General features: G+C 48.2%; 61 protein-coding genes and 1 tRNA gene (2 of these 62 only partly in view). 41 read left to right on the top strand and 21 right to left on the bottom strand.

Going from position 1 to position 53,369, the window contains the following annotated elements:
• From ACZ5ZZ_RS09315 to ACZ5ZZ_RS09280, 8 genes are all read left to right on the top strand, one after another.
• On the top strand, positions 1-201 hold the 3' portion of the coding sequence (locus tag ACZ5ZZ_RS09315; RefSeq protein WP_464139049.1) for a helix-turn-helix domain-containing protein. It extends 21 nt beyond the left edge of the window; the window shows 201 of its 222 coding nt (coding positions 22-222); the start codon falls outside the window, past its left edge; the stop codon is at positions 199-201.
• A gap of 493 nt (positions 202-694) precedes the next feature.
• Complete coding sequence (locus tag ACZ5ZZ_RS09310) at positions 695-946, top strand: hypothetical protein (RefSeq protein ID WP_464139047.1); 252 nt, start codon at positions 695-697, stop codon at positions 944-946.
• Between the two features lie 18 nt (positions 947-964).
• Positions 965-2,014, top strand: a complete 1,050-nt coding sequence (locus tag ACZ5ZZ_RS09305) for an AAA family ATPase (RefSeq protein ID WP_464139046.1) — start codon at positions 965-967, stop codon at positions 2,012-2,014.
• Between the two features lie 59 nt (positions 2,015-2,073).
• Positions 2,074-2,217, top strand: coding sequence for a hypothetical protein (locus ACZ5ZZ_RS09300; RefSeq protein WP_464139044.1), 144 nt, complete (start codon positions 2,074-2,076; stop codon positions 2,215-2,217).
• Between the two features lie 459 nt (positions 2,218-2,676).
• Complete coding sequence (locus tag ACZ5ZZ_RS09295) at positions 2,677-2,808, top strand: hypothetical protein (RefSeq protein ID WP_464139043.1); 132 nt, start codon at positions 2,677-2,679, stop codon at positions 2,806-2,808.
• 6 nt (positions 2,809-2,814) lie between these two features.
• A complete protein-coding gene (locus ACZ5ZZ_RS09290; protein WP_464139042.1) occupies positions 2,815-2,991 on the top strand; it encodes a helix-turn-helix domain-containing protein in 177 nt (58 codons plus the stop codon).
• Positions 2,992-4,041 carry a tyrosine-type recombinase/integrase gene (locus tag ACZ5ZZ_RS09285; protein WP_464139040.1) on the top strand — a complete coding sequence of 350 codons (1,050 nt, stop codon included), beginning with the start codon at positions 2,992-2,994 and terminating at the stop codon, positions 4,039-4,041.
• A gap of 124 nt (positions 4,042-4,165) precedes the next feature.
• Positions 4,166-5,782, top strand: a complete 1,617-nt coding sequence (locus tag ACZ5ZZ_RS09280; protein ID WP_464142381.1) for a fumarate hydratase — start codon at positions 4,166-4,168, stop codon at positions 5,780-5,782.
• A 57-nt stretch (positions 5,783-5,839) separates the two neighbouring features.
• Here ACZ5ZZ_RS09280 and ACZ5ZZ_RS09275 read toward each other — a convergent pair whose 3' ends face one another.
• From ACZ5ZZ_RS09275 to ACZ5ZZ_RS09260, 4 genes are read right to left on the bottom strand one after another with little or no spacing between them, the layout of a single operon-like run.
• The gene (locus ACZ5ZZ_RS09275; protein WP_464116967.1) at positions 5,840-6,868 is read right to left on the bottom strand and encodes an AI-2E family transporter; all 1,029 of its coding nucleotides are present in this window, start codon (positions 6,866-6,868) and stop codon (positions 5,840-5,842) included.
• Positions 6,869-6,874: 6 nt separating this feature from the next.
• The gene (locus ACZ5ZZ_RS09270; protein WP_464116966.1) at positions 6,875-7,645 is read right to left on the bottom strand and encodes a nitroreductase family protein; all 771 of its coding nucleotides are present in this window, start codon (positions 7,643-7,645) and stop codon (positions 6,875-6,877) included.
• A 5-nt stretch (positions 7,646-7,650) separates the two neighbouring features.
• A complete protein-coding gene (locus tag ACZ5ZZ_RS09265) occupies positions 7,651-7,983 on the bottom strand; it encodes a hypothetical protein (RefSeq protein WP_464116965.1) in 333 nt (110 codons plus the stop codon).
• A gap of 55 nt (positions 7,984-8,038) precedes the next feature.
• Positions 8,039-8,701: a PilZ domain-containing protein gene (locus ACZ5ZZ_RS09260; protein ID WP_464116964.1), complete on the bottom strand. Its 663-nt coding sequence runs from the start codon at positions 8,699-8,701 to the stop codon at positions 8,039-8,041.
• Between the two features lie 254 nt (positions 8,702-8,955).
• Here ACZ5ZZ_RS09260 and ACZ5ZZ_RS09255 point away from each other — a divergent pair, with 254 nt between their 5' ends.
• Positions 8,956-10,746: an SLC13 family permease gene (locus tag ACZ5ZZ_RS09255; protein WP_464130793.1), complete on the top strand. Its 1,791-nt coding sequence runs from the start codon at positions 8,956-8,958 to the stop codon at positions 10,744-10,746.
• On the opposite strand, the gene lon is transcribed toward ACZ5ZZ_RS09255, so the two are convergent.
• The 3 genes from lon to ACZ5ZZ_RS09240 form a co-directional block, all read right to left on the bottom strand.
• Positions 10,721-13,102 carry an endopeptidase La gene (gene lon / locus ACZ5ZZ_RS09250; protein ID WP_464139039.1) on the bottom strand — a complete coding sequence of 794 codons (2,382 nt, stop codon included), beginning with the start codon at positions 13,100-13,102 and terminating at the stop codon, positions 10,721-10,723. The genes ACZ5ZZ_RS09255 and lon overlap by 26 nt on opposite strands.
• Positions 13,103-13,298: 196 nt before the next feature.
• Positions 13,299-14,642 carry a sensor histidine kinase gene (locus ACZ5ZZ_RS09245; RefSeq protein WP_464139038.1) on the bottom strand — a complete coding sequence of 448 codons (1,344 nt, stop codon included), beginning with the start codon at positions 14,640-14,642 and terminating at the stop codon, positions 13,299-13,301.
• A 101-nt stretch (positions 14,643-14,743) separates the two neighbouring features.
• The gene (locus ACZ5ZZ_RS09240; protein ID WP_464130788.1) at positions 14,744-15,631 is read right to left on the bottom strand and encodes a 3'-5' exonuclease; all 888 of its coding nucleotides are present in this window, start codon (positions 15,629-15,631) and stop codon (positions 14,744-14,746) included.
• A gap of 167 nt (positions 15,632-15,798) precedes the next feature.
• Here ACZ5ZZ_RS09240 and ACZ5ZZ_RS09235 point away from each other — a divergent pair, with 167 nt between their 5' ends.
• Both ACZ5ZZ_RS09235 and ACZ5ZZ_RS09230 read left to right on the top strand, forming a co-directional pair.
• Entirely contained in the window at positions 15,799-16,296 is a 498-nt protein-coding gene (locus tag ACZ5ZZ_RS09235; RefSeq protein WP_464139036.1) for a transposase, read from the top strand.
• Positions 16,297-16,329: 33 nt separating this feature from the next.
• Complete coding sequence (locus ACZ5ZZ_RS09230) at positions 16,330-17,082, top strand: YoaK family protein (RefSeq protein ID WP_464121373.1); 753 nt, start codon at positions 16,330-16,332, stop codon at positions 17,080-17,082.
• On the opposite strand, the gene ACZ5ZZ_RS09225 is transcribed toward ACZ5ZZ_RS09230, so the two are convergent.
• From ACZ5ZZ_RS09225 to ACZ5ZZ_RS09215, 3 genes are all read right to left on the bottom strand, one after another.
• Positions 17,076-17,282: a SlyX family protein gene (locus tag ACZ5ZZ_RS09225; RefSeq protein ID WP_464121372.1), complete on the bottom strand. Its 207-nt coding sequence runs from the start codon at positions 17,280-17,282 to the stop codon at positions 17,076-17,078. The genes ACZ5ZZ_RS09230 and ACZ5ZZ_RS09225 overlap by 7 nt on opposite strands.
• 117 nt (positions 17,283-17,399) lie before the next feature.
• Entirely contained in the window at positions 17,400-17,903 is a 504-nt protein-coding gene (locus ACZ5ZZ_RS09220) for a hypothetical protein (protein WP_464139035.1), read from the bottom strand.
• 12 nt (positions 17,904-17,915) lie between these two features.
• Positions 17,916-18,803 (bottom strand): hypothetical protein, encoded by an 888-nt coding sequence (locus ACZ5ZZ_RS09215; protein ID WP_464139034.1) that lies wholly within the window; start codon positions 18,801-18,803, stop codon positions 17,916-17,918.
• 136 nt (positions 18,804-18,939) lie between these two features.
• Here ACZ5ZZ_RS09215 and ACZ5ZZ_RS09210 point away from each other — a divergent pair.
• From ACZ5ZZ_RS09210 to ACZ5ZZ_RS09200, 3 genes are all read left to right on the top strand, one after another.
• A tRNA-Met gene (locus ACZ5ZZ_RS09210) sits at positions 18,940-19,016 on the top strand.
• A gap of 206 nt (positions 19,017-19,222) precedes the next feature.
• Positions 19,223-19,888, top strand: a complete 666-nt coding sequence (locus ACZ5ZZ_RS09205) for a hypothetical protein (protein WP_464139032.1) — start codon at positions 19,223-19,225, stop codon at positions 19,886-19,888.
• A gap of 207 nt (positions 19,889-20,095) precedes the next feature.
• Entirely contained in the window at positions 20,096-20,728 is a 633-nt protein-coding gene (locus tag ACZ5ZZ_RS09200; protein ID WP_464139031.1) for a hypothetical protein, read from the top strand.
• Here the strand turns inward: ACZ5ZZ_RS09200 and ACZ5ZZ_RS09195 are convergent.
• A complete protein-coding gene (locus ACZ5ZZ_RS09195; RefSeq protein WP_464139029.1) occupies positions 20,721-20,921 on the bottom strand; it encodes a hypothetical protein in 201 nt (66 codons plus the stop codon). The two genes, ACZ5ZZ_RS09200 and ACZ5ZZ_RS09195, sit on opposite strands and share 8 nt — an antisense overlap.
• Positions 20,922-20,959: 38 nt before the next feature.
• Between ACZ5ZZ_RS09195 and ACZ5ZZ_RS09190 the strand changes: the two genes are divergently transcribed.
• The 3 genes from ACZ5ZZ_RS09190 to ACZ5ZZ_RS09180 all read left to right on the top strand — a co-directional run bounded on the left by ACZ5ZZ_RS09190 (position 20,960) and on the right by ACZ5ZZ_RS09180 (position 24,950).
• Entirely contained in the window at positions 20,960-21,574 is a 615-nt protein-coding gene (locus ACZ5ZZ_RS09190) for a LysR family transcriptional regulator substrate-binding protein (protein ID WP_464139028.1), read from the top strand.
• 173 nt (positions 21,575-21,747) lie between these two features.
• A complete protein-coding gene (locus ACZ5ZZ_RS09185; protein ID WP_464139026.1) occupies positions 21,748-22,866 on the top strand; it encodes a calcium:cation antiporter in 1,119 nt (372 codons plus the stop codon).
• A 200-nt stretch (positions 22,867-23,066) separates the two neighbouring features.
• Positions 23,067-24,950, top strand: a complete 1,884-nt coding sequence (locus tag ACZ5ZZ_RS09180; RefSeq protein WP_464139024.1) for a methionine--tRNA ligase — start codon at positions 23,067-23,069, stop codon at positions 24,948-24,950.
• A 104-nt stretch (positions 24,951-25,054) separates the two neighbouring features.
• Here ACZ5ZZ_RS09180 and ACZ5ZZ_RS09175 read toward each other — a convergent pair whose 3' ends face one another.
• Together ACZ5ZZ_RS09175 and trhO are read right to left on the bottom strand one after the other, a co-directional pair.
• A complete protein-coding gene (locus ACZ5ZZ_RS09175) occupies positions 25,055-25,339 on the bottom strand; it encodes a hypothetical protein (RefSeq protein WP_464139022.1) in 285 nt (94 codons plus the stop codon).
• Between the two features lie 12 nt (positions 25,340-25,351).
• Entirely contained in the window at positions 25,352-26,401 is a 1,050-nt protein-coding gene (gene trhO / locus ACZ5ZZ_RS09170; protein WP_464121363.1) for an oxygen-dependent tRNA uridine(34) hydroxylase TrhO, read from the bottom strand.
• 154 nt (positions 26,402-26,555) lie between these two features.
• Between trhO and ACZ5ZZ_RS09165 the strand changes: the two genes are divergently transcribed.
• From ACZ5ZZ_RS09165 to ACZ5ZZ_RS09145, 5 genes are all read left to right on the top strand, one after another.
• Positions 26,556-27,173: a hypothetical protein gene (locus ACZ5ZZ_RS09165; protein WP_464139021.1), complete on the top strand. Its 618-nt coding sequence runs from the start codon at positions 26,556-26,558 to the stop codon at positions 27,171-27,173.
• Between the two features lie 72 nt (positions 27,174-27,245).
• Positions 27,246-28,853, top strand: a complete 1,608-nt coding sequence (locus ACZ5ZZ_RS09160; RefSeq protein ID WP_464121361.1) for a peptide chain release factor 3 — start codon at positions 27,246-27,248, stop codon at positions 28,851-28,853.
• A 9-nt stretch (positions 28,854-28,862) separates the two neighbouring features.
• Positions 28,863-29,780, top strand: coding sequence for an ABC transporter ATP-binding protein (locus tag ACZ5ZZ_RS09155; RefSeq protein ID WP_464139019.1), 918 nt, complete (start codon positions 28,863-28,865; stop codon positions 29,778-29,780).
• The gene (locus tag ACZ5ZZ_RS09150) at positions 29,777-30,550 is read left to right on the top strand and encodes an ABC transporter permease (RefSeq protein WP_464139018.1); all 774 of its coding nucleotides are present in this window, start codon (positions 29,777-29,779) and stop codon (positions 30,548-30,550) included. Before ACZ5ZZ_RS09155 ends, ACZ5ZZ_RS09150 begins: the two co-directional genes overlap by 4 nt.
• Positions 30,551-30,553: 3 nt before the next feature.
• A complete protein-coding gene (locus ACZ5ZZ_RS09145) occupies positions 30,554-30,808 on the top strand; it encodes a hypervirulence associated TUDOR domain-containing protein (protein WP_464130772.1) in 255 nt (84 codons plus the stop codon).
• 48 nt (positions 30,809-30,856) lie between these two features.
• Here the strand turns inward: ACZ5ZZ_RS09145 and ACZ5ZZ_RS09140 are convergent, their stop codons facing one another.
• Positions 30,857-31,090 carry a hypothetical protein gene (locus ACZ5ZZ_RS09140; RefSeq protein WP_464139016.1) on the bottom strand — a complete coding sequence of 78 codons (234 nt, stop codon included), beginning with the start codon at positions 31,088-31,090 and terminating at the stop codon, positions 30,857-30,859.
• Between the two features lie 209 nt (positions 31,091-31,299).
• On the bottom strand, positions 31,300-31,572 hold the full coding sequence (locus ACZ5ZZ_RS09135) for a hypothetical protein (protein ID WP_464130769.1): 273 nt from the start codon (positions 31,570-31,572) through the stop codon (positions 31,300-31,302).
• A gap of 143 nt (positions 31,573-31,715) precedes the next feature.
• Here ACZ5ZZ_RS09135 and ffh point away from each other — a divergent pair, with 143 nt between their 5' ends.
• The 10 genes from ffh (at position 31,716) to ACZ5ZZ_RS09085 (ending at position 37,643) form a co-directional block, all read left to right on the top strand.
• Positions 31,716-33,047, top strand: a complete 1,332-nt coding sequence (gene ffh / locus ACZ5ZZ_RS09130; protein WP_464139015.1) for a signal recognition particle protein — start codon at positions 31,716-31,718, stop codon at positions 33,045-33,047.
• A gap of 68 nt (positions 33,048-33,115) precedes the next feature.
• Positions 33,116-33,364 carry a 30S ribosomal protein S16 gene (gene rpsP / locus ACZ5ZZ_RS09125; protein ID WP_262551976.1) on the top strand — a complete coding sequence of 83 codons (249 nt, stop codon included), beginning with the start codon at positions 33,116-33,118 and terminating at the stop codon, positions 33,362-33,364.
• Positions 33,365-33,426: 62 nt separating this feature from the next.
• Entirely contained in the window at positions 33,427-33,666 is a 240-nt protein-coding gene (locus ACZ5ZZ_RS09120) for a KH domain-containing protein (protein WP_038446499.1), read from the top strand.
• A gap of 141 nt (positions 33,667-33,807) precedes the next feature.
• A complete protein-coding gene (gene rimM, locus ACZ5ZZ_RS09115) occupies positions 33,808-34,326 on the top strand; it encodes a ribosome maturation factor RimM (protein WP_464130767.1) in 519 nt (172 codons plus the stop codon).
• Positions 34,319-35,146 (top strand): tRNA (guanosine(37)-N1)-methyltransferase TrmD, encoded by an 828-nt coding sequence (trmD, locus tag ACZ5ZZ_RS09110; protein ID WP_464139013.1) that lies wholly within the window; start codon positions 34,319-34,321, stop codon positions 35,144-35,146. Before rimM ends, trmD begins: the two co-directional genes overlap by 8 nt.
• Complete coding sequence (locus ACZ5ZZ_RS09105) at positions 35,139-35,723, top strand: RNA methyltransferase (protein WP_464130763.1); 585 nt, start codon at positions 35,139-35,141, stop codon at positions 35,721-35,723. Before trmD ends, ACZ5ZZ_RS09105 begins: the two co-directional genes overlap by 8 nt.
• 50 nt (positions 35,724-35,773) lie before the next feature.
• Positions 35,774-36,145 carry a 50S ribosomal protein L19 gene (rplS, locus tag ACZ5ZZ_RS09100; protein ID WP_464121332.1) on the top strand — a complete coding sequence of 124 codons (372 nt, stop codon included), beginning with the start codon at positions 35,774-35,776 and terminating at the stop codon, positions 36,143-36,145.
• 139 nt (positions 36,146-36,284) lie between these two features.
• The gene (locus ACZ5ZZ_RS09095; RefSeq protein WP_464130761.1) at positions 36,285-36,911 is read left to right on the top strand and encodes a ribonuclease HII; all 627 of its coding nucleotides are present in this window, start codon (positions 36,285-36,287) and stop codon (positions 36,909-36,911) included.
• Positions 36,912-36,927: 16 nt separating this feature from the next.
• Positions 36,928-37,272 carry a YraN family protein gene (locus ACZ5ZZ_RS09090; protein ID WP_464130759.1) on the top strand — a complete coding sequence of 115 codons (345 nt, stop codon included), beginning with the start codon at positions 36,928-36,930 and terminating at the stop codon, positions 37,270-37,272.
• Between the two features lie 32 nt (positions 37,273-37,304).
• On the top strand, positions 37,305-37,643 hold the full coding sequence (locus ACZ5ZZ_RS09085) for a hypothetical protein (protein WP_464139011.1): 339 nt from the start codon (positions 37,305-37,307) through the stop codon (positions 37,641-37,643).
• Positions 37,644-37,687: 44 nt separating this feature from the next.
• On the opposite strand, the gene ACZ5ZZ_RS09080 is transcribed toward ACZ5ZZ_RS09085, so the two are convergent.
• Positions 37,688-40,096, bottom strand: a complete 2,409-nt coding sequence (locus tag ACZ5ZZ_RS09080; protein ID WP_464121328.1) for an LPS-assembly protein LptD — start codon at positions 40,094-40,096, stop codon at positions 37,688-37,690.
• Positions 40,097-40,219: 123 nt separating this feature from the next.
• Between ACZ5ZZ_RS09080 and ACZ5ZZ_RS09075 the strand changes: the two genes are divergently transcribed.
• On the top strand, positions 40,220-40,546 hold the full coding sequence (locus ACZ5ZZ_RS09075) for an STAS domain-containing protein (protein ID WP_464121327.1): 327 nt from the start codon (positions 40,220-40,222) through the stop codon (positions 40,544-40,546).
• Here ACZ5ZZ_RS09075 and ACZ5ZZ_RS09070 read toward each other — a convergent pair.
• A complete protein-coding gene (locus ACZ5ZZ_RS09070) occupies positions 40,543-41,676 on the bottom strand; it encodes a hypothetical protein (protein WP_464121326.1) in 1,134 nt (377 codons plus the stop codon). The two genes, ACZ5ZZ_RS09075 and ACZ5ZZ_RS09070, sit on opposite strands and share 4 nt — an antisense overlap.
• A gap of 142 nt (positions 41,677-41,818) precedes the next feature.
• On the opposite strand from ACZ5ZZ_RS09070, the gene ACZ5ZZ_RS09065 reads away from it, so the two are divergent.
• Entirely contained in the window at positions 41,819-42,409 is a 591-nt protein-coding gene (locus ACZ5ZZ_RS09065) for a hypothetical protein (protein ID WP_464121325.1), read from the top strand.
• 120 nt (positions 42,410-42,529) lie between these two features.
• On the opposite strand, the gene ACZ5ZZ_RS09060 is transcribed toward ACZ5ZZ_RS09065, so the two are convergent.
• On the bottom strand, positions 42,530-43,735 hold the full coding sequence (locus ACZ5ZZ_RS09060; protein ID WP_464130755.1) for a vitamin K epoxide reductase/DsbA family protein: 1,206 nt from the start codon (positions 43,733-43,735) through the stop codon (positions 42,530-42,532).
• An 81-nt stretch (positions 43,736-43,816) separates the two neighbouring features.
• Here ACZ5ZZ_RS09060 and ACZ5ZZ_RS09055 point away from each other — a divergent pair, with 81 nt between their 5' ends.
• Both ACZ5ZZ_RS09055 and ACZ5ZZ_RS09050 read left to right on the top strand, forming a co-directional pair.
• On the top strand, positions 43,817-45,451 hold the full coding sequence (locus ACZ5ZZ_RS09055; RefSeq protein ID WP_464139010.1) for a ChaN family lipoprotein: 1,635 nt from the start codon (positions 43,817-43,819) through the stop codon (positions 45,449-45,451).
• Positions 45,448-45,855: a DUF4339 domain-containing protein gene (locus ACZ5ZZ_RS09050; RefSeq protein ID WP_464121322.1), complete on the top strand. Its 408-nt coding sequence runs from the start codon at positions 45,448-45,450 to the stop codon at positions 45,853-45,855. The genes ACZ5ZZ_RS09055 and ACZ5ZZ_RS09050 overlap by 4 nt, the downstream gene beginning before the upstream one ends.
• Here the strand turns inward: ACZ5ZZ_RS09050 and ACZ5ZZ_RS09045 are convergent.
• Positions 45,852-46,124, bottom strand: coding sequence for an HU family DNA-binding protein (locus tag ACZ5ZZ_RS09045; RefSeq protein WP_347356264.1), 273 nt, complete (start codon positions 46,122-46,124; stop codon positions 45,852-45,854). The two genes, ACZ5ZZ_RS09050 and ACZ5ZZ_RS09045, sit on opposite strands and share 4 nt — an antisense overlap.
• A gap of 178 nt (positions 46,125-46,302) precedes the next feature.
• Between ACZ5ZZ_RS09045 and ACZ5ZZ_RS09040 the strand changes: the two genes are divergently transcribed.
• The 5 genes from ACZ5ZZ_RS09040 to pyk all read left to right on the top strand — a co-directional run bounded on the left by ACZ5ZZ_RS09040 (position 46,303) and on the right by pyk (position 51,725).
• Positions 46,303-47,013, top strand: a complete 711-nt coding sequence (locus ACZ5ZZ_RS09040) for a hypothetical protein (protein ID WP_464142379.1) — start codon at positions 46,303-46,305, stop codon at positions 47,011-47,013.
• 41 nt (positions 47,014-47,054) lie between these two features.
• The gene (locus ACZ5ZZ_RS09035) at positions 47,055-47,729 is read left to right on the top strand and encodes a tetratricopeptide repeat protein (RefSeq protein WP_464139008.1); all 675 of its coding nucleotides are present in this window, start codon (positions 47,055-47,057) and stop codon (positions 47,727-47,729) included.
• Positions 47,730-47,731: 2 nt separating this feature from the next.
• Entirely contained in the window at positions 47,732-48,469 is a 738-nt protein-coding gene (locus tag ACZ5ZZ_RS09030; RefSeq protein ID WP_464139007.1) for a hypothetical protein, read from the top strand.
• An 86-nt stretch (positions 48,470-48,555) separates the two neighbouring features.
• Positions 48,556-50,232: a hypothetical protein gene (locus tag ACZ5ZZ_RS09025; RefSeq protein ID WP_464139006.1), complete on the top strand. Its 1,677-nt coding sequence runs from the start codon at positions 48,556-48,558 to the stop codon at positions 50,230-50,232.
• A gap of 5 nt (positions 50,233-50,237) precedes the next feature.
• Positions 50,238-51,725, top strand: coding sequence for a pyruvate kinase (gene pyk, locus ACZ5ZZ_RS09020; protein WP_464139004.1), 1,488 nt, complete (start codon positions 50,238-50,240; stop codon positions 51,723-51,725).
• A gap of 63 nt (positions 51,726-51,788) precedes the next feature.
• On the opposite strand, the gene ACZ5ZZ_RS09015 is transcribed toward pyk, so the two are convergent.
• Together ACZ5ZZ_RS09015 and ACZ5ZZ_RS09010 are read right to left on the bottom strand one after the other, a co-directional pair.
• A complete protein-coding gene (locus ACZ5ZZ_RS09015; protein WP_464139003.1) occupies positions 51,789-52,772 on the bottom strand; it encodes a cyclic nucleotide-binding domain-containing protein in 984 nt (327 codons plus the stop codon).
• A gap of 148 nt (positions 52,773-52,920) precedes the next feature.
• Positions 52,921-53,369 carry the 3' portion of a CoA transferase subunit B gene (locus ACZ5ZZ_RS09010; RefSeq protein ID WP_464139001.1) on the bottom strand. The gene runs 208 nt beyond the window's last position, so only the last 449 of its 657 coding nucleotides appear in the window; its start codon lies off the right edge, out of view; the stop codon is at positions 52,921-52,923.

Raw genomic sequence — 53,369 nt, 5'->3', positions numbered from 1 at the left:
AAGAAAATCAAGAGTGTGATCAAGGCAAAGAAGCTGAAAGTGAAAGACTTGGCGGAAGCAATAGGAGTCACACCGAACACGTTGAGTTCGGCACTGAATGGAAATCGAGCGCTTGGAAGGTCAGCTCGGAAGTTCCTTTTCAGGGAATTGGAAATTGAAGCATCTTCCACCGTTGGCGCGGATGAGAAGAAGGCTTCCTGATCTCACAGAAGCTCCAGTTGGCGCTGGGTCTTCGATGAGAACATGGTGTTCTTAAAAAGGTGTTAGGTTCCGTCCGTTGCGATGTTGGAGAGTGGACGTTGTCCGGCTCGCCTCAAGGCAGTTTGCGGTTGCTGAACGTTCTCTCTGATTCTGCCTTTCGGGGCTCGCGTGAGAGACTATCTATTGAATTACTTGAGTTGCGAACCTCAAGCCAAGCAGTTGATAGGAGTGTTGAGCGAATTACGTGCTCGACGTTCGGTTTTTCCTAACTTACCCGGCTACTGCCTGCGAAGAGTTTCGCACCTCTAAGCGCTTTGGATCGGGTTATTCAAAATGTGTGTCAAGATATACCTCCTGGTAAAGGGAGCATGAACTCACGTTGAATGTCTGCCTTTTAAAAGAACACCGAATTTTACGCATCAAATAAAAATGAGTTTGTAACTTTTTCGCCCAGAAGTGGGCGACTGGCATTGTTTTGCCTGAAGGGTGCGAGATGAAAACACACACGATTTCTGACAACGAAGTCCAAATGCTTCGAGACATCCAGGTCTCTTTCGTCTTGAACGGCGGCATGGTCGTGATTGTCCAGGTGGAAATCTATTCGGACTTCACCGGCTTCTATGAGATGGCGGATCTGGCGAAGTTTTCAGAAAGCGCGAAAAATAGATTAGAGCGCATCTGCGCTGATTGGTTTAATTCGCAGAGTTTTAAGCGTGAATACAATAACGATGACTCAATAGCCTAACTAAAAAGGAGCGTGGCAATGGGACTTTTAAAAGTGGCACAAAACAATACGGCATACATGAAAGCTGGAATTATGGGTTTCGCTGGTTCTGGAAAGACGTTTACAGCGAAGGAAATTGCAATCGGACTTGCAAAGCTATCTAAAGGCGGTCAGATCGCCTTTTTCGATACAGAGAAGGGATCCGACTTCGTTAAGAAGGATATTGAAACCGCTGGGCTTCAGCTTTTAGTACACAAGGGCAGATCATTCGCCGACTTGATGGCCGTAATTAAAGAGGTCGAGCAGGCTAAAATCCCTGTACTTATTATCGACTCCATCTCGCACGTTTGGCGTGACCTTTGTGATTCATACGCCAAAAAGTACAACAAAAAGTCCCTGACCATGTACGACTGGGGAATTTTAAAAGGACAGTGGAAGCAATACACTGACGCTTATATCAACTCTCCAATCCATATCCTGATGTTAGGTCGTGCTGGTTACGACTATGATACGCAAACCAATGAGGATACTGGCAAGCAGGAGATGATCAAATCCGGCACCAAAATGAAGGTCGAGGGTGAGACTGGTTTTGAGCCGGATATTCTGATCGAAATGGAGCGCGTAGAAACCAAAGATGGAATTATCAATCGTGCTTGGATTATGAAAGATAGAACGAACACAATGAACGGTAAATCTTTCGACCGTCCAAACTTCAAGACTTTTAAGCCCTTCTTGGATTTCCTAAATATCGGCGGAGAGCATAAGGGTATCGACACTGACCGCGACTCTTCTGAGATTTTTGGGGACCGCGACTGGTCTTACGAAGAAAAGCGTCGCCGCAGAGATATTGCGATTGAATCTATCGAGGAAGCATTAACCCTGGGAGGAATGTCCGGGACATCGGCAGAGGCAAAATCAAACAGAACAAATATGTTGATTAAAGTTTTTGGAACATCAACAAAAACTGGAATTGAGCACATGGAATTATTAAAGCTCGAAGAGGGAGTTCAGGAGCTTCGTTATGAACTCGGTATCGATAAGCGCGAGCAACATCCACCAAAACTGGATGCTAACGAGGCAGTAAGCTAGTAGCCACGCTCGAAAGAGCCGAGGCCCCTGCGTTAGTGGGGCACCTTTTAGGAGGACACATGAGTATCTGGTCAACGCCTGTAATTCGTGGAATTGATTGCGGATCGCACTGCAAAGAGTGCGGAGAGGTGATCACCGATAACCCCGACGGCGAGGAAGCTATTTGTGAAGACTGCGCTGAAGAAAGCTCAGTTATTGCTTAATTTTTAACGGGCAAGCGGGCCTAATCCCTCATGGTGAGCGGATTGATTGACAGGAAGCGCAGCCCAAAACATTGCTCGGTCCCCCGAGAAAGGCCCTTTACCCTTAGATGAGCCAATCAGAAAAGGGAGTTTGAAGCGAGTCTATTTGTAATGGCATGGGCAGATATGTCCGGGTGTTCGATCCCCCCAAGTAGACTCACTTGAAACTAGCGGGCCTCCCTTCGGGGGAACCAATTAAAATAAGTAAAAACTTACGGGTAGCGCGGTTTCATGTTTTTGAATGTTGTTTTGAGTGGAGTGATCTTGTGGCTCGCGGTAACTCGTAGGGGCCTAAACCTGAGCGCACAGGGCAAGATCATTCCCCTGAAAACCACACAAGCGGGCCTAAGCGAAAGCTTGAACAAATTAAAACGAGTAAATCTAACGGGGTAGCGCGGTGTTGGGAGTTTTGGAGGGAATATGGAAATAGTAAGAATGTGCGCCGAGTTCGTCGGGATCTATTTGATCACATGCGGTCCGATCATCGCTTTGGTTTGCCGTATGTTTACAATCAACCCTCCAGACCATGATGACCAGAAGAATGCAGCGTGAGGGAATATGTCTACTAAGTTGAGCTACATCAAATTGACAGAGGTTATTGAGATCACCGGCTGCTCTGAAAGGCACATCCGCGAAGAAATCAAACGCGGGAACCTGCGAGCATATAAGCCAGGGAAAGAGCTTTTGTTTAAGCGTGAAGATGTCGAGAAGTGGATCACTAAAAAGGTGGCCTAAATGTCTACGAAGATCCCTCTCGTCAAAGTCGGCGGGAAGCAGAACCATAACCTTTACAAAAGGCTCAACGTCTTTTGGATTCGCTTTTATCGCGCCGGCAAGGGGCGGATTGAGGAGTCCCTGAAAACCGAGATCCTGACAGATGCCAGGATTGCTCGAGATAAGCGAATTGCTGAGTTTCTCGGAGAAAAGGTCCGCTTTTCCGGGAAAGGCATCCTCGTTGAGGATAAATTCCCAGAATTCCTGGAACTGAAAAAATCCAAGGCTGAGGGAACATTCGAAGCCAACGAAAGGTCATGGCGGATCCATCTTAAGCCAGCATTTGGGCATATGCTAATCCAGGACGTAACCGAGACCTCTTGGATGATGTGGGTGATACAGGCGAGATCCGAAAGCCCCGGGCGAAAGTTTTTCAATGAACGTAAGACGCTTCAGAACTTTCTAAACTGGCTTTCTACTGAAGGCTCAATTCCGCGACGTCCAATTCTTGAAGATGTGGATCCGGAGATTAATGCGGGAAAAATCTACTCTCCAGCGGAGATTCAATCATTACTCAAAAATGCAAAGGGTCCGATGGACCTTCAAATCCGCATGGGCGTTGAAATGATGATGCGTCATGGTGAAATATGGTCACTTGAGTGGTCCCAGATTGATCTTGAGAGGCGGCTCATTCATTTGCCTGCCGAGAAAACCAAAATACGCAGGTCCAGAACCTTTGCTATTTCGCCGGCCGTTTTTGAGCGCCTACAGGCTCTTGAAAAAGAAAAGTCCAGCTCATGGGTTTTCCCATCAGAATCCGATTTAACGAAGCCAGCGGGGCGATCATCGAGCAATAATCATTGGGTTAAGACCAAGAGGGCCGCCAAGATTTCAGGGCGCTTTCACGACCTAAGACACACTGGGTTAACAAATGCCTTTAAAAATGCCGTGAATCCGGCTCTTATTTGTGATTTTGCCGGCCTATCTTTGGATGAGGCTCAGAAAACATACCTACACTTCACGCCCGAAGATACCCGAGTTGTGGCATCTTTGTTCAAAATTGAGGAGTGACCACATGGCGGTAAAATTGGGGTATTTCGCAAAAACACACTACTCTCTTCATTCGAGAAATGAAGAAATCGCCGCACGCTACCGAGGCTTGCGCGCGAACACGACGCGATGCTACTTTCAGTGCATGTCATTTAAATACTTCCCACTCTACGAAAAACAAAAAGATACAACTCAATACAAAAAAATCTCTTCTGACCACGTGCGCGTGGAAAAGATGGGAGACCGTGAAATTCTGGTGGTCGAGCCGGAAGCTCTGGAATTGTTAGCCCAGGAAGCGCTGAGCGACGTGTCCCATCTGCTGCGCCCCAAACATCTGGAGAAGTTGGAAAAAATTCTACAGGACCCTGAAGCGTCGCCCAATGATCGCTTCGTCGCGGTGGATTTGCTTCGCAATGCCGTGATCGCCGCACAAATGGAATTCCCTTCCTGTCAGGATACGGGAACCGCGATTGTGGTTGGGAAAAAAGGCGAGCGCGTCTTTACCGGTGTTGATGACAAGGAGTTCCTGTCCAAGGGAATTTACAACACTTATCAAAAAAGAAACCTGCGTTTCTCGCAAATGGCCCCGATAACTTTCTTTGAAGAAAAAAACACGGGCAGCAATCTTCCGGCGCAGATCGACATCTACTCGGAGCAGGGTGATGAATACAACTTCCTGTTCCTGGCGAAGGGTGGGGGCAGTGCCAACAAATCTTATCTGTATCAGAAGACCAAGGCCGTGCTGAATCCTGAAGGATTTGAAAAGTTCGTTCGCGAAACTTTGAATTCCCTGGGTACTGCTGCGTGTCCTCCGTACCATCTGGCATTCTGTGTTGGCGGAACCTCGGCGGAAGAGACCTTGAAAATTGTGAAATATGCCTCAGCGGGATATCTGGATGGTTTGCCGACGTCCGGAAACGAAGGGGGACGTGCCTATCGTGATCTTGAAATGGAAAAACAAGTCGAGCAATGGGCGCGTGAGACGGGCATTGGCGCCCAGTTTGGTGGCAAGTACTTTGTGCACGATGTGCGTGTGATTCGTCTTCCGCGACACGGCGCCAGCTGCCCGATTGGTGTGGGGGTCAGCTGTTCTGCGGACCGCAACATCAAAGGCAAGATCACTCGCGAGGGTATTTTCCTGGAGCAGTTGGAGCTTCATCCTGAGCAGTATTTGCCCAATCACCTCAAGGATGCCGGGGCGGAAGCCATTGAAATTGATTTGAACAAGCCGATGGCCGAGACCTTGAAGATTCTTTCTGCCCAGAAAGTGGCAACCCGCGTGATGTTAAACGGTCCCATGATCGTCGCACGTGATATTGCGCATGCGAAGCTGAAAGAAAAAGTCGATCGCGGAGAAGGGGTGCCGGAATACTTTAAGCAATATGCGGTTTATTATGCTGGTCCAGCAAAGACACCAAAGGGTTATGCGTCAGGCTCTTTCGGTCCGACAACCAGTGAACGTATGGACCCTTACGTGGGAACCTTCCAAAGTTTGGGGGCGTCGATGATCATGCTTGGTAAGGGAAACCGCAGCCCTCAGGTGACTGAAGCCTGCAAGCAATACGGTGGATTCTATCTGGGATCTATTGGTGGTCCTGCGGCTCGTTTGGGTAAGGAATGCATTACCAAGGTGGAGGTTTTGGACTTCCCGGAACTAGGCATGGAATCAGTGTGGAAGATCGAAGTGAAAGACTTCCCGGCCTTTATTATTGTGGATGATAAAGGAAATGATTTCTTCAAATCAGTTATTCGCAAATTGTAGAAACAAAAAAGCCTCTCAGAAATGAGAGGCTTTTTGCTGTTGCCGTTTTGATCCTGCTTACAGGTCCTTCATCAGCAAGGGTGAGATTCCCACGAAAAGATTCATGATCACCGGTCCAATGATAAGTCCGGGAAGCCCCATCATGATGATCGCTCCGACCACGCAGGTGAATCCGATGACAGGAGAGATCTTTTGTTCGCCTCCCACCATGAAGGGTTTTAATATGTTGTCGATGCTTCCCGCGATAGTGGCAACAATGAAAAGCCCGATTGCGGATCCGGTACGGTCACCGATAAAGGCCAGAAGACTTAGCAGGTAGCCCACCGGGGCGGCGCCAATCACCGGAATGAAAGAAACAAAGAAGGTGACAGTGACGACCAGCCAGAAATCGCCTTCGCCAAAAATCAGACTTCCCAATCCAATCACGCAGGCCTGAATCAGTCCGATGACCAAGGTTGAAAACAGCGTCACGGAACAGCTTTTTTTGCAGATTTCAATCAGTGGTTCTGTTGCTCCCGGCTTGAGCGGGGTGAATTTCAAAGTCAGCTCCCGGATCTCCGCGGCTTTCATTAAAAGTACCATCAGTGCGATGATAAAGACAAAGCTCATCAGCAGGATGGCAGGAAGCTGCCCCAGCAGGTCCGTGGAATGCTGTAACAACCCGCTGCCGACTTTTTGCAGAATGCTTTCCATGACGTCGCGAGCGGGTCCGGCCAGGTCTGTTCCGGTCCAATCGGATAACTTTTGCAGGCCGTTCAGGGTGTAGTCTTTAAGATTGTGAACCTGCGCCACGATTTTATCGGTTTCAATGTTCTGAGGTTTGTTGATGTAGACAATGATGCGATAGATGGCCAAAGCCAGGGGAACCCAAAGCAGCAACAATCCCGCGAACAAAGTCAGCAGAGTCCAGGTTTTGCGACCCCAGCGTTTTTTGCTGAGTTTTTCAATAAAATCATTCAGTCCCAAGGCAAAGATGCCGGCAAGCACCAGCGGCGTCAGGAACGGAAAATTGATAAAGGCAAAAGCAGCGGTCAGTAGCACGAGCAGAATCAGATTCACCCATTGGTTTTTTGTAAAAGAAGTCATAGCTGGTTATACCTTTTTGATAAACAAATCCTGAGCTCCGCGGATGCGCTCGCTGTAAATCCCTTGCGGGGATCTTTTGCCGGCACTGATGATCATTGTGACGGATGCTTCTGAGGGCAGATTCAAAAGATCTTTGACGCGAACTTCATCGAAGCCCTCCATAGGGCAACTGTCAAATCCTGCGGCTCTGAAAGCCAGCATCAGATTCTCACAGGCTAGAGCCGTGGTCTTGGTCGCCCAAAGAAGATTTCCGGATCGACCAAAGGGGCCGCGGGGCATCACTCTGAAAAGGCCCAGAATCGCGACCACTAGAGATTTAAACGGAGCCAGAATATGCAAAGGACCGTTGCCATACACGAATGGCACAAGTTTGTTGTAATATGCATGGACACTTTTAGGGGTGTCCGGGCGGTTTGCAAAGTATTGCTGATTGATGTGCTGGCCGCGTTGCCACAGATCCGGTCGGGCCACGCAGGCGATTAAAGTCGGCGCGGTTCTGGCGGCTGGCTGATTCAGGCAGAAGGCTTTAAGTTTCTTAATCTTGTCTTCAGAGCGCACCCAATAGAATTCCCAAGGCTGCAGGTTTGAGGAGTTCGGGGCCAACAAGGCTAAGCGCAAACACTCCTGGACGATCTCATCTGGAATGGGCTCTTGCGTGTAGTGACGGACCGAGCGTCGGCTTTCGACGACCTTTTTAAATTCATCAAAGTTACATTCGATGGCAGGTTCTGAGTGCATTACGTTAGGGATGCCGTTAAAAATATTCTTGTCTGACATAAGTTTTAGTTTTGAACCTCACACTGCATGCGTGCATCTGTTCGGCAGTTGACCCAGGTGCCGTCATGCTGAGGCGGCAGATAACTTGGCGAGCAGAATGTGTTTGTAAAGAGCGTGTAGGTCAACGAGCGGCCACGATGGGTCATCTCACAAGCCCAGCGAGCGTCACGTTCAGCATCGCTCTCGGATCTTCTTTTGATGTCATTAAAACAAAAACTACCGCTGTTGGCATTGCAATAAGAGTTCACGGAACCATGGCCATTGACGGTGATAGTTCTTGTCATCGCAAAAGACTGCGACATAAATAAAGTCAGTGAAAGCACAATCAGTTGTTTCATAGAGAAGCCTCCGCCTCTCAATCAACGCACAGTTTAGAGGGGGAGGCAATATGTTTCAGGCCTGTGTCAGGAACTGTACGCCCAGCTCTTGGGATTGTTCGGCCTCATTCCATTTTGACCATCGGACTTGCCCTTCCACAGAGACATATTCGCCCTGTTTGTTCTGGTAGGTGAGGTTGATAAAGTCCTTCTTCGCATAAAACGGAGCCTTAATTTTAAGGCAAGAGCCGTTCAGCGAGATGTTTTCAAAAGCCCCCCCTAGAATGGGTTGAAAGCCGCGATTTTCCACGCCCAAAGGCAGCATGGAGGGACTCAGCATGGCGCGTGTATCCTGGGTTTCTCGTTTGTCCTGACGCAATTCCAGTTGGCGTCCTTCCAGATAGGCATGAATGTCCTTGGGCAGGTTGTTTTCCTCGGTTTTCCACAGAACGACAAAGTCATTGTTGTGTTTCAGGCGAATTTTCATATTGCTGGAAAGCTCATTCACAACAAAAAAGATCTTTACGTTCTGGATGCTTTTTTGAAGAAAGCTGTATAGGTCAAAGTGACGCACTTCTAAAAAAGGCAGGAAGACCACGACAATTTTATCCCCTTCATCACCGCTTAATGCGGAACGCAGATCGTATGGATTTTCAATCAGTGCGCAGCTGAGTGTCGGATCTTTTTTTAGTGCTGTGGGAATGCGACTCTGACCCGTGATAAAGACTTGTGTATTCATGCGAAAGCCCCCTTTTGTTTTTGCTTTCCCGACTGTAAAGCAAGCATTCTGCCAGCTCAGAAATGAATTAAAGGGCTCTGGCGCTGAAAGTCCCTGAACAGGTGTCTAGAGATTTCTAACAGTGTTAGGTTGAAGCTCTCATTTTGAGACTCGGCGGCCCACGACAGCGCTCGTTCTGGCCATTACAAAATCGGAGATGAGTTTGCCAAGATGAAATTTGGCTCTTGAGTCCTGGTGAACTCATAATCATCGTTATGGATTTAAATCAGATCATGTTTTTGTTCATCTTGGCCGGTGCTTTGTATCTCTTTATCAGTGAAAAGCTGAGCGTGGATTTGATTGGGATTTTGATCATCCTGGCGCTTGCCATCACCCGTGTTCTGGATCCTAAAGAGGCCTTTTCCGGTTTTGCCAGTGAGCCCGCCCTGATTGTGGCGGCGGTGTTTGTCCTGTCATCAGGTCTTACCGCCACGGGACTGACAGATGCCATCGGCAACGCTGTGGGAAAATTTGCTGGCAGAAATCAATGGCTGGCCAATCTGGTGATCATGGTGACGGTGGCGGGCCTTTCGGCCTTCACTCACCACCTGATGGTAACGGCGATGATGCTTCCGATTGTGATGCGAATGTGCCGTGAACACAATATGCCGTCATCCAGGCTGTTGATTCCGATGGCGACGGCGGCCTCTTTGGGGACCACAATGACATTGATCGGTGCTCCGGCTTTTTTGCTGGCAAACAACGTTCTTAAGCGTTCCGGCGAGCCGGGTTTGCGTCTTTTCGAGGTCACTCCTCTGGGTTCTGTGCTGGTTGGGGTGGGAGTTGTTTTTATTTTGTTAATGCTCTGGGTTCTTCCCAAGACGTCCGGACGCGATCGGCAAGACGACAAATTCAGAATTGATGAAGTCTTTACCGAGCTGATTGTCACTGAAAAATCCCAATGGCTGGGCATGGGGCTTGCTCAGTTTCAGAAGGAGAATGTCAAACGTTTTGAGATTGTGGGTGTCAAGCGCTACGGAAAACGTATTTCCACTTTGGATTCTGATTTTGTTTTGCAAGAGCAGGACATTATTTTGGTCAAGACGTCGCCAGACGAACTTTTATCTGTGGATGAGAAAACAGGATTGGCTCTTAGGACCGTAAAGAAATACGGCGAAGAGGTGCAAAGTGGGGACCCAGCGAAGAAAACCGAAGAGCCCATGATTGTGCAAGGTCTTATTTCTCCTCAGTCGCCCTTCGTTGGTAAAACCATCGGAGAGGTTGATTTTCTTCGCACCTTAGGTGTCCTGGTGATTGCGCTATGGCGAAAGGATGGTTGGATCTATCATGAAATCTCTCAGGTGCGCCTGAAAGAGGGGGATCTGATTATCTTATGGGGGTATGAAGATCAACTGGACGAGATTCATCAGAGCAGCGATTTTCTTTTACTGTTTCCCATGCAGGTTCGACCGAAGAAGAGAAACAAAGCCCCTCTTGCGGGCGTTATTATGCTGGTCTCGGTGATTATGGCAGCAACAGAAATTCTTCCGCCGCATATTTCTTTTTTAACAGGGGCTGTGATGATGGTTCTTACGAAGTGTGTGTCCTTGCGAAATGCCTATGAATCCATCGAAGTGAAAATATTCGTGATGATCGCAGGGGTGATTCCTCTGGGGCTGGCTATGGAAAACACGGGTTTGGCGGGGATCTTTGCAAAAAATCTGTCGGGCATGATTTCTCACTGGGATCCTTGGGTGATCATGCTGACGTTCTTTGTTGCCGCGGGATTGTTGACTCAGATCCTGTCGGACTCTGCCACCACGGTTCTGATTGCACCTATTGCGGTGGCCTTTGCTAAGGCGGCCAATGTCTCGCCGACGGCGGCGGTGGCGTGTGTGACCGTCGGAGCCGTTGCATCTTTTCTGACTCCGATCGGTCATCATGGGAATTTATTGATTCTGGGGCCGGGGAATTACCGCTTTGTGGATTTCCTGAAAATCGGTCTTCCCCTGACAGCCGTTATTGCCATTGTCACCAGTTTTATGTCCCTGCGTCTGTGGAACTAAGCGGAGGCGGGGGCAGCTGTTGGGGCTGATCCCAGCGTGGCAGATCCACTCCAAGGGTGATCTTTAGAACTTCGTTGACGTCTTCCACAAAATGGAAGCGCAGGTCTTTGCGAATGTCTTCCGGAATTTCTTTCAGATCCTTTTCATTTCTTCGGCACAGTAGAACTTCCTGCACGCCCGCTCGATGTGCGGCAATAACCTTTTCTTTGATTCCACCCACAGGCATGACACTGCCACGCAGTGAGATTTCACCGGTCATTGCCAGCTTTGGATCCACGGGTTTGTTCAGTAACAAGGAAGCAATTGAAGTCAGCATGGTCACGCCGGCGGAGGGCCCATCTTTCGGGATGGCTCCGGCAGGGACGTGCACGTGAATGTCCTTTTTACTGAAGTCCAAGAGTGGATTCAGGATTGGCAGGCGCGATTTCAGAAGACTCAAGGCGATCTTTGCAGATTCCTGCATCACCTCACCCAGTTGGCCGGTCAGCAGCAATTGACCTTGGCCCGGCATCTGTGCGGATTCGATGAACAGGATATCGCCACCCACTGGAGTCCAGGCAAGACCCGTCACCACTCCTGGTGGCAACAGACTGCCGATCATATCCGCTGAGAATCTTTCTGCCCCGAAAATTTCTTCCAGGTCTTTTTCTTCCACCATAAGTGGAAGAGCAGCGGCCTGGACAATTTTAAGGCTCATGTGTTTGCAGATCGTGGCGATCTTTCTTTGCAGATCACGCACTCCGGCCTCGCGGGTGTAATGGGTTAGAAGTTTTGTCAGGGCCTCGTCTGTGATACGCAGTTGACCTTCGCTCAACCCGTGTTCAACAAGCTGCTTTGGCCACAGGTGGTTGCGAGCGATTTGGCGCTTTTCATCAATTGTGTAACCGCTCAGATCAATCACCTCCATACGGTCCAGAAGCGGCAGGGGAATGCCTTCCAAAGAGTTGGCCGTGGCGATAAAGAAGACCTTCGACAGATCAAATGGTGTGTCCAGATAGTGATCTTGGAAGCTGTTGTTTTGTTCAGGGTCCAGGACCTCCAGCATGGCGCTGGCAGGATCACCGCCGAATCCGCGTGTGAGCTTGTCGATCTCATCCAGGATGAAGACGGGATCATTTTCTCCAGCCTTTTTAATGGCCGATATGATTCGTCCCGGAAGCGCGCCAATATAGGTGCGGCGGTGACCGCGGATTTCCGCATCATCACGCACGCCCCCCAAGGCGACGCGAACGTATTTTTTGCCCAAGGCTCGAGCAATACTTTTACCCAGAGAGGTTTTGCCTACGCCCGGAGGGCCAATGAAAAGCAGAATGGAACCTTGATGGGACTTTCGCAGTTTCATAACCGCCAGGTGTTGCAGGATTCTTTTTTTGATCTTATCCAGGCCATAGTGATCTTCATTGAGTATGCGCTCCGCCGCTTCAAGGTCAATTTCCTGCTGCGCCGAAGACTGATTCCAAGGCAAAGAAGTCATAAGCTCCAGATGAGTGCGAATCATCTGATATTCCGGAGACGCGGAATTGGAAGTTTCCAAGCGCTTCAACTGATTGCGCGCCAGATCCATTGCTTCCTGTGGCATTCCGGACTTATCAATTTTCTCCTTGAACTTCGCGAAAAGGTCTTCGCCTTCGTTGTCGCCAAGTTCTTCGCGAATCACGCGCATTTGTTCGCGCAAGATGCTTTCCTTCTGATTTTGCTGGAAGCTTTCCTGAAGTTTGTCGCGGATGCCACGCTGAATTTTCAGACGCTCTTTGAGTTCCTGAAGGCGATCCAGAAGCTTCAAGGCACGATCTTTCAACGAAGTGATTTCCAGGACCTCTTGTTTGTCCGTAAGACTGATATCCGCATAGGCTGCACACATATTGACAAGTGTCGAAAGATCTTCAATTTCAGCAATCATCTCACGGATTTGTCTTGTGTTTCCGGGTAATAAATCCAACAGATCATCGCTGAGTTGACGCAAACTTGCCAAGAGGGCTTCCTCGGTTTTTTTATCCAGTCGACTGGTGTCCTCCAAAGCCTCAGTTTGAACTTGCAGATGTCCGTCGCTTTCCTGGCTTTGCACAACTCGCACACGTTGGTGAGCTTTTACAAAAATATTATAACTTCCGTCGGCATCCATGCGGAAAGATTCCACTTTTGCCAGGGTTCCCACTTGATAAAGGTCTTCAATGCCACTGACGGAAGCGTTGGGATCTTTTTGTGTTAAAAGAATCACCCAATGGTTGTCGCGCAGAGCTTTTTGAAGCGCAGAAATACTTTTTTCTCGTCCAATCCGTAAAGGCATACTTATGTCGGGAAACAACACAGAATTCTTCAGAGGGATCACCGGGACGAAGCCAGATACGTAAGACACATCTACCTCATTTCCACCCGAATTAAAGGGGCTATCGAAAACATGGTGTCGATCTGAGATTCGTCAAGTCAGGTGGACGCCATATTCCTTTACACTACATGATGCGACTGTCTTTTTCCTGCGGTTCGTTGATGTTAATTCGCAAAACTTTGGGGTCCGGAATAGTGGTGAAGATAATTAATGGACTCATGTTTAATCATGGCAGTTCCTGTTGATTTGCGTTGGCCGATTTTGGCAGCTCGATGGTGATCTCGGTGAAGAAGCCCTCTTCGCTGGAGATGCTCAAGGTGCCCCTGTTTTTTTCGATAATCTGCTTGGCGATCCAAAGTCCCAAACCGGTTCCTTCCCCGGCGGGTTTGGTTGTGTAAAACTCATCGCAGACCTTGGAAAGATGTTTCCGGGCGATGCCAGTTCCGTTGTCGCGCACTATAATACGACAGAATTCAGATTCTTGTGTCAGGGAGACCTGTATTTCAGGTGTGTAGGGTGTGCCGATCCTTCGCATTTTTTCGGTCATTGCATAGAGGGCGTTATCAATTATATTTATAAGAACGCGTTCAATCCCCGGAACATCCCAAAGACAGGCTTTAATGGCCGGAGATATGGCAATGTGTTTCTGCAAACGGGAGCGCAGCTCGGTATTGGTGATAGAGCGAAGGTGGATGTCCACAGCTTGTTCAAGCACTGCAGAAAGATCAACCCACTCGGCTTTTTGGTTGGGCTCTTGGCGTGCTTGTTTGAGCATATTGGTGATGATGTCATTGGCGCGCAAACTGTGCTGCTGAATCATGGTAGCGACTTTTTTGTATGAATCGTTGTCCAGATCCTCTGTTTGCAGAATTTCCGCCGCATTGATTATGATGTTCAGAGGATTCTTTAATTCATGAGCAATGCCAAGAGTGATGCGCCCGATGGTGGCCAGCTTTTCCTGAGAAATAAGTTGTTTTTGCGTTTGCTGGAGTGAGGCAAACGCTTGTTGTAATTCTCTTGTTCTTTCCTGAACCAATTGTTCCAGCTTTTCTTTTATGCGCAGTTGGGACTCTTCCACCGCCAGGCGCCGATACTCCGCTCCAATGCGTGCCGCAAAAAACTCCACCACTGAGGAAAGCATGATCGGATTTTTGAACGGCTTTTCATCCATGATCACCAAAAGACCAATCAGGCCCCCGTCGGTGTGCAGAAAGGGGGCCCCGATGTAAGATTCGATGCTCATTTCCCTCAACATCTTGTCAGATGGAAAAGTCAGTTGGACTTCAGAGTTGTAGTGTTTCACGCGTGTTCCGCAGATCACTTCGTTGCAAGGGCTTTCGGCCAGGTCATAGATGACATTTGGAACAAATTTGTCCGCTGCCCACAGATAGTCCGTCTGGATGCGTTTTCGTTCCGGCTCCAGCGCGTGGCCTACCATAACACACTTTACGTTCAGGGCCGTTGCCAGCCGATGAACAAGCTCTTGGATATAGGCCTTTCCTGAAAGCAACTGGTCGACATTGTAGATGTCTTTGATAAGTTCCAGTGATCGCATCGTATCTACTTCCATACGTTGCCTCCAGCATCTTCATCTTATCATCGTCGCTAACGAAAGATCACTTAGAGGTCTGGTAGTGTTAAAAGTCACCTAAGGGTCCAGCTTATTCAGAGTCAGTTTTTAAACGCATCCACCAGTGCAATGTCGCGGGTCATGCCTCCGAAGGGGCCGACATAAACGGTCTCTTCCAGCCATTTGGTTTCATGAGGAACTTCGTCCTTAAAAATGATCTTGTGCCAGAAGCGATTGACGCTGTCCCAATTGTAGCCGCGAGTCTTTAGGTGATCCTTGGATTCAAACGGAGCCGCTGTCGCAATCACCTGGGTCATTAAACGACGGGCGTTGGTGATAAGCTCCAGCAAATAGGGTTTGTTGGTTTTTTCTTCTTCCAGACTGAGCAGATAAAGCAGGGCATCCACGTCATTGATGGCACGATGTGAATCGGTGAAGAAACCGTGATAGATATTCAGAAGCTCAAGTTTGGTGCTGGAAAAGCCTTTGGCAGCCCAGTCGATTTGTTTGTAAGAGCAAGCCCAGACTTTTTCTGTCGAGATTTTCGATTTGCGGTCAATGAACGGACGGTCGAATTTCGCGTTGTGAGCAATGATCAGCTGACATTCGCCTAAAATTTTATCCACCTCGGCCCAGTCGATCTGTTTCCCGGCCACCATTTCATCAGTGATGCCGGTTAGGTCCTGAATTTCTGCGGAGATGGGGCGACCCGGGTCCTGAAAGCTGGAATAAGACTTGGTCACAGCCAGGACTTCGCCAGAGTTTTTGTTGAAGATGAATTGGCGGATGCCGATCTCGATGATCTGATCTTCTGTCTGATTGAGGCCCGTGGTTTCCACATCCAAAATGGCGCCGAAGCGGACGATATCAGCGTTGTCGCGAACCCAGGTGGTGGTGGCATAGGCGGGGGTGTTGAGTTTGCAGTCTTCCAAGCGGCGAAGGGTGACTGTTTTTCCGTCTTCTGATTTGCCAATCCAGCGAAATGCCATCGTGAGAGCTCCTTAAATTTTCGTTCGCCATCTTAGAAAGCCGGACAAGGCAACGTCAATGCGCGGCGCTTTGCGCTGGGCTGAGGCCTTGGATGCATCCTCTTGATTTGACTTATAAATTTTAAGTTGTAGGCTTAAGTTATTATTCCCATAAGGATATTGCATCTATGATCAAAGCTGTTTTCATTGCTGTTGTTTCTGCTACCCTGTTAATCACCGCGTGTGCGCCGATGTCCTCGATGACTGCCAGTAAAAAAGACGCGGCTTTTTATGGCCGTTTTGTGAATCCTTCTGATGACGTCGATGGTGCCTCTGATAGATTGGATCAGCTTAAGCTTCTGCAGACGGGGGCTGAGTACCCGATGCGTATGGCCCTTTTTGCCAATGGCAGGTTCTATTATCAGGTGGATAACCTGGGTGACGGTCAGGGCGCATGGGATGTTACTGACGGAGTGTTGCGTTTACGAGCGATCCGTCCACTGTTTGATATGAATCTTTTTGTTTCAGGTGCCAATGACGAAAGTGACGAGACGGTGATTCGTTTTATCGATCGGCATGGATTCAATTCTGTTCGAATCGAATTGCGCGACCCGCAGGCGATGAAGCAACAGGGGATGATCCCACCGGAGTTGTCCGTGTACCGGGTGTCAGACAAAGGAATTTAGATCTAGGGTGGTTTTTCCAACGGGTGGCCAGACATGCTTTATGGAAATGAATCCATTTCCCATTATACAAGAAGTAACATCTGCATTTGGATGCTGATGGCAATGCAGGCTGGGATCCTGAATATTGGCGGCTTTATGGCCTGTCACCGCTTTGTTTCTCACGTGACCGGGTTTGCCACCTTCTTCGGGCATGAAATCAGCCAGTTTGATTTTGATATGGCTCTGGGGATGCTGGCAGTTCCGTTGTTCTTTCTGTTTGGCGCCATGATTAGTGGTTTGTTGGTTGATGTCCGTCTGAAGCTGCATAAAAAGCCAAAATACTATATCAGCTTTGGTATGATCTTTTTCCTGTCGGCGGTCGTCGCGGGTGGGGGATTGTTGGGATATTTCGGCACCTTTGGTGAGCCGCTCAGAGAGTCACGGGACTATACCCTTTTGATTTTGCTATGTTTGATCTGCGGTATTCAAAATGGCACGATCACCACGGTGTCCCGTTCGGTCATCCGCACGACACACCTGACAGGGATCACAACCGATCTGGGGATTGGTCTAAGTCGTCTTCTGAATTATCGTAAGCTTGAAAAAGAGATCGCTTTTGATGGGGAACTTAAAGCCAACCTGATGCGCTTGGGAATTATCGCCTTTTTTGGTCTGGGTTCGGTCATCGGGGGCTTTGCCTTCAGCCTCTTTGGGCACGGAGGTTTTGTGATTCCGGTGGCCACCTCCGGGGTTCTGTTCTGGACGATGTATTATTTCCAGGTCCTGGTGCCTCGGAAGAATCAATAATGCGGTGGCTTTTCGTTGCCGCGAATCTCTTCGCCGCCATCCCCCAGGGCTTCTTTTAGACGGGTGGTCAGGCCTTGTAACAGGATCTCCAGTTTATCGATGGTTTTCTGTTGTTGATAAATCACCTGGTGAAGCTCTTCCAGTTGGTATTCCTGATGCGCAATCTTCGTTTCAATATTGATTAGGCGTTGTTCATCCATGGGTTCCTCGTCTGTGGAGGTTTCATACCCTAGACTTGCAAGGACGTCAAATTCAGCCGATCGAAGTTCGTTTTCCGGGCGAGCCCGCTTGAGGGTTTTATGCGATCTCTATAAATTTTATTCTGCAAAGATGTCGGCGATTCCCGTGTAGGGGGCGTTGTAGTACTTGGTTTTTGAAAAGCCGGCTTGAGAAGTGATTTCGGCCAGTCGTCGGGCGCGTTCGGCGGTGTCGGCAAGAATCAACAGCAGCTCATACTTTTGCAGACCTGCACTTTCAAGCTGGGCTCGGACATCGGAGCGGGGGTGTTGCTCTTCATCCATCAGTTTCTGCCAGGGGAAGGCGATGATGGTGGATTTCAGGCGCTTTTCCTGTTGCCAGTTATCAGCCACGGCAGCTTCAGAGTCCCGTGTATCCAGAATCTGCACCTTGACCGGGGCCGGGGGAGCTCTGAGGCCCCCCAGTGAGCTGGTCCGGGCTTTGGAACTCCAGGAAAGGTGGGGAATGTTCTGAGTGAAATAGCCGCGCAGTTCCTTTTTGTTAAGAGCTTCGGGTTTAGCCACAGTGCTGGTTGTTTGACATCCACAAAGCGCAAGGAATGAAACTAGCAGCAAAGTTTTCACACGAGTTTCCTCTTAGTGGGTTTTCTTTTTTCTTTTTTCGCGTTCTTCAATGTCCTTGGCGAAAAGTTTGGCCACCCAGGTGTCTTGCACTCCCACTTTGCTGCCAGACAACTGGAGCTGGGTTTTTGATCTGTATTGAGGATCATAGTTCAGGGCCTTGATGTCGATATTTTTCTTGGCAAAGAATTCGCTCATTCGCTCTGCAGTTTGGTTGGCATCAAAAGACTCTTGCTGGTTCAGCTCTTTTTCCAGTTCTTCGCAAAGAGTCTGTGTCTCGGGATCACTGGTCATTCCCACATTCTGGGAAGCCGCTTTAACCAGATGGTGCAGGTTGTAGCTTTTTTGCAGAATCTCATCGAGTTTTTCCGGGTGACGACTTAAATGGCTGCCAGCCTGGTAAAGATGGTAATAGAACAGGGCCTTTGGCAGCAGGTCTTGTTCTGTTTCTGAAGACTGAAGAACAGCAGGCACAACTTCATTCATTCCGGGTAAACGGAAAAGATAGCGGAACACAGGGGCGGCCGTTTCCACCACGGGATCATGGTCGTTATAAAGACTTGTGATGAAAAATCTGAAGGTCGCGTTGGCAGGATCTGTCAGGAAAGTGCTTTCAGGAGCTTTTGTGATGTATTTGCAGCTTTCCGACAGGGGCCGCTCGATATTGGCAAAATCATCGCGCAACACCTGCAAAGCCATTTTCCCCGGAGAGACTGTGGATGTCTGAGTTGATTCGCTGCCATTTTCTTCAGCAGCTTTACTGACAGCAGATGGGACCAGAGCATTTTTGATCTGATAAGCAGATGGAAGTCGGGAAAGTCCCCAGAGTCCCAGCGCTGTTAAAATAACAAAACAAAGTCCGAGGCTGATTGTGAGGATTTTAAGAGTATTCTTCCACTTCATGAGTGTCTCCTGTAATACAGAAGAACTGAATCATAGAATGATCCGACGGGCAATGATACGTGGTGCTATATTACATTTATCTTGAATGAAGTGTTGACCCACGCACCCTGGAGGCATATAGTCACATCTCACTCGTCGCGGGGTGGAGCAGTCTGGTAGCTCGTCGGGCTCATAACCCGAAGGCCGTAGGTTCAAATCCTGCCCCCGCAACCAATAAAGGCCCGATGGTAAACCATCGGGCCTTTTCCATTTTTAGTGTTTCACTCGTGAAAATAGCTACTTATGTCTTGTTCAATCTGAAATTTTTAAATTCGTTTTCACTTTTACGTCGTAGGTTTTTGAGTTCTTACGTCGTAGGTGTCGTAGGTCTGTAAATTCACCATATCGACTACATCACTTTGAGATGATTCATTTAGGATATGAAAGCCATTACCCTTATCAAGACTGAGCCGGATTATTCAAATGTTCCTGTTGGAAGCTACTATGTAAGAGCGTTCAAAAGCTCGTGGAGGCTTTATGTTCAAACCTTCAAAGACGGTAAGAAAACAGATACGAAAGTTTCTAATCTAGCTTATCAGGAGCTGGGCTTCAGGTCTGAGTGGTCATTAGAGCAAGCCCGAGAACGCTGTAAGCGGCTCAATAAAGAGAAAAATCTCATCAAAGCAAAGGTTAGGCAGGCCGCCAATCGAGTTACGAAATTAGTCTCAATGAACGAAACTCTATTTCCTGAAGATCTTGTGAAAGCATTTTCAAAACGCCTCGAAGATGATAACGAGGGCTCACAGAATCATCTAAAGAAGATGAACAGCCATTTCCTGAAGGTCCAGACACTATGCATAGAGTTAGAGCTAATTCCTTCGGATTATCATGACAGTCAGAAAGTTGTTTACAAATGGTTTGCTAAGAATCGGATTTCTTTGGGCTATGCTCAAAAGCTTATAAGCTTAATGAATCGGTGGGGGCACTTTGTTTCTAAGAGAGATGGAAGATTCTTTGAACCCATTCCTCCAGTTAGGGGAATATCCAGAGAATCTATTAGTGATGCTCATGAGGGTAAAACAGGTGTTAGAACTGCATCAGAGTGAAGGCTCTCTCATTCGTGAGAGACTGCTGTGAGAAATGAGAGACTGGCGTGAGAGTAGAATCAATCTAATGGTTATTTATAATTTCAGGTAAAAACTAACCAAAGTCTGGTGTTAGGATAGTTGTATTTCAACTTGAGTGATGATCAGAAGGAAAATATAATCAGGTATTCATTAGTTTTTAATTATTCAAGCGATTAAGAGAGTTGCGTGAAATCAATTGTAATATTATTTTTAGCAATAATAGTTTTGCAAAACGGATATGCTAAATCTGGAAATTTAAAAATTTATACAGAACAAATCTTCTCTCATCGTCTGAAAATGAAACCAAAGTCTGAATTCGACAAATGGAACGCCGATCAGTGGAGTAATGCTGCCTCAGTTTGTGCTTTTGAGGCTCAAGTAAAAATCCCCAAAGAAGTTAATGAACTTCCCAACCTCAAGTCTGGATCATTTAGACTTCCAGATGATATAGAAGCGTTTTGCAGAGCTTTGGCAAAAGGACCATCTCCTCAATGCTTTTACTTAAGATCAATGATAGAGCCATTTCAACCACCCACTGCTGGATTACCAGCAGACTATGTCTATATGAAAAAACTTGTTCCTGAGGGCACAATGGTTACTGTTGGTGGAGAATGTAATCTTGTAACAAATGAATTTTCAACAAAACAATTTTTTTCCGGACAAGCTAAGGTTGTTTGGAGACTAAAGCCATCTCTAAAATCTGTTCAAACATTCAAAGGCCCGAGACAGCTAAATATGGGAAATATCTGGTTCGATGTGGAAGGGATGCCAGGCAAAGAAAATATGCCTTCATCGTCAGCGGTAATTATTTCTAATTAATCACTTGACCTTCCCCCAATAAACCACCTTTTTTAGGCTCAAGTTTTTCACAAAATGAAAAAGCATCAGCCCATAATGCTGCTTCTGCGGTTTTTGTGCGTCCGTAAAAATGACTAACTGTGGCGCTAATCTTAAAAGGCTGATGGGCTTTGTATTCAGAAGCATGAGCCAAGGTGGAAATACTCAGAGACATAATTACAGAAAATACTTTTTTTAACGAAGGTCCATGACTTGCTGAACTCCATTCAAGAACTTGATATGGATAGAAAAGATCAAAACATATTTGGTGGACAATCGGTTTCGATTGGCTGCCATGTCACAGTGGCCTCCTACTGTTTGCCACAAGCTTTATCGACACTGCAAAAATCGGCCCCGGACTATCGCATAGAGCTTCGTCATGATCTATCTCGCAATGTGCAAGCAGAGGTTCAGCATGGACGCTTGGATGTGGGGATTGTTATCAATCCAGTTCGAGTTCCCGATTTGGTGGTGTCTCGTTTGGGTTATGATATTGTTGCAGTTTGGGAGGGGGCAACTGTCTTTGACCCTCAGACGGTTATTTGCAATTCCAATCTTTTTCAATCTCAAGCGATCTTAAAAAAATGGAAACTGCGTCCTCGAAAAACAATTGAAACCGAAAGCCTGGACTTGATTTGTCGACTGACGAGCAAGGGGCTTGGATATGGAATTATTCCCACCAAAGCTGTTGAATTGTCTGACGAAAAACTGCGGCAGGTGAAGTCGCTACCGACTTATAAGGATGAAATCGCGTTGGTTCATCGCCCTGAATTTGGGCGCTCCCAGCCTGAACGATTATTACTTGATGCTATTCGATCTGCCTTTTAGTGTATCTAGCAGTCTTTATGGCGCATCCCGTCAGTGTGCTCTCTGTATCTCGATGGTCAGCCATCGGGCCTTTTCCGTTTTCAGCCCATTGTGATTTTTTTCTGATTTCCACTTGCCCAAGACCGTTATCCACCTTTAAGGCTTAAAGGGAGCTTTACAAAGGAGATACCAGCATGATCATGAGTGCCGCACAATTTGTCCGAAAAGGACTGGAACCCCAACATCTCATTTCATTCTTAAGTTTGATCGTCTTTTTGTTGTCCAGTGTCTTTGCGGAAGAAAATTTGTGGGTCTCGATCACGGCGGCAGTTTTTTTGGGCGTCGCTGTTATGTCCTCTGTTCACCACGCCGAAGTTATTGCCCATAAAATCGGAGAGGGCCTGGGAACTCTGGTTCTGGCTCTGTGTGTGACTATCATCGAGGTGGGGTTGATTGTTTCTTTAATGAATCAGTCGACTGAAGCCAGTGCGGAGGCTTCCGTTTTGGCTCGTGACACCGTGTTTGCCGCAGTGATGATTATCACCAATGGGATGGTGTCTCTGTGTCTGATACTGGGGGGCTTGAAGTACAAAGAGCAGGAGTTCCAGGTTCAAGGCTCAAAGAGCCTGATGGTCGTGCTTATGACTCTGGCACTGTTGGTGTTTGTGCTTCCGAACTATACCACCACGACGTCTGTGGGGACCTACAATACGCCTCAGATGATCTTCATTGGTGCCATTTGTGTGCTTTTGTATCTTCTGTTTATTTTCTTCCAGACCACGACCCACAAGGCCTATTTTGAAGCAGTCGATAAGACCAGCGACATTACTCCGATGGATACAACTCACGAAATATCTGTTGTGGATGCGTGGCTAAGCTTTATTTCTTTGTGCGTAAGTCTGGTGGCGGTGATCGGCCTTGCCAAGATGATTTCTCCATTGATTGAGCAGGGTGTGGATTATCTCGGGGCTCCGAAGTCGGTGGTGGGACTTTTGATCGCAGCTATCGTTCTTCTTCCAGAAACATGGGCAGCCATCAATGCAGCTCGTGCCAACCGCCTGCAAACCAGTTTGAATCTGGCCCTGGGGTCCGGGATTGCCAGTATCGCCCTGACAATCCCGACTGTGATTGTGTTCTGTCTTTTGACGAATCAGTCTTTGATGTTGGGGCTTAGCAATAAAGACATGGTCTTTATGCTCATGACATTCATGGCGGGCATGATCACTTTGGGGACAGGGAAGGCGACGTTGCTTCAAGGGGCGGTTCACGGGGTGATTCTGCTGACTTACTTTGTGATGTCTTTTATCCCTTAGTGGGACTTTCGATGTAAAAGAGGCTGTTGATATGGTGCGCAAGCAGCCTTGGCCGTCCTAATTTCCCTCTCGGGGATAGGCTCCCGTTGCATCACTCTTTGAATTTCGATAAATTAAGTGTTTTAGGGGTTAAAATGCAACCAGGATCAAAGCCAGAAAATAAATTCTCTCCTCCAACAGATGTTAAATCCGTTTTGAATATGTTTAAGAAACCAAAAAAGGTTGTGGTGACGGCGGGGATGCCGTACGCAAACGGCCCTTTGCATCTGGGGCATCTTGCCGGGGCGCACGTGCCGGCAGACATTTATGCTCGTTGGATGCGCATGCTGATCGGGGCGGAAAACGTCCTGTTCGTGAACGGCAATGACGATCATGGTTCGACCAGTGAAGTGGCGGCGGTTCAGGCTGGAAAGACCATCCGCGAATTTATCGACACCATCCATGAAAAACAAAAAGAGACTCTGAAAAAATACTCTATTCAGACTGACGTATTTACGGGCACTTCGCGCCCGGAAACTTATCCTTTGCATGAACAGTATTCTCAGGATTTCCTGCGTCGTCTGTTTGAAAATGGCATGCTGGAAAAGCGTATCACCAAGCAGTGGTATGATCCGAAGATGAACCGCTTCCTGCAGGACCGCTTTGTGCGTGGAACCTGTCCGAACTGTGGTAACACCGAAGCTTATTCTGATGAGTGTGATGCCTGTGGCACGCAGTTTGATCCAAGCACTCTGCAGAATCCGCGCAGTCAGCTGAGTGACGCCAAACCAGAGCTGAAAGACACCGCTCACTGGTGGTTGGATATGTGGAAGGTTGCAGACCCTTTGAAGGCCTGGATCGACACCAAACAAAAAGCCTGGCGCTCAGCGGTTGTCCAGGAGGTCAGCAACACGGTTCTGATTGGTTGCCGCTTTGAAAATCAGTTCGAAGCAAAATACAAAGAAATCAAAGAGACTTTGCCAAAGCATAAGTCCCGTTACGTGGCTGGTAAAAAGGTGGAGTGCCTGTTTGATTCCAAGGCGGATCTTGCGCAGGCGCAGGATGCATTGGAGGCTGCGGGGATTCCATCGGTTGTAACAGACAAATGGGGCTATCGTCCGATCACCCGTGACGTGTCCTGGGGGATTCCGGTTCCAGCCGAGCTGGATCCGGAAATGAAAGGCAAGACATTGTATGTCTGGCCGGACTCTTTGATTGCTCCTATCGTTTTCACAAAAGTGGCTTTGGAGCAGTCAGGTCGTGACCCTGAACAGTATAAGGACTTCTGGTGTGATCCAGAGGCTACGGTGGTGCAGTTCCTGGGGCAGGACAATGTGTTCTTCTATGTGATCATGCAGGGAGCGATGTGGTTGGGTCATAAGCAGAACCCTATGCAACTTCCGCAAAAAGGCGATCTGCAAATGACGGAAATCTTAAGCTGTTATCATCTGATGGTGAACGGTGAAAAGATGAGCAAGTCCAAGGGGAACTTCTACACTGGGGATCAGCTGCTTGAGATGGGTTATTCCCCGGATCAGGTTCGTTACTTCCTGGCGTTGTTAAGCTTGCCAGTGAAAGCATCCAACTTTGATTTTGAGCATTTTGCCGAACGCAACAAGTTCCTGGCCGGTCCTATGAACGCGGCTTTCGAAAAGCCGATTTCAGCCTGCAACTCGAAATTTAACGGTAAAGTTCCCGAAGGTAAACTGATCGGTAAAGCTGAAGCTGAAACTGTGAAGATCGTGCAAATGTATCTGCGCTCGATGCAAAAAGGCGACTATGCGATTTTGCTGGGGCAGATTGAAAACTACGCACGACAGATCAATTCATTGTTCACGCAGTACAAACCGCACGATGACCGTGCGCCGGAAGCGGAAAGAAAAGATGCTCTTTTCACCTGCTTCTATGTGCTGAAGAATTTGATGATTATGCTGGCGCCATTTGTTCCGGAAACGGTGAACGAGCTTCGAAAATCTTTGAATCTTCCAGAAAGCGCGCTGCGCGCGGAAGAGCTGGGAACAGGAATTCCTGCCGGCCACGTCATTGGTGTGAAGGGAGTTTATTTCCCAGCGGTTAAAGATGAAAGCAGCGCTGAGGCTGAATAGTCCTTGATGTTGTTGTGTCTAAATAAAAAAAAAGCCCGGCTCAAGACCGGGCTTTTTTTGTGTGAACTGGGTTCCTTCTTTCATGGGAAAGAAGGGGTATGGTATTAATGAACACCCAGAACCTTGCACGTGTTGGCTTCAACTTTAACCCATGAATCTGTCCGGTTTTCAGTCTCAAGGTTCAAGATCTCAATTCGATAGTAGATGGAAGCGTCTTGTGTTTCAGCGCTGTAGATATTCAGTGTAATCATCGCATCCTGGCCATTGGCATACAGATAGTGATCATATGCCGCTTTTAGAGCTTCAGGTTGGCATTTGATGACATTGGATGCCAGGGACAGAGAGTGCGACGCAAAGATAAGAGCAAATACCGCAAAAGCTTTTTTCATACGAGGTCCTTTCTAGGGATTCTTTTTCTCAGAGACGGTTTCAGCTTCGCCTCTGGGGTTCATGGAAATATATTTGGTGCGGGTCACGCGGATCTTCGGTAGCTCGGCAGGGTCTTTTCCTTCGGCAGCCATTTTTTCGATCTCAAACGGGACCACTTGTTTTTTTCCTTTGCGCGCGGGATGTTTTTCAAGCTGATAAGCGCAGTTTTTAGAGCAGGTGTCCTTGGCATACTCAATCTTGATACAGTCTTCACAGATCAATTCGTGAGCATCACAGCGTTTACATTCAATTTTGATGGTAGAAGGCTGGCCACAGTGAGGGCACAGGCCAAACTTCGTGGTGGGCTTTAGTTCCTGATTAACAGCCACACGGTGGTCAAAGACAAAGCATTCACCTTCGAATTGGTCGTTTGGATATTCTTTGATGTAGTTCAGAATACCGCCGTCCAGTTGATAGACGTTGTTATAGCCTTTGTCCTGAAGTTCCAGAATGCCTTTTTCACAGCGGATTCCTCCGGTGCAGAAGATCAGCATTTTTTTGTCTTTAGGAATGCCCTGGGCCTCAATGTACTGAGGGAATTCCGTGAATTTTTCGATATTAGGATTCAAAGCCCCCTTAAAGGTTCCGATTTTGTACTCGTACCAGTTGCGGGTGTCGATCATGACGTAATCGGATTCTTCCTTCAGAACGCGATTCCACTCTGTTGGGGACAGGTGATGGTTCACGCCTTCCGGTGGCATCACGCCAGGGATTCCTGTTGTGACGATCTCACTGCGGATTTTAACCTTGAAGCGGCGAAACGGAGCCTTGTTAGACTCGGAATCTTTGAAGAACTGATCCGGAGAGTTGAAGTATTCGCGAATAAAGTTTTTCCAGGCAGCGAAAGACTCCAGGGAGGAGGTTGCGCAGGTGGAGTTAAACCCTTCTTCACCCAGGATCACAAGACCCTTCACATTAAGTTCTTCGGCTTTGTCTTCAAGAGCTTTTTGAATGGCCGGCAAGTCGGCTAGTTTTGTAAAACGATAGAATGCCGTAACATAATAGTTCGACGTCTCAGACATATGGTCACCTTCCATTATCCACCACCAATCTCTCGGTGGCTGTCTTGGCTCCAAACCAAGGGGAGTTAAAAAGTATGGAGGCTGTTATAGGGGCTTTTTTCTCTTGAGGCAAGAGTCCTGACCCAGTTAGCCTTAAATACGAGGGGTAATTTGTATGAAATTCTTGGTCTTTTCCGTATTGGTGAGCACTTTGACAGCATTTTCTGCCTTGGCGGAAGAGCCTATGCCCATTCCTCGTTTGGAGGGGCTGTACAATTATCAGGATGACTTTGTAGTGACCCTGATTCGTCGTGTGGAGGATATTCCCGACACAATGGCTGAAGGCAAAGCGCGGGTGAAGCAGCTTCGGAAAGAGGGGCATACTTGTGGTCGTAAAAATCCCCAGGTGGCTCGCTGTATTAAATCGGAAAGGCCTAATGCCCCGCTGGAAGAACTGCGGGCTCCTGTAGCCAACCTGATGCGCACTGTGGATGTGGAATTCTATCCAGGTGAAGAGCCGCCGGTGCTGAATCACAATGGGTCTAGCACCCAGGAGTGGCTTTTGCGGGATGTAGTTCGCCTGATGAAGAAGAAAGTGAATCTGTATTTTGTTGTGCGCAGCTATGAAGGGCGCATTTCATTGAGTTTCCCGGTTTCTGAGGGGCAACCCATCGGGAATCTGATCTATCATGGTGCTGATAAATTAGGCCTTCAGCTCACGGCCAGCCGTAAAGAGTCGCCCTCCGTCACGATCGGTTATGTGATGGAAGCTTATTTAAATCCGGGATTATGATTGCGGTGCGGCATTTGCTTGTAAGACGGGGTTTTTCCCCGTAAAAAGATCTTTTCACTAAGGAAGATCCAAATGCTCGCAACTCCGCAGATTCAAAAAGAAATTCAACGTCGTCGCACGTTCGCTATCATCTCGCACCCGGATGCCGGGAAGACGACATTGACCGAAAAGCTGCTCTATCACGGGGGAGTGATTCACGAGACCGGGGAAGTGAAAGGCAAGCAGGGAACCAAGGCTGTGACGTCCGACTGGATGGCGATGGAGCGAGAAAAAGGGATCTCCATCACATCTTCTGTGATGACTTTCGACTTCGACGGTTTGCGTGTGAACCTTCTGGACACCCCGGGACACAAAGACTTCTCGGAGGACACGTACCGTGTTTTGATGGCCGTGGAATCCGCGTGCATGCTGATTGACGTGGCCAAGGGTGTGGAAGAGCGTACCAAGAAACTTTACGAAGTCTGCCGCATGCGCCATATTCCGATTTTCACTTTCGTGAACAAGTTGGACCGTGAGGGGAAGGATCCTCTGACCTTGATTGATGAGGTCGAAAAAACCCTGAATATGCAGTGTTACCCGGTGACCTGGCCGTTGGGTATCGGGCAGCGCTTCCGCGGTATTTACAATCGTCTGACCAAAGAACTTTGGATCTACGATCAGCGCCGTGAGGAAGTGGAAGACTACAAAATCATTCCTTTCGAAAAAGGCAAGGACGATCAAATTTTGTACGACTATCTGGATAAGGAATCCGCCGATCAGGTTTTGGAAGAGCTGGATCTGATCGAAGGTGCGCTGCCTCCATTTGATGTGAATGAATTCTTGAGCGGAGCGATTTCGCCGGTGACGTTTGGATCTGCCAAACAGAATTTCGGGGTGGATACGTTCCTGCAGTTCTTTACGAAGTACGCTCCAGGTCCACAGCCTCGTCACACCAAAGATGGCAAGGATATGGATCCTTGCGATGCGAATTTCTCGGGCTTTGTATTTAAAATCCAGGCCAATATGGATAAACGTCACCGTGACCGTATTGCGTTCATTCGTATTTGTTCCGGCAAGTTTGAGCGTGGGATGAAAGTCAAACACTCCCGTCACGATAAGGAACTGCGCCTGTCATATGCCAGTCAGTTTATCGCTGCGGATAAAGAGACAGTCGATGATGCTTATGCCGGTGATATTGTCGGGGTGGGGGATACGGGCAATTTTGCGATCGGTGACTGTGTATATGCTTCTGGCAAAGTTCACTTTGAGGATATTCCAAAATTTGCTCCCGAGCTGTTCGGGAAACTGTCTGTCCGGGACGCTTTGAAACGTCAGAAGATGAACGAAGCCCTGATCCACTTGTCGGAAGAGGGTGCGATTCAGTTGTTCATTGATCCAATCATCGGCCCTCAGGATCCGATTATTGGTGCGGTCGGCGAGCTTCAGTTTGAAGTGTTGTTGCGTCGTCTGCTGGATGAATACAATCTGGAAGTGAAGCTGACTCGCCTGCCATACGGCGTGGCCCGCTGGCCGCGCACCGAAGATGGTAAGCCCGTCGCGGATCTCAAAGGCGGTGCAAACATGTTCCGTGATTTGCAGGACAACCCCGTTGTGCTGGTCAATCAGGAATGGGACTTGAACTGGTTGAAGCGTGAAAACCCAACAGTCGAGTTCCACACAAGCATCACTCGCGCGCGGTAAGGCGGCAGCATGATTTTACCATTGGAAATTTCCAATCTGCGCAAAACCTACAAAGGTGGCACAGTCGAGGCGGTGAAAGGTGTTTCCTTCACCGTCAAACCGGGCGAGATTTTCGGCCTTCTGGGCCCGAACGGCGCAGGTAAGACCACGATCATCTCAACGATCACAACTCTTGAAAAACCAACATCCGGAACAGTACAGGTCTTCGGCGTGGATGTTCAGAAAGATCCTCTGTTCACGAAACGTCAGATCGGGGTGGTTCATCAGGAAGTAATCACGTCGGGCTTTTTTGATGTGGAAGAAATTCTGACGTTCCATTCCGGATACTATGGGCTGCGCAACAACAAAGAGCGCATTCATTTTCTTTTGGAAAAGCTGTCTTTGTTTGAACACCGGCACAAAAAAGTAAAGCAGCTTTCCGGCGGGATGAAGCGGCGTTTAATGATTGCCAAAGCTCTGGTTCATAATCCGAAACTGCTTTTGTTGGATGAACCGACGGCGGGCGTGGATATTCGTCTGCGTGAAGATCTGTGGCGCTTTGTGGAAGAGCTTCGTAATGACGGGATGTCGATCCTTTTAACCACTCACTATCTTGAAGAGGCTCAGCAACTTTGTGATCGTGTGGGAATCATCAATCTGGGCAGTCTGGTTGAGTTGGGTAACACCAAAGCCATCATTCGCCAGTACACCCTGAAAAAGATCCGCGTGATCCTGACAGAAAGGCATCCCCTGCAGTCTGAATACCTGCAAGAGGTTGACGGTAAGGAGTACCTGTTCATCGTTCCTCAGAATAAGACCCTGGGGGAATTCCTGAGCGAGGTCGCGATTCCTACGGCCTTGATTCAGGATATTCACATCGAAGAGGGCAATCTGGAAGAAGCCTTCCTCAAGCTTGTCAGTAAGAAAGATGTCCAGGTGCCGCAATGACCGGATTTATTACGATTTTTCAGCGTGAAATCGCGCGTTTTTTGAAAGTCATCGTGCAAACGGTGATCACACCTTTTGTTTCCTCGTTCCTGTATCTGCTGATCTTTGGTGTGTCGCTGGGCGGACAGATGCAGGCGCATCAGGGCGTCAGCTATTTAAGTTTTTTGATTCCTGGCTTAATGATGATGGGGCTTATCAATAATGCCTTCCAAAATTCATCGTCCTCAGTGGTGTCATCAAAGTTTTCCGGTGATCTGGAGGATCTGCGCGTGGCACCGATCACTGATCACGAAATTATCTGGGCGATGAGTCTGGCATCGCTGGTACGCGGAACGATCGTGGCCCTGATCACTTACGTTGTTGGTGCTCTTTTCATGTACTATCAACAAGGCGAGTGGCTGATGATTGCTCATCCCTTGACCACTTTATTCTTTGTGGTGATGGCGGGTTTGATCTTCGGTATGATCGGAATCAGTATTGCCTTCTGGGCGACGACCTTCGATCAACTTTCGGCTTTTTCGGCATTCATTCTGCTGCCTCTGACTTATTTGGGTGGGGTCTTTTTATCCATCGAACACTTGCATCCATTCTGGCAGGCGGTGTCCAAAGCCAATCCTTTGTTGTATCTGATCAATGGACTTCGCTACGGGATTTTGGGCGTCAGCGATGTCAATGTCTGGACAGCGGCGATCATTTCAATGATTGGTTTTGTGGTGTTCTTTGCAGTGGCCAAATTCAGCCTGAAAAAAGGCTCTTTCCAGCGTTGGTGATTTATGAAAGCATTTCGTAAGAATCAGAAAGTGCAGTGGAAGTGGTTGGGTCGTCCTATCTCTGGAGTGGTTGAAGAGATCTATCTGGAGTCTGTGACTCAAACGATCAAAGGGAAACAGATCACTCGTCACGGCTCGCCCGAAAAGCCCGCCTATCTGGTAAAGTCCGATGCCGGAAATCTGGCTTTAAAACTACACAGCGAGCTTCAGACCGCGTCAGCCCCAGGGAAGCAGTTCAAAATCTTCTCTGACGACTGATCTTTGACTTTGGCATCCTGGTCTTCGGCTCCTGTGTTAAGGATTTCATCATAAAGTCAGCTTGATATGACGGGGTCCTGGATGGATCCACAAAGACTCCTGTCTTTTTTGGATGGATTCTTCGATTGCGCCCGCACGAGCATCGTTGGATGGCAGCAGGGATTTGAGTTCTGAGGTTTGGGCTGACTTAAGCTGACTGGAACTCGTGGTATTACTCCCGGGGCTTGCGGCTGCGGAAGAAAGTGCGGTAAGTAAAATAGCGGCTGTTAAAAGTGGTTTCATTTGTACCTCTGGGTTTGTTGTTTGCGAAACCTTAGAGCAAAATACGGGACCGCTTTTTGAGGGTGTCAGAGTGCGATAAATTTGAGCTGAGATGATTTTTTCTTAAAACAAGGAATAGACGGGTCTGCGTTCTTGGAAATCGGACGGAGACGGGCGAGTGCCGGACATCCGGCGGTTCAGGGCCACCGGATCGTATTTGAAGGCGGGAATTAGAATGACGCCGGAGCAGGGGACTGGGAAGTTTGAGTTCCGTCGTTTACCACGCTGAAATTCAAAGATTCGAATTCCTTGTAACGTCTTCTCTCGTCTTCCAGGCGCTGAGCTTCGATTTTTTCCAGAATTGTGTTTTCAGTTTGGACTTCCATTTGTTTACGAGCGTCTCTCAGGCTGTCCATGGTGGTGGAGTGAGACGTTCTTAGGCCCGTTTGCGCAGATGCAACAGCCGCAGCTCCCAGAACAGAAACAAGTACAAATTTTTTCATAAAGTGCCCCTTTGTGAGTCCTCATACCGGGAAATAACTCATAAAGAATGCCTTGACGCACTGCCGGAGTATATTATTCTCAGTCCCTGCATCTTTGTCATTCCGGTGGGGATGGGGTAAAGAAGATCCTTCAGGAGTTTCACATGTTTGAGAATTTATCAGATAAAATCATGACAAGCCTTAAGAAGGTCCGCGGTCAGCACAAGATCAGCGAGGCCAATATTGAGGAAGTGATCAAGGAAATCCGTCTGAGTCTTCTTGAAGCCGACGTGAACTTCAAGGTTGTTAAAACCTTCATCGACAAGGTCAAAGAAAAAGCTCTGGGGCAGGATGTTCTAACCAACGTTAACCCGGGCCAGATGTTCGTTAAGATCGTTCACGACGAGTTGGTGAACGTTTTGGGTGGCGGCGCGGTTGAAATCAACGTGCGTGAAAACCCCAGCGTGATCTTCCTGGTGGGGCTGCAGGGCGCTGGTAAAACCACGTCGGCTGCGAAATTGTCTCTTTATATCCGCCAGAAGCTCAACAAAAAGCCGGGTCTGGTTCCGGCCGACATTTACCGTCCGGCGGCGATCGATCAGTTGCAGACTTTGGGTAAGCAAAACAACATTCCGACCTTCCCAACCCAAGTGGGCATGAAGCCGGAAGAGATTCTGGAAAAAGCCAAACAATGGGCCCGCGACAACATGGTCGAAGTGGTCATTGTCGATACGGCAGGCCGCCTGCAAATTGACGAAGACCTGATGGGCGAGCTGGGCCGCTTGAAAGAAATCTGGACGCCGCAGGAAATCCTTCTGGTGGCGGACGCGATGCTAGGTCAGCAGTCCGTGAGTGTGGCTGAGGGCTTCCATAAGCGTTTAAATCTGACGGGCCTTGTATTGACCAAGGTGGACGGGGATGCGCGTGGTGGTGCGGCCTTGTCCATTCGTGAAGTGACAGGGATTCCGATTAAGTTCCTCGGTGTGGGTGAAAAAGTCTCTGCCTTGGAAGTCTTCCATCCGGATCGTCTTGCGGGACGTATTTTGGATATGGGGGATGTGCTTTCTTTGGTCGAGAAGGCGCAGGAAGTGATCGATGAAAAGGCGGCTCGTGATTCAGCCAAAAAGCTGATGAAAAACGAGTTCACCCTTGAAGACTTCCTGACTCAGATCCAGCAGCTCAAAAAGATGGGCGGCTTTGAAAGTATTTTGAAATTTTTACCGGGCATGGGGGAGTTGAGCAAACAGCTTAAAAACATGACCCCTCCGGATGCAGAAATGAAGAAAATTGAGGCGATCATTCGCTCGATGACTATCCAGGAACGGCAGAACCATAAGATTTTAAATGCGTCGCGTCGCATGAGGATCGCTCAAGGGAGCGGGACTCAGGTTCAAGACGTGAACAAGCTGATAAAGCAGTTTGAGGACGCTAAAAAGATGATGGGTGGGCTGATGAAAATGGGTATGGGTCGAGGCGGAATGAAGTTTCCATTTTAGGGCTTGATATTTAACCATGAACCAAGTACAAACTTGGACTTACTGTTTTTGATACATGAGGTTTAGAAATGGCAGTTGTAATTCGTTTGGCTCGTATGGGCGCTAAGCATGATCCTAAATACCGCGTAACTGTAGCGGATTCTCGTCGTTATGTGACTGGTAAATTCCTTGATATCCTTGGAACTTACATCCCTTCTCCAAAAGGTAACGACAAAAAGGTTGAACTTGATCTGGCTAAAGTTGAAGAGTGGATCAAAAAAGGTGCTCAACCTACAGATCGCGTAAAACACGTGATCAAATTGGCTCAAGCTAAATAAGTTGTTGGCTTCCTATTTGGTTTTGTTAAACTACCAGATAGGTACTATCTGTGGGGGTAAATATGGATAGCTTGAAAGACCTCGTTGAGTTCATGGCAAAATCCCTAGTGGACAAGCCAGAAAATGTCGAAGTTGATGAAATCCCTGGGCAGCAAACCACACTTCTTGCTTTAAAGGTTGATAAAGAAGACCTTGGTAAAGTGATTGGTAAGCAAGGTAAAACTGCTGCGGCAATGAGAACCATCATCCGCGCGGCTGGTACAAAGCTGAACAAACGTTATCACTTGGATATCGTTGAATAATTTAGCTCGATAAAATTTAGAGATAATTCTCAAGGAAGGGGTTGCCAATACGGTAACCCCTTTCTTTTTTGCGATGCCGGTGAATAAGAAACGGCATCAGGGAAGACGGCGCGTCTTCCCAGTATGATACGGAGACGGAAAATGAAGTTAGTAGGTAAGATTCGCGAAGCTCACGGGCTTAAAGGTGATCTTTATGTTTTAGTTTTTTCGGGTGATATTTCCTGGGCAAAGCGTATGAAGTCCTTCGGGTTGAAGGCAAAAGATTCTGATGAGATCAAATCCTTCACGGTCGAGCGCACCAAGCCTTTTAAAAAAGGTCTGATCGTGAAAGCCGGCGAAGTTACAGATCGCACTATGGCAGAAGGTCTGGAGCACATGGAGTTCTATATCGACGATGAACTTTTAGTGTCCAAGCCGGGCGAAACTATCTATCTGGAAGAAATTAAAAACTTCAAATTGAAGAATCCGGAACAAACTGTTTTGGGCGAAATCGTTGGTTTCTCCTCGAACGGCGTTCAGGATCTTTTGGTTGTTGAGACGACCACAGGCAAGCAAGCTGAAATTCCGTTCGTGGATCAGTTCATTAAAAAGATTGATTTCAAGCACCAGGCTGTGGTGATGGACCTTCCAGAAGGTCTGCTTGATCTGGAAAATGCTTAAGATAGACGTGATCACTCTTTTTCCTGAGATGATTGAAAACGCCGTGTCCCACGGTGTTTTGGGTCAGGCTTTGAAGGGTGATCTGCTCTCTGTTCATGCGCACACGCCGCGCGAATTTGCCACGGACAAGCATAAGACTGTTGATGATCGCCCTTTCGGGGGCGGTGACGGCATGATCATGCTTTCGGAAACTTTGGAAAAAAGCCTTCTTAAGGTGAAACATAATACTTCCAGAGTCATCTATCTTTCCCCTCAAGGTTCGGTGCTAACCGACGAAAAGGCCCGACAGCTGTCCCAGGCGGAGCATCTGGTTTTGATCTGTGGGCGCTATGGTGGGATCGACCAAAGAATCATCAACACCTATGTGGATGAGGAAATCTCCATCGGAGATTACGTGCTTTCCGGTGGGGAGCTGGGCGCGCTGGTCGTGATTGATGCGCTTTCCAGATTTATTCCGGGTGTGTTGGGTCATTCGGACTCTGCGGACCAGGATAGTTTTTCTCAAGGACTGCTTGAGCATCCCAACTACACCAGACCCCGTCAGTATCTGGATCAGGAAGTGCCTGAGGTTTTGCTGAGTGGAAACCACAAGTTGATCGCGGAATGGAAGGAAAAGGTTTCGGCCTTGGTCACCCTAAAAAAGCGGCCGGATTTATTTAAAGAATATCTTAAAGTGGAGCGTGAGAAGTATCACGCTCTGAAAAAGAAGAAGACTGCCGAGCCTTTGAAGGAACTCTTGAAGTTCTGGCAGCAAATGTCCCTGCAAGATCGCAAAGTTTTGGGGCTGCAGGGGTTGAATGAGGAAGACTTCCATGACTGAAGAAACACCTTACGTGCCTCGTCTGGCGATTGGTCTGGTTCACTATCCAGTCCGGGATCGTCTGCAAAAAACCGTGGCGACGAACATCACCAATTTTGATATTCACGACATCGCCCGAGCGGCTACGGTCTATGGAGTGGAAAAATATTACATCATCCATCCGATGAAAGAGCAGCTCATGTTCGTTGATCGAGTTTTGGATCATTGGCGCACGGGGCAGGGGGCGAAGTTCAACCCCATGAGAAAGACCGCTCTGGGCAACGTTATGGCGGTTGAGAGCGTCGAACAGGCCATGGCTGACTGGAATGTCCCTGAGGCTCTAACGATCGCAACCACGGCCCGTACAGAGTGGGCGAAGCATAAGTATAGTTTTGCTGAGCTGCGTAATGAAATGCATGTGGCCAAAAAGCCAGTTTTTATGCTATTTGGTACGGGCTTCGGTTTGACAGAAGACCTCATCAGATCCTGCTCAGGGGTTCTGGAGAGCATTAGGGGTGCTCCCCCCAAAGATTATCGGCATCTTTCCGTAAGATCTGCCGTAAGTATCTGTCTTGACCGTGTCATGGGTCCATGGTAGACCCTTGTTTTACTTTTTGTGAAAATTGACTGCTATAAGGATTTTAAGCAATGGCTAAAGAAACAAACCTCGTTCGTCGCGTTAGTGTTAAAGCTGCTAATAAAAACATCCAATCCTTCAACTCTGGTGACACTGTTAACGTATTCGTTAAAGTAAAAGAGGGTGAGAAAGAGCGTGTTCAGCTTTACAAAGGTATCGTAACTAAGATCCAAGGATCTGGTGCAGGCAAGTCCTTCACAGTTCGTAAAATGTCTGCGGGTGTTGGTGTGGAAAGAACTTTCCCGTTTGCATCTCCAGCTATCGATAAAGTTGAGATCGTAAACATGGGTAAAGTACGTCGTTCAAGACTTTACTACCTTCGTGATCTTAAAGGTAAAGCAGCGAAAATCGAATCTGAATTGGTTACTGTAAAAGCAGACTAGTTCAGCGATTGCAAAAGCTTTAAAAATAGAAAACCTGGAGTTCAACAACTCCGGGTTTTTTAGTTTCTGACGCAGTTTAATCTCAGTGACCTTTTTGGATCTTTCTCTATATGATCACGGCCTTACATCGAGGCACCGCTTGGCTAAAGCTAAAAAAGAAAAAATCGAATTCCCTAAAATCGAATGGCGCGAATTTTCCCCGGCTCCCATTATTGGTGTGGACGAGGTGGGTCGTGGTTGTTTGGCGGGGCCGGTTTATGCGGCGGCAGTGATCTTCAAGTCAGAGGCGCTCAGTGATCTGGTGACGGACTCGAAGCTGATATCCGAAAAACGTCGCGATGAAATGGCTGAGTTGATTTTGCAGGAGCACCATGTGGGCATCGGCTTCGCAACGGTGGAGGAAATCGACGAGTTGAATATTCTTAATGCCTCACTGCTGGCGATGAAGCGAGCGGTTGAAAAGCTGGGTGTTAAGAGTGGTCATGTACTGGTGGATGGAAATAAGAAAATTCCAAACCTGCGCGGATTTGAACAGACCACGGTTGTAAAAGGGGATCTGCGTGTGGCGCCGATTTCTGCAGCCTCCATTGTGGCTAAAGTGACTCGTGATCGATTGATGAAAGATCTGGGGGCGCAGTATCCGCACTATGGATTCGAAGTTCACAAAGGCTACTCCACGCCAATCCACAAACAAAGTATCGTCACGCACGGACCGTGCGTTGCCCATCGCCGCTCCTTTGCCGGCGTCAAAGAATACGTCCGCTAAATCCTCATCGTCACAGGTGTGCGCCCCGTATTGGGCGCATGAGCGCGGACTGCTATCTGAAAATCACGTTGTAAAACACTATCAGCTTCAGCATTTTCATTTGCTTGGACAGAGGGTGAAAACACCTTTTGCTGAAGTGGATCTGCTTTTTCGCGCTCCCCAGGGGCATCTTCTGATGGTTGAAGTCAAAACGACGAACCTGATGGACTTTCAACCATTTCGAGTTTCGCAGAAGCAGAAGGCGCGTCTTCTGCGGGCGATGCAGTTTTTGGCAGCCCGTTGGGATGTGTTGGTGGAGATTCACTGGGCCTTTGTCACAAAAGAAGGTGAGATCACGGTCTTTGAGGACATCAGTGGTTGACTCAAACTGAGGTTTTCAGGGGACAATGATGTATGAAGAAAATCCTGACCGTCTTAATCCTGGTGATGATGCAAACTCAAAGTGCCGAAGCGCAGTCTTTGCGAAACTTTCTGGCAACCTGCGGTTGGGGAGTCGTCGGAGGAGCTGCGCTGGGAGTGGTCAGTCTGGCCTTTGAAGACAAACCCAGTGAAAGCTGGAACAATGTGGCTCGTGGGGCTTCGTTGGGATTGTATGCCGGGATCGGTTACGGTCTTTATGCCATGAACAAACAACCTGCGACCTATCAGCAACCGGACTTCGCGATCATGCCGACTTTTGAAAAAGGGCAGATTGATGGGGTTCGTGTCACCAAGACCCTCTTTGATTTCTAAAAAATATTAGACCCTGAGCGAAGCGGAATTGGCTTAACACAGAATTAGAAGCCGTAAGAATCCAAAGCCTCTGGTGGCAGAGCCGGTTTTGGATTTCCGTCAAACGTAAACTCAAAGTTCAGTTTGAAGTTAGTGTCACCACCTGTGACCTGATCATGGATGAAGGTGATCATCATGCAATCGCCCGGCGGTTTGAATTGGGCAATATAGGCCCAGGACTTCACCTTGTCCTGTGTGGTGGACTCGGCCCAGTTGGCGTCATAAACGAATTTCCCCATCAAGTTGATGAAGCGCGAGGTGAAGCCCGCAGAGAAAGTGTAATCTTCCTGGCGATCGCTGGTGTTGACGGCTTGTCCCGGAGTGATCTTGTACTGACGGGTTAACTGCACCTGGAAGAATTGGCCCATATCGTTCAGCAAGCGCACGCGGGAAGAGGCGTTGGTCACGTTCTGATAAGGGAAGTAATTGAAGATGGAGTAGGTCTGGAAGCGATCCAGGCGCACGTCCAAAGTGGCCGTCACATCCGACCAGGGCTCTTTGACGCCCACTTTGTTTTCCTGGGTGCCGTCATACGATTGAGCCAGCTTTAAATAGCCCACCTGACGGTATTCAGGGCGATCACCAATCCAGCGTTTTTCCGTGATTTTGTTAATCAAAGCCAGGGTCACAAGGTTGCGGTCATAGACGCGGTCATAGTAGTCAAACTGCACGCCATAATCGCTGGCAATATCCAGATCAGTGATACTGTCACGAGCCGTGTACGGCGCATCTGAAATGGATCCAGTTCCAAAGAACGGGCTGTCGTCCTGAGACACCCATGGCAGGCGCGAATAGACAACCTCTGGAATGATCTCGTGCTTGTAGCGGGTGGCCTTTGAGTTGACGGTGTCGCCATAAATGCGGCTCAGATTCGTGCGGGCTCCAAGCTCAGTGCGAACATAGCGACGGGCAAGGTATTGATCTTCATCAACGTTAAAGCCGTAATGGGTTTCGCGATAGCTGATCACCGGAATCACATCCAGACCGTCACCAAACTTAATCGGATAATAAAGGGCCGGCATCACGTCCAGACGTTGTCCGGTGCGGATCTGATCCACGGCGGGATCGAAAGAGCCATCATAGATTCTTCTGCAAGTGGGGTCGTCCTGCCATTTGGGATCGTTGCAGGTGTTTTTAGGGAAGCGAAGTTTATTCCCGCCAACCATCTGCTCGGTCATGTCGTCATAAGCCTGACCCGAGCGCGTGAAGTTCACATAGGACACATTGACTGAGTAAATAAAGTTCGTGTCACCGATGTTTTCCTGTGTCTGGGAAAAACGCAGTTCGGGAATGCGATGAACCGCATCGTCATTGCCAGACAGGGGATTTCCCTGAAGCATGTTCACATAGTAGGACGTATCCACGCTGTAGTGTTGATCCAGGGTGTTTTTCGTGAAGGAGGTGCGATTTTCCATGGCCGAGTCGCCGTGGTTCATCGTTTCGTTCGGGAAGTCCTTTGGGTATTGCAGGTCGCTGGCCAGATTCAACTGGGCTCGGTGAACGATTCCATCAGGCATTTCATAATAGTGATCATAGCGCAGGAACCAGCGCTCCAGTGGATCGTTTTTTTCATCCGGCGTGCGATATAGATTCAGTCTGTCATCTTCAGCAAAGGCCTTGTCGAAGATGGTTCCAAAGTTCAAAGTACCGCTGGAGTTTTCGCTCAGCAAATAGCGATACTCCACCAAACCTTTAAGACCCCTCTTGGTGTAGTCTTTAAGTTCAATGGTGGCATCTGTGCTGCGAGAAATAGCCCAGAAGTAGGGTTGAGAGATGGCGATCCCCCCTTTGTCGGACAATTCAAAACCAGGGGTGAGCAGGCCGGACTGACGATCACTCTTCAGCGGAACGATCAGGTAAGGCAACCAGAAAAACGGAACCGGGCCAAGGCGTAGCACGGCATTCTTGATATATGCATAGCCCCCCAGCTCGGCGCGAATGGTGGATCCCGAAAAACTCCAGGTCGCGGGGCAATTCGTGCAGGCGGTGTAGTCTGCTGAACTGACAATGAATTCCGATTCTCCGGTTTTCTGCAGGAGTTCACCCGAGAAGCTGACCGGGCCGGACTGCACATAGCCGTTATAGATCAGGCCGGTGTTGTTTTCGTAATCCAGGAAGATCTGATCCCCGGCAATGGTGTTCTTGGCATCCATGATCTCCACATTGCCGTAAAGCTCCACCTGGCGGGATCTTAAAGAGACGCGGGCCTTGTCGGCCTTGATGTGCTGTCCCTGATAGACCAGCTGAATGTTGCCTTCCAGATCCACCAACTCCTTTTCGTTGTCACGGAACATGTGATCGGCATTGATCAGAATGCCATGGATCTTCGCTGCAGGCTCTGCGGCCCACAGGGGAGACTCTGTCACCAGGGACAGGAATAAGAATGAAAGCAAGACGATCCAGCGATGAAGCACCAAAGTATTCTAGGGATGGTTTAGGGCCTTTGTCGAGGTGAAACTGGCCTCTTTTTGGACTCAAAATGTCATGAATTCTGTCCGTTAAGATAAGGCACATAACTTAATCCAAGAGGTTTACACATGGAAGTCAAACTCCTGCTCGACGGTGATATCACTGTTGTGTCTTTGAGTGGTCGTATTGAGATTGAAAAAACACAATCCTTTAAGAAAGCCTGCCTGCAAAACTTTTCTGACAGAAAAGTCGTGTTTTGTATGAAAAACCTGCATTTTGTGGGGTCTTCCGGGATTCAGTCTTTCTTCGGTGTGCTGAATGATTTGAACATGGGTAAACAAATGAGCGTGAAAATCGCGGGTTTGACCCCGGATTTTCAACGCCTTTTCTCTTTTTCTGAATGTTCAAGTTTAGAAGTGCATGAAAGTATCGAAGGGGCTCTGCAAAGCTTTTAAGCAGTAGGCCCTTCCTGTTTGCGCAATTCGTTTAGTTTCTGACTGAGCTCAAGGTTCAGGCGCTCCAAAGCCGCCGCAGCGACCTTGAGCTTTTCGTTTTCCTCATTCTTGGCAGTCCACATGTAACGCAGGCTTTCGAGTTGTTCTTGGGCCTGATAATTGTCTTTCTCAAGCTTCTGAATCTTCTCTTGATCCTCCATCACACGAACCTGCAAGTCTGCATGTTCAACCCCCAGCTTTTGATTTTGGCGGGACAGTTCGCTGATGCGTTCTTGCTGGCGTTCGATCTCTTTCTCCAGGCGATCCTTGATCTCCTCTTTGGTGCGGCGAAGTGTCACAACTTCATTTTCCAATGTGTCCTGTCGCTCCAGAGCCGCGTGAAGCTTTATGGACTTCACTTCAAGTTCTTCTTGAGTTTGGTGCAGCATCGCCAGCTCTTTATTCATGCGTTCAATCTGTTCTTCATAGAACTGAACCATTTCTTGAGCTTTTTTCTCGGAGGCTTCAACTTGGTAGCGGGAGTTTTTTGTGACTTCGATGATCTGGTGACGAAGGTCACGCAGAAGAGCTTCTTTGTGGGCGTAATCGCTTTCAAGTTCCTGCAGACGCAGATCCTGAGTGCGAGAATATTCTTTCAACTGAGAGATGTAAGGCTTCACCTGTGTTTTGATGCGCTCATGGTATTTTGCATGGCGAGCCAGTTCCGTTGTCATATTACGAACTTTTTCAGTCAGGGCGCGCACTTTTTCGCCTTGAACTTCTTTTTCACGCTCAAGCTGATCAACTTTCTGGCGCCAGATATTGTCTTTTTCTTTCCACACCAGAATTTGATCTGCGACAGAAGATTGGGACAGGCGGGCTTTGTTGGCCTCTTCGCTGAAGCGTTGATTTTCCGTTTCCAGCAATGAAAGGCGGCGCAACGTCACTTTCAGACGGGCCATCAGGTCTTCATTCTGAGAGATTAAGTTTTCAACGGTGGAAGATTTCAGGATCTCTTTGGGAAGATGACTGAAATCATTCTGACGAGGCATCTCGTCAGGCAAAGGAATCTGACCCACAGATTTTTGATCCCGGGTTGAGTCAAAGTCTAAATGTCCCAATTTCGCGGTCTGGAAAGAATCGGTTTCCATAGCCCTCCTCCATGAAGTCTAGGTCGCCCTTCGTCCATTTTCTCAGAATGATTCGACTTTAGTCAAACCAACCCACTAAGACTGGACCAAGGTATTAACAAAAGGGCTCAATATCGAAGTTAAACTGCCGAAAAGAAAGGATATGTCAGTACCAGCGCTTAAAGATTCTACCGCCCTTGTTGAAGAAGTGAAGAAGAAGGAAGAAGGTGCCTTCTTTGATATGAGCGTGGATAAAGCTGATCTTGGTCGGCCGGACTCATTGCGCTACAACATTCTGACCTGGGTTTTAGATGAGCGCTACGACAAGGCCATCGACGAACTTAAAGACTTCCTTGAAAAGCCTTCTGAATATCCCAATTTTAAATCCAAAATTACACGTTTCATTAATCATTCCATCGATTTAATTTACGCAATTAAAGCCAAAAGAAGCTTTCCGGGCATTAACTCACTGACTCGGGCCAAACAGCAGGAATTGCGGGAGAAGTTTAAAGAACACTTCCGCGAATTGCAGTATGTTCTGAAGGTTGTTGAGAAAATCCAAAGTGATCTGCGAGTGCAGGATGTTCGTTCGACTATATATGTGGTGAAAGCGGCCTGGTTTGCCAGTTTGGCAGTGATCGTTCTGGCATTCTGGTTGGATATCGTCAACGGTCTGGCAAAGACCAGCGTTTTGGTCTTCGACGATGCTTTTGGTAAGTTGGCCAACTTCTTGGCCGAAACAATCGGCTTCTAGGGCACACCGTATATTCATTTTTAGCTGCGTTACTGCGTCGGCGGCGTACTATTTATTAGTACGCCTTTTTCCTTGCGCCTTGTAAAAATGAATATTGCGGCGTGCTTGGGTAATTCTGGTTTATTTTTTTAGAGTTTTATAGGCGGCTTCCAGCACTGGGATCGATTGGGCGCCGTTAAGGACTTTGCCATTGATGAAGATGGCTGGGGTCCCCTGGATCTGAGCCACTTCGCCTTCTTTGGCGTTCTTTCTGACAATTTCAGGAATTTCAGTGCCTTTTACGCAAGCTTTCAAATCATCCAGTTTGATACCCGTTTTAGTGGCAATGGATTCCAGATTTTTATCCAAATTCATAGTGCGGATGATTTCATCCTGATTCTCAAAGATATGGTCGTGAGCCTCCCAGCCTTTTTGTGCCAACTTTTCAGAGCACAATGCAGCTGCTGCCAGTCCACAGGAAATACCATCACCACCACCTTTGATAGCTTCGTTGCAGGTGCCATCCAGAGGGAAAGGTTTGTAGATCAAGCGCACATCCGGATGATTTTTAGCAAAACTATGTAAGACCGGCGCGGCGTGTTTGCAGTGAGAGCAGCGGAAATCGGCAAACTCTACAATCGTCATCACGGGTTCGCCCGAACCTTTTTGGAAGCTGAGGCCCGTGGTTAGGTCGAAGTTCTGCTGCGGCGCCACCTGCCAGTAGGCAACGCGTTCTTTGGCCATTTTTTCGATGTCAGAAAGGCCATGGCTTTCAAGGTACATAATATTTGCCAGGAAAGCGAAGGCCGGGATCGCGATCAGGAAGCCCAGAACCCACTTTTCGGTCGAGAAAACATCTTTGATGTCGTTGCTGATATTTTCAGCAGAAACATCGCGAGCTCCCATCCACGTAAAGATGAAACCCAGGATGGACAGGATGTAAGTGGCAATGCAGAAGATGCAAAGGTTGCTCATCGCGGTGATGGAAATCGTACCCATTACGATGGAAGCCAAAACTGTTCCGGCAGAAAGCAAAAGTGCATAGCGGGATGTGCGTTCTTGGTCCTCAACTAAGTTGAAGCGCGTGACTGCCAGGAAGTAGAGCAGAACCAGGTTGGTCATGACTCCCCAAAGCGCAATAGGCACTCCCAGCAGAGATGAGAACTTGCTGGCACTAACGGCATCACAGTTCAGAACTTCATTAATGTTGCAGAAGGATTCTCCACCAGAAAGGCCGAACTTCACGTCATAGTAATGAAGAGTCAGGTAGATGTGCACACCGACACCGATCAGGGTGACGATCATAGCTAGAAGCAGGGAAGTGTTTTTGCTGGCTGTGTTTTTCATGCTTTCATTGAATCTTAGATTCGTGTTTGAAATCAATGGAAATTATGCAAAAATCTTTGCAGCGCTATCAAGGAAGACAGCTTGAACGACCTACAAAAATGGATTCGCATTAGAAAAGACCTTTACCTGCAGATGGAAAAGCAGGTTCGCCATCGCTTGGGGCAGGACACCCCTGAGTTGATGCGTTATCATAAGGTTTACGAAAAAGAGTTCTCCAAAAAATGGACCGTTTCAACCAAAGAGGCCCTTTGGGAACAAATGGCTGCATCCCAGGTCGTTATGATTGGGGACTTCCATGCCCTTCATCAATCGCAAAAGGCCCAGGCGCGCATTTTGCGGAATATGCCTACGGACCGTAAAGTTATTTTGGCGGTGGAGTTCTTTGAAGCGGCAGATCAGGAAAGGATAGATCGCTATCTGTCTGGCAAGATGTCAGAAAAGGACTTTCTAAAGGCCACTCAGTGGCAGTCCAAGTGGGGATTTCCTTGGGAGCACTATCGTCCCTTGTTGCGGTGGGCGCAAAAACACAAGGTGCCAGTTTATGGTATTAATCGCACCTACAAAAAACGCAATGCAGCCACTTTGAAGTCCCGGGATGTTTTCGCGGGAAGAAAGATTGCTGATCTGGTCAAGGCGCACCCTGAGGCTCTGGTGGTTGTGATCTATGGGGATCTGCATTTGGCCGCGGAGCATATTCCGGCAGAAGTTGTGAAGATTCTAGGGCCCGCCTTTGCAAAGAAGATACTGCGGGTGTTTCAAAACTCTGAAAAAATATACTTCCAGCTTCTTAATAAGGAGCTGGAGTCCTCAACCGACTTGGTCCGTCTTTCACGCAACATCTTCTGTCTTATGAGTGTGCCTCCGTGGGTGAAGTGGCAGAATTATCTGATGTATCTTGAGCAGACCTATGATCTGGGGTTGCACGACGACGACGATGATGATGAGGATGATGATCTTTTGGATTACACTGATCACGTCGGACGTTATGTGAAGATCATTGCTGATGAGCTGGGTGTTGCCGTTTCCACCTCGGGGCTTTCTGTTTATACCGCGCGGGACAGTGCTTTTTGGAGCCAGGCGAGAGAGCACTATGATACAAAAAAACTGCGCTGGATTGAAATGTTGATCGCAGATGAAAGTTCTTTCTATTTGCCAGAAATTGGAGCGGCCTATTTGGCGCGGGGAACTGTGAATCACGCGGCTTCTTTGGCCATGCACTTTGTGCATGCTCAGATCAGTGAAGAAAAGCAACTTTATGTGGATGTCCCGACTGATTTTCTGCGCCTGATCTGGAAAGAGGCTGTGGCGTACTTTGGCTCCAAGATGATTAACCATAAGCGCAAAGCCGATACAGTGGCAGATATCAAAGCCAGCTTGTCTGTGCGGGGGCCCTCGGATATCGGAAAAGAGGCATTGCAGCTTGCTCTAGCGCAGAAGATGCATGAGTTGATGGTGATCACCGGAGTGCCGGGGCATCGTTTGCAAGCTCGCCCTAAAAAGAAGTGGAGCTATGTTTTGGCGGCCACATTGTTGGGGGGGATGATGGGAGAGCGTTTGTTTGGTGGCTACCGAAAGAAGCTGGTGAATCCTGCCACATTGGTTAGTTTTTTGAGGAAGCCTTTGGCAAGCCCTCATTTCAATGTCGTCTATTATGAAGTGCTGGAAGTGATAGAGTCCTTACCAGCCCCCTTCCTGAGTAAAAAGGAAAAGCTATGAATAAAGACTCGTGGTTCTATAATAAAAATCTGAAACCCCAAGGCCCGGTGTCTTTGGAGGAAATGCGTCTGCGAATCTACAAAGGTGAGATCGGCCCTCACGATTTAGTCTGTCATGACAAAACAGGGGAGTGGAAGCCGGCCTGTGAGTGGGGTGTATTTGAGCAGACCTTATTTCCTGCGGCTCAGAAATTCATTCCTGGGAGCGATGTTGCCGTGGATGAAAAAGAGTGGGTTCTGCTGGTGCCTTCCGAGGATGGCAAGAGTCTGGTTCAAGAAGGGCCTTATTCGGTTCGCGACATCAAAGACTTCGTGAGACAGCAAAGAGTGTCCCAGGAAAGTCATGTCTGGAAGTCGGGCTTAAGTGGCTGGTGTAAAATTCAGGATCGACCTGAATTCATTTAGTTCAGAGCGTCCTTAAGGTCTTTGCCCGGCTTGAATTTTGGGATGTAGGCACTGGGAATTTTAACGGTTTCGCCAGTTTTGGGATTTCGCCCCTGGCGAGCCTTGCGGGATGTTCTGGTGAAAGTGCCAAAGCCCACAAGTTTGACCTCTTCGCCGTCTTTTAAGGCCTCTTGAATGGCCTCTAATGTGGCATCAAGGATCTGTTCGGATTGAGTTTTGGTTGTCTTTGTTTTTTCAGCGACCAGTTCCACCAATTGAGCTTTATTCATTGCGTTTCAATCCTTGTCTCGAAGACCGCTAACCTAAGATTCGCTGAAAAAATGGTCAAGTGAAATGAGTGAGTCGGGTCCAGGATGTGATGCGGTAAAACGAGTTCTGTTAAGTGTCATCCTTTAAATTTTCGATGTTTCGTTGGATACTAGGGAACTTCATTGAGGGGGGGCTGTGATGCTTTTGGTGGCGTTATTATTTCCGGTGTTTGGTTTTGCTCAGCAAACATTGAATGCCAATCTTTATGATTTGAAATCCAATCAACAGAAAAAACTCTTTACCTTGGACATTGCGGTCACGCCCACTGACGTCGGCGCATTCAGTACGCAGGCACAGTACCGGGATCTTGAAGGGAAAGTGGCTGTGACCGAAACAGGTTACGTCAAAGAGGCCGAGATTCAAAGGTACGAAATTCAACAGAATCAGACGGGCGAAGTGGGGCGCTTCCGCGTTGAAAATGGCCGGATTTATTTTGAATATGAAGGCAAGGGTAAGAAAAAAACTTCTGATGAAAAGGTCAGTGGGTTCGTTCTGAGCACCTCTAATTTCAATGCTTTTGTGGCAAAAAATTGGGAGCCGTTAAGTCAGGGGAAGGCCTTGGATGTTCGCTTTGCTGTGTGGGATAGGCTGGAGACCGTCGGGTTCACCTTGCAAAAGCGCGGTGAAATGGAAAAAGACGGAGAAAAGTGGATGGAGTTGCGCATGAAGCCCACAAGTTTTGTGATCGCGGCCCTGGTGGACCCTATTCACTTGTGGTATTCACATGCCGACAAACAACTGCGCCTGATGAAGGGGCGAGTTGCGCCGAAGCAGTTGCATAACGGGAAGTGGAAGGATCTGGACGCAGAAGTGATCTACACCAAAGCCCAGAAGACAGTCTCAAAATAATACAGTCTCAATTCTTATCGGTTTTTGCCGATAAGTGAGACATGAAAAACCAGAACTCTTTATTCATTGTTTTTTGTTTGTGTCTGACGGTGGGGCTGATGGGCGGATACGCCGTCCTTGTTGGGCATTTCAATGGGCATGAAGAGTATCAAATGCGCCTGGCAAATCTGCAGAAACAGGTGGAAAAGGAAAAATTTAACAACTCTCTTTTGAGTTACCAGTTAAAGGATTTCCAGCAAACGGTGGCGCAGGTGCTGCCGGACAATAAAACACTTCAAGCAAAGTATGAACTTAAGAATTTGGCGGCCGTTGTTCGTGCGCCGGCCAGCGAGGATTCGCTGGATCTGTCCGGAGCTCTTTATGAAAAGGGCAAGCGTTACTTTAATGGTCAAGAGTATGATCGCGCCATTCGTGAATTTAATAAGCTGATCGAAACCTACCCATTGTCTCAGCACAATGTAGAGGCGCGTTTCTTTATCGCTGAAAGCTATTTCCTTAAAAAGGACTATCGCAGCAGTCTGGGGCAGATCGATGAGATGGTGACCCAGTATCCACAGCACGATCTGACAGGCTTTATTCTTCTGCGCATGGGGCAGATCAGTGAGATGAACAGTCAGACGGAAGAGGCCGCGGAGATCTATAAAACAGTCGCTAAAAACTTCAAAAACGAAAACCTCAAGAAGCAGGCGCGCAAGCTTGCGCAAAGTGTTGAATAGTCATGAAAAAGGTCGTCCGGGTTCTTATTTTTTTGATGGCTTTCCAGATGGAGATTCGAGTGCGTGCCGCAGGCGATGTGATGGAGCAGCCGTCGAAGTGCCTTAATGAGGCCTTAAATTGCGCCCTGCAAGTGACCGGAAATTCTTTTCATTTTGAAAAAGGTGAACAAAAACTTCATGCCTCCGGCGGGTCAACTCTGGTGATGAGCAACCCGCAACAGTGGCGCCTGGTCAAAGGGGTCCTGTGGGTTGAAAATGGGCAAGGTCTGGAGGTAGAAACTTTGTTTGCCTCTTTTAAGGCGAGTTTTGGTGAGTATTGGGTGCTGCATTCAGAGTCCCGGGTGTTGGTGCGAAATATGTCGGCTTCTTTAAAAGTGACTCTAAGAGACGGAAAGACGCTGGAGATTCCTGAAGGCTTTGAGGTCTGGGTGTCCTCGGTAAACTCTCAGGGAAAATCTGATTATGGAATGATTGAGCCGATCAATATGAAAGAGCACCTGCCTTTGTGGAACTCCCTTTATCGAGGAAGTAAAGAGTCCTTTGTGAAAGAGGTTCGTCACTACCGCGAAAATTGGGGTGATTTGGTGCAAAAAAGCAGTCGCCTGTACCGCCAGCTGACAGAGAGGGAGATTGCCTCGGTCGCCGCGAGGGAGCAGGCCGAAGAAGCGCGCCGTCAGCGCAAGGCTGCGGAAGACCGCAGGGTTAAAGAGCTCTATCGTCAGCGCGTGTTTGAGCGCTAGATAAAGGTCCTGATTTTAATTTACGATCCATGTCAGTTGCAGTTTCTGCCTGGTCCTCATGTTAATCTGAGGTCTGGGAGGATAGGATGTCTTCTATTTCATCATCGGATCGTGCACGCCAGGACGAAAAGATTCGTAAGACTCGGGAAGAGTATGAGAATCGCGAAAGCGAAAATGCCAAACGAAAGAACGCTGAAGTTAAACGTTTGGAACAGCGTCACCACGACGAAATCAAGAATATCACTGATGAATATGAAACTCGCATCGCCGAGCTCAAAGAGCGCAATCGTGAGACGCTGAATCAGCGCGACTATGAGAATAGCAAAAAAATTGATGAAGTTCGCCAAACCTACCGCGAATCACTCCGCAATAAAATGGAGGATTCCTACAATGCCCGCGAACAGCAGAGAGCCAGCTACGAAGGGGCTCTGAAGAAACAGAAGGAAATCAATGAGGCCCAGAAACAGAATTTGGTGGGACAACTGAATACTGAAATTTCAGGTCGTGATGAGCGTTTTGTTGAGGCAATTCAGGAAAATCGTCAAAAGTCGCAGGAAGCAATTCACAACAACACACGCCGTTTGAATGAGGCGCATGAAAAAGAGCGTGATGCCCTGTTGAACAGTCATGACGAGACCTTGCGCTCGAAAGATCGCAATAGCAAAGAAATGCGCAAATCCTACGAGGCTCGCTTGAAGCAGAGCGAGCGCCAGCGTGAGGCGGACAATTCCCGTTGGTCTCAGAAATACGGGGACTATGTCGTCAATAGCAAGCAGGAATATGGCGAAAATCTGGATATGAAGCAAATGATCATGAATCAGGAGCGCGAATCGATTCGTGATAAGTACGAAAATGCACTGGAGAACAAATCGGCTCAGATGGACTCACAGAATCAGGATTTCCGTGATTCCGTCAATGGTCGCATCAACAGCCAGATTCGTTCCCGCGACAGCCAGATTCAGCGTCTGAATGGTCGACTGAACAATGAAATATCCAAGAACGAAAGACTGCGGGGTATTGAGCGTCGCAATCTGACTCAGGCCTATGAAAAACGATTGGCTTTATCTGAAGAGCAACGCGAAGGCGCAGTGGATCAGATGAAGGAGATCAACAATGAGCGCATTGGGCGAGTGCTGACGGAGAATCAAAAGCTTTTGCGCAATACGGATCGGGAAAATAAGTCCCAAGTTAACATTATGAACACCCGCCATCGCGAGGAACGTGAGAACCTGATCTTACAGCATAAGGATCAGGTGACTCAAGTGGCGAACAATGCGGAGTCTCGTGTTAGCAAAGTCATTGATTTGACCAATAAGAATCAAGCCCAGTTGGAGCGTTACTATGCGGACTCTTTGGACGTTATGAAGTCCAACTATCAGGACCGTATGGATGTGGTTCGGGAAAAGAACTCAGCGGATCATGCGGCGCTAAATAAGGCTATGACGGAGCGCTTCAGAACAATGGAAGCCTCTTTTAATTCCAAGCTGGAAGAAACCATTAAGCGTTATGAGGACCGTATCGCCGCCATCCAGGACAGCCAGTCCCGCGAGTTGAAGCGTCTTGAGAATCTGCATTCAACTCGTTCTGGAGAGCAGGAAAAGGCCAGCAAAATGGAAAAAGAGTCTTTGCAGATGAAGTACGAGGCCAAGATTGCCCAGTTGAATCAGTCGCACCAAGATCAACTTGATAGAATGAATAGACGTCACCAGGAAGATATGCAAAACTTGTCTGTGAAGATGAGTTCATACAGCAGGAAGGCGTAGATTCAATGTTAGCAGATCGTCGTGCAAAAATTGTGGCCACTATCGGGCCGGCGACTCGTGACGAAAAAAATCTGGAAAAAGCAATCAAGGCGGGCATGAATGTGGCTCGCCTTAACTTTTCCCACGGCAGTCATGAAGATCACCTTAAAGTCATCAAATCCTTGCGTAAATTATCCCAGGAGCTTCAGGCTCCCGTGGCGATTCTTCAGGACTTGCAGGGACCTAAAATTCGCGTTGGAAAATTTGAAAACGGATCCATTGAGATCAAACCCGGGGATCGTCTGGTGGTCACCACCGCTGCGGTGGTAGGTAAGCCAGGGCTGATTCCATCGGACTTTAAAGAGCTTCCGCTGGCCTGTGTGCCGGGAACTCGCATTCTTTTGGATGACGGTCTGATGGAAATCAAAGTCCTTCAGGTGCGTGGTGAAGAGCTTGATGTGGAAGTCATTTACGGCGGTATTTTGAAAGACCGTAAAGGGATGAATTTGCCGGGAGTGAATCTGCCGGTGGAATGCATGACTCCAAAGGATATTGAGGATCTTGAGTTCGGTCTGGAAAACAAGGTCGACTATGTGGCTTTGAGTTTTGTTCGTCATGCGCGCGACATTCGCCAGTTGCGTGAAAGAATTGAAGCCAAGAACTCCAGCGCAAAGATTGTCGCAAAAATTGAGATGGTGGAAGCTATTGAGAATCTGGAGGAAATCTGCCGCCTGAGTGACGCTGTCATGGTGGCGCGTGGGGATCTGGCAGTTGAAGTTGGGCAGAGTCGTTTGCCTGGATATCAAAAGCGCATCATTCAGGTATGCAATCTGCTGGGTAAGCCGGTGATCACGGCAACTCAGATGCTGGACAGTATGGTGGAAAATCCTCGTCCAACTCGCGCGGAGATCACAGACGTGGCCAACGCCGTTTTGGATGGCTCTGATGCATTGATGCTTTCGGCGGAATCCGCCAGCGGGAAGTACCCTTTCCGTTGTATCCGCACCATGCATGAAATTATCACTGAAGTTGAGCGCAACGAAGAGGAATACTATAAGATCTCTTTGGAGAATGAGTTCCTGAGCACGCCGGCGGCGATTGCAGCCAGTGCTTCTTTGAGTGCTTTGAAACTCAATGCGACGGCGATCATCTGTCTGACGACGTCAGGTAAGACGGCCAATATTATTTCGGCCTTCCGTCCGAAGGCGCGCATTATTTCCGTGACCCAGCATCTGGATGTTCTTAATGGTATGGAGCTGGGCTGGGGTATTCAGACCCATGCGATCAAGCCCTATAAAACCATGGAAGATATTCTGCGTGAGGTGGATCAGTTATTGGTTTCTCACGGCCTGGGTAAAACCGGTGATCGTGTGATTTTGACCCTGGGGCAACCGATTGCCTGCGGAGCAAAAACCAACTCTATCTATGTTCACACGGTGGGTGGAGAGAGCGTGGCGAAGCTGCCAAATGAAAAGCTGCCACTGCGTTGTCAGGAAATTCCAGATATCGAGTAGATTTTTTCTGAAGAAAAGAGAATAAAAAAAAGCCAGGTTCCCTCAGGTTCCTGGCTTTTTGTTTTAGCGCAGTTTGCGTTTAAGGTTATTTACGATTGTCCAGTTGCGTGCCAGTGGCTCCACGTAAGGCAGTTCCACCATGATGTAGACGCCTTTTTCATCCATGATTTTTTCAGTCAGATACTTCTTTTCGATCAGGGAATTTACGTCGTCAGCTCGGATCAGCTGGCCTAACTCTTTCATGGATTCATTTTGAACATCGGTCAGGTCCACCTTGTACAAGCCTTTGTTGTTTGGCTCTACTCGACGGGCGAACAATAAAATACCATTCAGAATGCTGACCTCCTGATCCGACAGGGCTGGCAGCCGGTCTTTGTCCTGTTTGAACAGCCATTCGTTGTACCAGTCGACAAACGAGAAAAGCTCCTGAGGTTTTAGATTGGTGATTTTCTGCGTTCCATCCCCACGGTCTTCCTGAGTCAAGTAGCCAAGTTCGGTCAGAGCATTCACCACGCTCTGCATTTTGTTGGTGGCTTCCTGGAAGATCTGAATCGTGTAATTGCGAATCAGAACCGAAGAAAAACTTAAAGCCCCGTTGTCTTCGGGTTTACCATACTTATTGCCGACCAGATTTAAAATGGAAATATATTTGTTCACGATGTGAGGCGGGAAGCGCTCTTCATCAGGATTGGTGTTTTCCAGCAGACGGATTTTTTGATTCGCATCACGCAGTTTTTCATTCAGCGTTTTCATGATTGCGCGAACCCACACCGGCAACTGATCCATTTGTTTGTTCAAAGAGTCGTAGGGAAGTGCGATGACTTCGGAGTCTTTGGTGGCCTTCACATTCGCGCTGCGTGGCTTTTTATCAAACAACGCCATTTCGCCAACCATGGCACCGGGTTGAATTTCCGCGATAACAACTTCAGTGTTGCCTTTGCTTTTGGTGATAGCGAAACCACCTGTTTTAACGATATACATGGCATCTGGAGCGTCCCCATCTCTGAATAGATAGGTGTCTTTTGCCACTTTCTTTGCCTCTGCCACGAAAACCCCACTCTCAATTACGTGAATTTTTATTATCTATGGGAATCTTAGACAGGGCAATGCGGTGCTGGACTTAGGTGGGTTGGGTCGGGGTGGGCGTTTCAGATTAAAACGGCCTTCCTTTGGGGGAAAGCCGTTGAGCACAAAACTAGAATGTCATGGGCTTGCAGTCAGGGGCTATTTTCATTTTGCCCTCTGTGGCTGCCAGCACCTTTTCCGGAGACAGATCCGGGGCGTATTCTTTCAAAACAAACCCTTCAGGGGTGATTTCGATCACGCCGAAATCACTGACGATTTTCTTGATGCATCTTACGCCGGTCAAAGGAAGCGTGCACTTGCTGCGCAGTTTGGAGTTTCCTTCTTTGTCGGTGTGTTGCATGGCTACGATCACGTTGCGAGCACCGGCAACAAGATCCATCGCGCCCCCCATGCCTTTGACCATCTTGCCTGGAACCATCCAGTTGGCGATGCTGCCGGTTTCATCAACCTCCATCGCACCCAAAACCGTCAGGTCCACATGACCCCCGCGGATCATCGCAAAGCTGTCAGCACTGGAAAAGAAGCTTGCTCCCGGCAAAGCCGTCACAGTTTGTTTTC

This window comes from Bdellovibrio sp. HM001 (assembly GCF_055397275.1).
The sequence above is the reverse complement of the archived record's forward strand: the minus strand, read 5'-3'. Positions and strand labels throughout refer to the sequence as shown.

Excerpts from the sequence above, each read along its gene's own strand:
- ACZ5ZZ_RS09310 (WP_464139047.1), top strand. The coding sequence starts at position 695 with ATGAAAACACACACGATTTCTGACAACGAAGTCCAAATGCTTCGAGAC.
- ACZ5ZZ_RS09305 (WP_464139046.1), top strand. The coding sequence starts at position 965 with ATGGGACTTTTAAAAGTGGCACAAAACAATACGGCATACATGAAAGCT.
- ACZ5ZZ_RS09300 (WP_464139044.1), top strand. The coding sequence starts at position 2,074 with ATGAGTATCTGGTCAACGCCTGTAATTCGTGGAATTGATTGCGGATCG.
- ACZ5ZZ_RS09295 (WP_464139043.1), top strand. The coding sequence starts at position 2,677 with ATGGAAATAGTAAGAATGTGCGCCGAGTTCGTCGGGATCTATTTGATC.
- ACZ5ZZ_RS09290 (WP_464139042.1), top strand. The coding sequence starts at position 2,815 with ATGTCTACTAAGTTGAGCTACATCAAATTGACAGAGGTTATTGAGATC.
- ACZ5ZZ_RS09285 (WP_464139040.1), top strand. The coding sequence starts at position 2,992 with ATGTCTACGAAGATCCCTCTCGTCAAAGTCGGCGGGAAGCAGAACCAT.
- ACZ5ZZ_RS09280 (WP_464142381.1), top strand. The coding sequence starts at position 4,166 with ATGTCATTTAAATACTTCCCACTCTACGAAAAACAAAAAGATACAACT.
- ACZ5ZZ_RS09275 (WP_464116967.1), bottom strand. The coding sequence starts at position 6,868 with ATGACTTCTTTTACAAAAAACCAATGGGTGAATCTGATTCTGCTCGTG.
- ACZ5ZZ_RS09270 (WP_464116966.1), bottom strand. The coding sequence starts at position 7,645 with ATGTCAGACAAGAATATTTTTAACGGCATCCCTAACGTAATGCACTCA.
- ACZ5ZZ_RS09265 (WP_464116965.1), bottom strand. The coding sequence starts at position 7,983 with ATGAAACAACTGATTGTGCTTTCACTGACTTTATTTATGTCGCAGTCT.
- ACZ5ZZ_RS09260 (WP_464116964.1), bottom strand. The coding sequence starts at position 8,701 with ATGAATACACAAGTCTTTATCACGGGTCAGAGTCGCATTCCCACAGCA.
- ACZ5ZZ_RS09255 (WP_464130793.1), top strand. The coding sequence starts at position 8,956 with ATGGATTTAAATCAGATCATGTTTTTGTTCATCTTGGCCGGTGCTTTG.
- ACZ5ZZ_RS09245 (WP_464139038.1), bottom strand. The coding sequence starts at position 14,642 with ATGGAAGTAGATACGATGCGATCACTGGAACTTATCAAAGACATCTAC.
- ACZ5ZZ_RS09240 (WP_464130788.1), bottom strand. The coding sequence starts at position 15,631 with ATGGCATTTCGCTGGATTGGCAAATCAGAAGACGGAAAAACAGTCACC.
- ACZ5ZZ_RS09235 (WP_464139036.1), top strand. The coding sequence starts at position 15,799 with ATGATCAAAGCTGTTTTCATTGCTGTTGTTTCTGCTACCCTGTTAATC.
- ACZ5ZZ_RS09230 (WP_464121373.1), top strand. The coding sequence starts at position 16,330 with ATGCTTTATGGAAATGAATCCATTTCCCATTATACAAGAAGTAACATC.
- ACZ5ZZ_RS09225 (WP_464121372.1), bottom strand. The coding sequence starts at position 17,282 with ATGGATGAACAACGCCTAATCAATATTGAAACGAAGATTGCGCATCAG.
- ACZ5ZZ_RS09215 (WP_464139034.1), bottom strand. The coding sequence starts at position 18,803 with ATGAAGTGGAAGAATACTCTTAAAATCCTCACAATCAGCCTCGGACTT.
- ACZ5ZZ_RS09205 (WP_464139032.1), top strand. The coding sequence starts at position 19,223 with ATGAAAGCCATTACCCTTATCAAGACTGAGCCGGATTATTCAAATGTT.
- ACZ5ZZ_RS09195 (WP_464139029.1), bottom strand. The coding sequence starts at position 20,921 with ATGTCTCTGAGTATTTCCACCTTGGCTCATGCTTCTGAATACAAAGCC.
- ACZ5ZZ_RS09185 (WP_464139026.1), top strand. The coding sequence starts at position 21,748 with ATGATCATGAGTGCCGCACAATTTGTCCGAAAAGGACTGGAACCCCAA.
- ACZ5ZZ_RS09180 (WP_464139024.1), top strand. The coding sequence starts at position 23,067 with ATGTTTAAGAAACCAAAAAAGGTTGTGGTGACGGCGGGGATGCCGTAC.
- ACZ5ZZ_RS09175 (WP_464139022.1), bottom strand. The coding sequence starts at position 25,339 with ATGAAAAAAGCTTTTGCGGTATTTGCTCTTATCTTTGCGTCGCACTCT.
- trhO (WP_464121363.1), bottom strand. The coding sequence starts at position 26,401 with ATGTCTGAGACGTCGAACTATTATGTTACGGCATTCTATCGTTTTACA.
- ACZ5ZZ_RS09165 (WP_464139021.1), top strand. The coding sequence starts at position 26,556 with ATGAAATTCTTGGTCTTTTCCGTATTGGTGAGCACTTTGACAGCATTT.
- ACZ5ZZ_RS09160 (WP_464121361.1), top strand. The coding sequence starts at position 27,246 with ATGCTCGCAACTCCGCAGATTCAAAAAGAAATTCAACGTCGTCGCACG.
- ACZ5ZZ_RS09155 (WP_464139019.1), top strand. The coding sequence starts at position 28,863 with ATGATTTTACCATTGGAAATTTCCAATCTGCGCAAAACCTACAAAGGT.
- ACZ5ZZ_RS09150 (WP_464139018.1), top strand. The coding sequence starts at position 29,777 with ATGACCGGATTTATTACGATTTTTCAGCGTGAAATCGCGCGTTTTTTG.
- ACZ5ZZ_RS09145 (WP_464130772.1), top strand. The coding sequence starts at position 30,554 with ATGAAAGCATTTCGTAAGAATCAGAAAGTGCAGTGGAAGTGGTTGGGT.
- ACZ5ZZ_RS09140 (WP_464139016.1), bottom strand. The coding sequence starts at position 31,090 with ATGAAACCACTTTTAACAGCCGCTATTTTACTTACCGCACTTTCTTCC.
- ACZ5ZZ_RS09135 (WP_464130769.1), bottom strand. The coding sequence starts at position 31,572 with ATGAAAAAATTTGTACTTGTTTCTGTTCTGGGAGCTGCGGCTGTTGCA.
- ffh (WP_464139015.1), top strand. The coding sequence starts at position 31,716 with ATGTTTGAGAATTTATCAGATAAAATCATGACAAGCCTTAAGAAGGTC.
- rpsP (WP_262551976.1), top strand. The coding sequence starts at position 33,116 with ATGGCAGTTGTAATTCGTTTGGCTCGTATGGGCGCTAAGCATGATCCT.
- ACZ5ZZ_RS09120 (WP_038446499.1), top strand. The coding sequence starts at position 33,427 with ATGGATAGCTTGAAAGACCTCGTTGAGTTCATGGCAAAATCCCTAGTG.
- rimM (WP_464130767.1), top strand. The coding sequence starts at position 33,808 with ATGAAGTTAGTAGGTAAGATTCGCGAAGCTCACGGGCTTAAAGGTGAT.
- trmD (WP_464139013.1), top strand. The coding sequence starts at position 34,319 with ATGCTTAAGATAGACGTGATCACTCTTTTTCCTGAGATGATTGAAAAC.
- ACZ5ZZ_RS09105 (WP_464130763.1), top strand. The coding sequence starts at position 35,139 with ATGACTGAAGAAACACCTTACGTGCCTCGTCTGGCGATTGGTCTGGTT.
- rplS (WP_464121332.1), top strand. The coding sequence starts at position 35,774 with ATGGCTAAAGAAACAAACCTCGTTCGTCGCGTTAGTGTTAAAGCTGCT.
- ACZ5ZZ_RS09085 (WP_464139011.1), top strand. The coding sequence starts at position 37,305 with ATGAAGAAAATCCTGACCGTCTTAATCCTGGTGATGATGCAAACTCAA.
- ACZ5ZZ_RS09075 (WP_464121327.1), top strand. The coding sequence starts at position 40,220 with ATGGAAGTCAAACTCCTGCTCGACGGTGATATCACTGTTGTGTCTTTG.
- ACZ5ZZ_RS09070 (WP_464121326.1), bottom strand. The coding sequence starts at position 41,676 with ATGGAAACCGATTCTTTCCAGACCGCGAAATTGGGACATTTAGACTTT.
- ACZ5ZZ_RS09065 (WP_464121325.1), top strand. The coding sequence starts at position 41,819 with ATGTCAGTACCAGCGCTTAAAGATTCTACCGCCCTTGTTGAAGAAGTG.
- ACZ5ZZ_RS09060 (WP_464130755.1), bottom strand. The coding sequence starts at position 43,735 with ATGAAAAACACAGCCAGCAAAAACACTTCCCTGCTTCTAGCTATGATC.
- ACZ5ZZ_RS09050 (WP_464121322.1), top strand. The coding sequence starts at position 45,448 with ATGAATAAAGACTCGTGGTTCTATAATAAAAATCTGAAACCCCAAGGC.
- ACZ5ZZ_RS09045 (WP_347356264.1), bottom strand. The coding sequence starts at position 46,124 with ATGAATAAAGCTCAATTGGTGGAACTGGTCGCTGAAAAAACAAAGACA.
- ACZ5ZZ_RS09040 (WP_464142379.1), top strand. The coding sequence starts at position 46,303 with ATGCTTTTGGTGGCGTTATTATTTCCGGTGTTTGGTTTTGCTCAGCAA.
- ACZ5ZZ_RS09035 (WP_464139008.1), top strand. The coding sequence starts at position 47,055 with ATGAAAAACCAGAACTCTTTATTCATTGTTTTTTGTTTGTGTCTGACG.
- ACZ5ZZ_RS09030 (WP_464139007.1), top strand. The coding sequence starts at position 47,732 with ATGAAAAAGGTCGTCCGGGTTCTTATTTTTTTGATGGCTTTCCAGATG.
- ACZ5ZZ_RS09025 (WP_464139006.1), top strand. The coding sequence starts at position 48,556 with ATGTCTTCTATTTCATCATCGGATCGTGCACGCCAGGACGAAAAGATT.
- pyk (WP_464139004.1), top strand. The coding sequence starts at position 50,238 with ATGTTAGCAGATCGTCGTGCAAAAATTGTGGCCACTATCGGGCCGGCG.